This window comes from Bacillota bacterium (genome assembly GCA_013177945.1).
In the GTDB taxonomy this organism is placed as follows: Bacteria; Bacillota; DSM-12270; order Thermacetogeniales; family Thermacetogeniaceae; genus Ch130.
Window position 1 is genome coordinate 57,672 of sequence record JABLXW010000012.1, and the last position, 41,943, is coordinate 99,614.

37 protein-coding genes (1 of these 37 cut by a window edge) are annotated in these 41,943 nt (G+C 55.4%); 33 read left to right on the forward strand and 4 right to left on the reverse strand.

Going from position 1 to position 41,943, the window contains the following annotated elements; translation table 11 throughout:
- Positions 1–1,160, forward strand: partial view of an HD domain-containing protein gene (locus HPY58_07955; GenBank protein NPV29574.1) — the 3' portion only. Its footprint begins 214 nt before the window's first position; the window shows 1,160 of its 1,374 coding nt (coding positions 215–1,374); its start codon lies off the left edge, out of view; its stop codon occupies positions 1,158–1,160.
- Positions 1,161–1,172: 12 nt separating this feature from the next.
- Positions 1,173–1,934 carry an alpha/beta hydrolase gene (locus HPY58_07960; GenBank protein ID NPV29575.1) on the forward strand — a complete coding sequence of 254 codons (762 nt, stop codon included), beginning with the start codon at positions 1,173–1,175 and terminating at the stop codon, positions 1,932–1,934.
- On the opposite strand, the gene HPY58_07965 is transcribed toward HPY58_07960, so the two are convergent.
- Entirely contained in the window at positions 1,931–2,671 is a 741-nt protein-coding gene (locus tag HPY58_07965; GenBank protein ID NPV29576.1) for a metallophosphoesterase family protein, read from the reverse strand. The two genes, HPY58_07960 and HPY58_07965, sit on opposite strands and share 4 nt — an antisense overlap.
- Before the next feature lie 165 nt (positions 2,672–2,836).
- Complete coding sequence (locus HPY58_07970) at positions 2,837–4,399, reverse strand: protein kinase (protein NPV29577.1); 1,563 nt, start codon at positions 4,397–4,399, stop codon at positions 2,837–2,839.
- 155 nt (positions 4,400–4,554) lie between these two features.
- Between HPY58_07970 and HPY58_07975 the strand changes: the two genes are divergently transcribed.
- From HPY58_07975 to HPY58_08000, 6 genes are all read left to right on the forward strand, one after another.
- On the forward strand, positions 4,555–5,364 hold the full coding sequence (locus HPY58_07975; protein NPV29578.1) for a hypothetical protein: 810 nt from the start codon (positions 4,555–4,557) through the stop codon (positions 5,362–5,364).
- A gap of 41 nt (positions 5,365–5,405) precedes the next feature.
- Positions 5,406–7,643, forward strand: a complete 2,238-nt coding sequence (pflB, locus tag HPY58_07980; protein ID NPV29579.1) for a formate C-acetyltransferase — start codon at positions 5,406–5,408, stop codon at positions 7,641–7,643.
- Positions 7,644–7,667: 24 nt separating this feature from the next.
- Complete coding sequence (gene pflA, locus HPY58_07985; protein NPV29580.1) at positions 7,668–8,390, forward strand: pyruvate formate lyase-activating protein; 723 nt, start codon at positions 7,668–7,670, stop codon at positions 8,388–8,390.
- Between the two features lie 112 nt (positions 8,391–8,502).
- The gene (locus HPY58_07990; protein ID NPV29581.1) at positions 8,503–9,297 is read left to right on the forward strand and encodes an MBL fold metallo-hydrolase; all 795 of its coding nucleotides are present in this window, start codon (positions 8,503–8,505) and stop codon (positions 9,295–9,297) included.
- A gap of 96 nt (positions 9,298–9,393) precedes the next feature.
- A complete protein-coding gene (locus tag HPY58_07995) occupies positions 9,394–10,473 on the forward strand; it encodes a polysaccharide deacetylase family protein (protein ID NPV29582.1) in 1,080 nt (359 codons plus the stop codon).
- Positions 10,474–10,671: 198 nt separating this feature from the next.
- A complete protein-coding gene (locus HPY58_08000) occupies positions 10,672–11,409 on the forward strand; it encodes an SIMPL domain-containing protein (protein ID NPV29583.1) in 738 nt (245 codons plus the stop codon).
- A gap of 116 nt (positions 11,410–11,525) precedes the next feature.
- On the opposite strand, the gene HPY58_08005 is transcribed toward HPY58_08000, so the two are convergent.
- A complete protein-coding gene (locus HPY58_08005) occupies positions 11,526–11,900 on the reverse strand; it encodes a pilus assembly protein (protein NPV29584.1) in 375 nt (124 codons plus the stop codon).
- Positions 11,901–11,963: 63 nt separating this feature from the next.
- Between HPY58_08005 and HPY58_08010 the strand changes: the two genes are divergently transcribed.
- From HPY58_08010 to HPY58_08025, 4 genes are all read left to right on the forward strand, one after another.
- A complete protein-coding gene (locus tag HPY58_08010) occupies positions 11,964–12,167 on the forward strand; it encodes a type II toxin-antitoxin system VapB family antitoxin (protein ID NPV29585.1) in 204 nt (67 codons plus the stop codon).
- Positions 12,160–12,573: a PIN domain nuclease gene (locus HPY58_08015; protein NPV29586.1), complete on the forward strand. Its 414-nt coding sequence runs from the start codon at positions 12,160–12,162 to the stop codon at positions 12,571–12,573. The genes HPY58_08010 and HPY58_08015 overlap by 8 nt, the downstream gene beginning before the upstream one ends.
- Positions 12,574–12,853: 280 nt before the next feature.
- Positions 12,854–13,543, forward strand: a complete 690-nt coding sequence (locus HPY58_08020; protein ID NPV29587.1) for a hypothetical protein — start codon at positions 12,854–12,856, stop codon at positions 13,541–13,543.
- Positions 13,544–13,647: 104 nt separating this feature from the next.
- Complete coding sequence (locus HPY58_08025; protein ID NPV29588.1) at positions 13,648–15,057, forward strand: radical SAM protein; 1,410 nt, start codon at positions 13,648–13,650, stop codon at positions 15,055–15,057.
- 31 nt (positions 15,058–15,088) lie between these two features.
- Here the strand turns inward: HPY58_08025 and HPY58_08030 are convergent, their stop codons facing one another.
- Positions 15,089–15,340 (reverse strand): hypothetical protein, encoded by a 252-nt coding sequence (locus HPY58_08030; protein NPV29589.1) that lies wholly within the window; start codon positions 15,338–15,340, stop codon positions 15,089–15,091.
- Here HPY58_08030 and HPY58_08035 point away from each other — a divergent pair.
- From HPY58_08035 to HPY58_08135, 21 genes are all read left to right on the forward strand, one after another.
- A complete protein-coding gene (locus HPY58_08035) occupies positions 15,268–16,518 on the forward strand; it encodes a 2-hydroxyacyl-CoA dehydratase (GenBank protein ID NPV29590.1) in 1,251 nt (416 codons plus the stop codon). The two genes, HPY58_08030 and HPY58_08035, sit on opposite strands and share 73 nt — an antisense overlap.
- Before the next feature lie 3 nt (positions 16,519–16,521).
- Entirely contained in the window at positions 16,522–17,835 is a 1,314-nt protein-coding gene (locus HPY58_08040) for a 2-hydroxyacyl-CoA dehydratase (GenBank protein NPV29591.1), read from the forward strand.
- Entirely contained in the window at positions 17,816–18,577 is a 762-nt protein-coding gene (locus HPY58_08045) for a 2-hydroxyglutaryl-CoA dehydratase (protein NPV29592.1), read from the forward strand. The genes HPY58_08040 and HPY58_08045 overlap by 20 nt, the downstream gene beginning before the upstream one ends.
- 241 nt (positions 18,578–18,818) lie before the next feature.
- Positions 18,819–19,412 carry an ANTAR domain-containing protein gene (locus HPY58_08050; protein NPV29593.1) on the forward strand — a complete coding sequence of 198 codons (594 nt, stop codon included), beginning with the start codon at positions 18,819–18,821 and terminating at the stop codon, positions 19,410–19,412.
- Positions 19,413–19,536: 124 nt separating this feature from the next.
- Positions 19,537–20,868 carry a type I glutamate--ammonia ligase gene (gene glnA, locus HPY58_08055; protein NPV29594.1) on the forward strand — a complete coding sequence of 444 codons (1,332 nt, stop codon included), beginning with the start codon at positions 19,537–19,539 and terminating at the stop codon, positions 20,866–20,868.
- Positions 20,869–21,381: 513 nt separating this feature from the next.
- The gene (locus HPY58_08060; GenBank protein NPV29595.1) at positions 21,382–23,022 is read left to right on the forward strand and encodes a CehA/McbA family metallohydrolase; all 1,641 of its coding nucleotides are present in this window, start codon (positions 21,382–21,384) and stop codon (positions 23,020–23,022) included.
- Between the two features lie 664 nt (positions 23,023–23,686).
- The gene (glnA, locus tag HPY58_08065; GenBank protein ID NPV29596.1) at positions 23,687–25,015 is read left to right on the forward strand and encodes a type I glutamate--ammonia ligase; all 1,329 of its coding nucleotides are present in this window, start codon (positions 23,687–23,689) and stop codon (positions 25,013–25,015) included.
- A 114-nt stretch (positions 25,016–25,129) separates the two neighbouring features.
- Complete coding sequence (locus HPY58_08070) at positions 25,130–25,870, forward strand: hypothetical protein (GenBank protein NPV29597.1); 741 nt, start codon at positions 25,130–25,132, stop codon at positions 25,868–25,870.
- Between the two features lie 21 nt (positions 25,871–25,891).
- A complete protein-coding gene (lpdA, locus tag HPY58_08075; protein ID NPV29598.1) occupies positions 25,892–27,271 on the forward strand; it encodes a dihydrolipoyl dehydrogenase in 1,380 nt (459 codons plus the stop codon).
- The gene (gene lipB, locus HPY58_08080) at positions 27,264–27,989 is read left to right on the forward strand and encodes a lipoyl(octanoyl) transferase LipB (protein NPV29599.1); all 726 of its coding nucleotides are present in this window, start codon (positions 27,264–27,266) and stop codon (positions 27,987–27,989) included. Before lpdA ends, lipB begins: the two co-directional genes overlap by 8 nt.
- Entirely contained in the window at positions 27,931–28,800 is an 870-nt protein-coding gene (gene lipA, locus HPY58_08085; protein NPV29600.1) for a lipoyl synthase, read from the forward strand. Before lipB ends, lipA begins: the two co-directional genes overlap by 59 nt.
- A gap of 44 nt (positions 28,801–28,844) precedes the next feature.
- Positions 28,845–29,078, forward strand: a complete 234-nt coding sequence (locus HPY58_08090) for a biotin/lipoyl-binding protein (protein NPV29601.1) — start codon at positions 28,845–28,847, stop codon at positions 29,076–29,078.
- Positions 29,079–29,108: 30 nt separating this feature from the next.
- Positions 29,109–30,440 (forward strand): hypothetical protein, encoded by a 1,332-nt coding sequence (locus tag HPY58_08095; GenBank protein ID NPV29602.1) that lies wholly within the window; start codon positions 29,109–29,111, stop codon positions 30,438–30,440.
- Positions 30,441–30,473: 33 nt separating this feature from the next.
- Positions 30,474–31,634, forward strand: coding sequence for a glutamine amidotransferase family protein (locus HPY58_08100; GenBank protein ID NPV29603.1), 1,161 nt, complete (start codon positions 30,474–30,476; stop codon positions 31,632–31,634).
- The gene (locus HPY58_08105) at positions 31,631–33,136 is read left to right on the forward strand and encodes a 4Fe-4S binding protein (protein ID NPV29604.1); all 1,506 of its coding nucleotides are present in this window, start codon (positions 31,631–31,633) and stop codon (positions 33,134–33,136) included. Before HPY58_08100 ends, HPY58_08105 begins: the two co-directional genes overlap by 4 nt.
- Before the next feature lie 119 nt (positions 33,137–33,255).
- Positions 33,256–34,686, forward strand: coding sequence for a type I glutamate--ammonia ligase (gene glnA / locus HPY58_08110; GenBank protein NPV29605.1), 1,431 nt, complete (start codon positions 33,256–33,258; stop codon positions 34,684–34,686).
- A gap of 149 nt (positions 34,687–34,835) precedes the next feature.
- A complete protein-coding gene (locus tag HPY58_08115) occupies positions 34,836–35,924 on the forward strand; it encodes a GGDEF domain-containing protein (GenBank protein NPV29606.1) in 1,089 nt (362 codons plus the stop codon).
- Positions 35,925–36,062: 138 nt separating this feature from the next.
- The gene (locus HPY58_08120) at positions 36,063–37,706 is read left to right on the forward strand and encodes a methyl-accepting chemotaxis protein (GenBank protein ID NPV29607.1); all 1,644 of its coding nucleotides are present in this window, start codon (positions 36,063–36,065) and stop codon (positions 37,704–37,706) included.
- Positions 37,707–37,946: 240 nt separating this feature from the next.
- Positions 37,947–39,056: an HD-GYP domain-containing protein gene (locus HPY58_08125; GenBank protein ID NPV29608.1), complete on the forward strand. Its 1,110-nt coding sequence runs from the start codon at positions 37,947–37,949 to the stop codon at positions 39,054–39,056.
- Positions 39,057–39,136: 80 nt separating this feature from the next.
- The gene (cysK, locus tag HPY58_08130) at positions 39,137–40,057 is read left to right on the forward strand and encodes a cysteine synthase A (protein ID NPV29609.1); all 921 of its coding nucleotides are present in this window, start codon (positions 39,137–39,139) and stop codon (positions 40,055–40,057) included.
- 147 nt (positions 40,058–40,204) lie between these two features.
- Positions 40,205–41,926, forward strand: a complete 1,722-nt coding sequence (locus HPY58_08135; GenBank protein NPV29610.1) for a methyl-accepting chemotaxis protein — start codon at positions 40,205–40,207, stop codon at positions 41,924–41,926.
- Positions 41,927–41,943: the final 17 nt, after the last annotated feature.

A 41,943-nucleotide genomic window follows, 5' to 3' on the forward strand; every position in this document is an offset into this window, starting at 1 on the left:
GTACTTTAACGGTTTTGGTTCACGGTTTTCCCCTGGAAATCACGACGTTCCGGGTCGAGGGAGACTACCACGACTTCCGCCGTCCGAACCAGGTTTATTTTGTGAGGGAAATTGAAGCGGATCTGGCGCGGCGGGATTTTACCATCAATGCCCTCGCGTACGACCCTCTGCATTCCCTCTTTTGTGATCCTTTTGGAGGCCTGCAAGATCTTCTCAAGGGAGAAATTAAGGCGGTGGGAGACCCCGAGGCCCGGATCTCCGAGGATCCGCTGAGGATGATGCGGGGCGTTCGCCTTGCCGCCGAGTTCGGGTTCCGCCTTGAAGCAAAGACAGAGCATGCCATTACCAGGTGCGCCGAACTGATTCGCAAAGTTTCTGCGGAGCGGATCAGGGATGAATTAAACCAGACCCTGCTCGCCCTTCACTTTATCCAGGGTCTGGAGCTTCTGCAGAAGCTGGGCCTGCTTTTTCTCATTATTCCGGAGTTGAAGGAAGGCTGGCTTTTTGCCCAGTACCACCCGTCTCACCGGTATCCGGTTTTAGATCACACTTTTGAGGCCCTGCGTTACACTCCGGCTTCCCTCGAGGTTCGCCTCGCGGTTTTGCTGCATGATGTTGCAAAACCCCGGACTTTCAGCCGGGGCGAGGACGGACGCGGCCATTTTTACGGTCATGAGCATTTGGGGGCAGAGATGGCGGAGCGAATTTTGAGGAGGCTGCGTTACAGCACCCAGCTGATCCGCCGCGTAACGGTTTTGATCAGGGAGCACATGCTGGATGTGGGGATGGGCGCCGCGGGAATCCGGAGGCTTATTGCGAGGGTGGGTCGGGATCTGATTCCGGAGCTTCTGGCTGTCCGGGAGGCGGATTTTCTCGCCCACAGTACAGAATTAATCCTCAGGTCCCTGGACGACTTCGACCGGTTCCGGAGCCGCTTGAAAAGGATCCTGGAGGAAGAGGGGACCATCGAAATGAGGGATCTGGCCGTCAACGGGGGGGATGTGCTGGAAATTCTTGGCTGCCGCCCGGGCCCCGTTGTGGGAAGGGTTTTGAAAGCACTCTGGAACGAGGTTCTGGCCGACCCTCGCAAAAACAACCGGACCTATCTCCTGGCCCGCACGCGGGAACTTGCCGGGGAACTGAGGGAAAAGTACGACTAGGAGGGGCAAGATGTGCGTGAACAGGTGAGCTTTCTGAATTCTGAAAAAGAGCGGCTTGTCGGAGACCTTGAATTACCTCCCGCAGGGAGGCCGGAATGGGTGATTGTCGTCTGCCACGGTTTCCTTGGCACGCGGCAGGGCGGGGGCCGGGCGGTCGTTCTTGGGGAGCGCCTGGCGGGCGCCGGCTACGGTGTGCTCCGCTTTGATTTTGCCGGTTCGGGAGAGAGCGAAGGAGATTTTTCTTCTGCTACTTTGACGAAAAATGCGGCGGATCTCCGCTCCGCCCTGGATTTTCTCGAGAGCCGGCGGTTCCGGAACTTTCTTGTCCTCGGCCGGAGCTTTGGAGGAAACGCCGCCCTTGCAGGAGCGGCTCGCGACCACCGCATCCGGGGAGTGTGCCTCTGGAGCACCCCACTTGAGATGCTCCCCATTTTGCGCAGGATAATCGGTGAAGAGTTGTATCAGGCTCTCCACCGGGGCGAAAAAATCACCTGGTCAGACGGCTTCCGGGCCTACTCGAAAACGGGGGATTTTATCCGCGACCTGGAAGGGTACCGGATGCAGGACCTGGTGGCTGAAATCAGCCCGCGCCCCCTTTTAATCGTCCACGGGGAGGCGGATGAACTGGTTCCCGTGGCGGAGGCCGAGGCTCTTTTCCGGGCCGCCGGAGAACCTAAAGAACTCTTCCTCATTCCGGGCGGGGATCACCATCTCTCCAGCCACCAGGAGCAGGCGATCAGGGCGACCTTGACCTGGCTGCGGCGTTTTTTCTAGTACCCTAAACTCAGGCGTTTGGCCAGCATCAGGGGAAGCCCTGCTGCAACCACTTTCCGCTGGGTGAGGTTGAGGTCGTAGGGGACGTGGCGAAACTCGATTTCGGCATGTTCTGTGTCGTAAATAAGATATGACGCTCCCGGCTTTCCGTCCCGGGCCTGGCCGATGCTGCCCGGATTGATCAGGTACAACCCGGTTTTGCCAAGGCGGTATTTGCTTTCCTTTTCGCCTGCCTGAACATAACCGTCATCCGTGTAGTAAAGAGCTCTCTGGTGCGTGTGGCCGAAAAAACAAACGTTAATCTGAGGATAATGAGATTTGAGGGTTAAAAAGGCGCGGGAGGCGCTTCCCGCAGAAAAAATGTAGGCATACGGATGCCAGGGTGAGCCGTGGACCGCCAGAAAATTGCCATCAACGAGAAGGCGTTCCGGGAGCTGTAGCAGCCACTGCTTATTGTTCTCTTTCAGGTTGCGGGCTGTCCAGAGGAGGGCTGCCTGGGCGATCGGGTTGAAATCTTCTATCCCGCAGAGCCCGACTGCAGCATCATCGTGGTTCCCCCGAAGGCACACAAAACCGCGTGCCCGGCACAGTTCAGTGCATTCGTTGGGGTTTGGGTAGTAGCCGACAATGTCACCAAGGCAGATGATCTCCTGGACATCCTGCTTTTCGAGATCCGTGATGGTTGCCTGGAGGGCCTCCAGGTTTGCGTGGATGTCACTGAGCACTGCATAACGCACCGGGGATATTTCTCCCTTCTTGCCCCTGTTTTCGGAGCGTTCTTTTTTATTTTCGGAAACCTGGTTAGTTTTGTCAACTCAGAAAAAGTTGTTCTTTTGCTGTCGGCCGACGCAGGAGGGTGGCTCCTCAGGAGGCCGGCCCCAAAGCCTCCGCCGGAGTGCTGCCTAAGAGATGGGGATGGAACGGACCAGGTTCTGATCAACATAGAGGAAAATGACCCCGGCACCATGGGTGGAAATGGGGATTTTATGCTCTCCTGCCTCCATCTGCCGGCGGTAGGCGGTGCGCCTTCCGGCATAATCCTGCACCACCAGTTGCACCGTGGATTTCTGGAAAAGGCGCACCGTGATCACCGTTTCTCTTTCCGGAGATGCAGTCTGTTTTACGGAAAGCCTGATCATGGTGCCCCGGGGATGCCGGGTATTGGGAGGAGGAGCGGTGTCTGCAACAACCCCCTCCTGGTTGCTTCCCGCGACCCGGAATCCCGCCTTTCTCAATTCATTCACCGCTTCCGAAACAGGTCGGCCTCTGACGTCTGGAACCGAGGCGAAACGGGAGCCCAGGCTGATCGTGAGAAAAACAGGAAACCCTTTGAGCACCCTGCTTCCGGCCGGCGGCCATTGCGCCATGACCCTTCCCGCGCCCAGGTTTTCGTTGTAGATTTGGCGCCAGGGATGCGCCTGGAGTTTGGCCTGCGCCAGGGTTCGGGAGGCTTCCTCGAGCGAGAGCCCCTGGAGCGGGGGGACGGGAACTCCAGCTGCAAAATAGCCAAAGGAGACCAGAAATGCCAGGCAGAGCAGGATGGCTCCGGCGAAGGCGGTGCGCCGCCGGGAGGGCCGGGAACCCAGGAGTTTCGCAAAAGAAGAGGTGCGCCCGGGAAAGACCAGGGCCCTGGTGCTCTCTTCATCCTCCTCCGCTTCAAGGAAAGGTTTCAGCGCCCGGGCAAAGGCAGCGGCATCGGGAAAACGCGCTGCCGGGTCCTTCGCGAGGGCCTTCTGCACCACTGCTGCAAGCAAAGGGGAAACTGCCGGGCTGACTTCATTAAGCGGAGCCGGCTCCTCGTGCAGGTGCTTGCCCGCAATTTCGGCAAAAGAGGACCCCGCAAAAGGAGCCTTTCCTGTCAGGAGTTCGTAAAGGACAATTCCTGTACTGTAAATATCTGTTTGGAAGCAGGCCCCCTTCCCTTTGATTCTTTCCGGAGCGAGGTAGGGGAGCGAGCCGACCAGCTGTTCTGTCTGGAGTGAAGAATCGTGAATGTTTGCGGCCAGACCGAAATCGGCCACTTTGACCTGGTTTGTTGAGTTAACCAAAATGTTGTGGGGTTTGATATCCCGGTGGATGATTCCCTGCCTGTGGGCTTCGGCCAGGGCCAGGCAAACCTGGTAGACGATGCCGGCGGCGCGGTCAGGGGAAAGGGGGCCCTCTCTTTGAAGCAGAGACCTCAGGTTTTCTCCCGGGAAGTATTCCATGACGAGGAAGAACTGCTCCCCTTCTTCTACCAGGTCGTAGATGGAAATGATGTTGGGATGAGAGAGGGCGGCTGCTGCCCGCGCCTCCTGCCAGAGGTGCCTCCGGTAGACTTCGTTTTCCGCCAGGTGAGGGTGAAGGACTTTAATCGCCACGGTTCTGTTCAACAGCCTGCAGCGCGCCCGGTAGACGGTGCCGATCCCGCCCCGTCCGATCTCCTCTTCGATTTCGTAGCGGTTTGCCAGCATGAAAGGAACCATTTCCTCTCCCCTGAGCCGATGGTAGTCTTTTTTTATATCTTATCAGGGTAGGGAAATTCCGGCAACTTGAAATCTTTTCTGCCTTTTGTGGCAACAAGAAAGAAGGGTATGTTAGAGTATGTTAGAATAATTTTAAGAAAGGGAGGCTGGTAAAGTTGTGGCGTGCACTTTTTGCTTTAACCCCTGCCGAGGGAAAACGGTTGATCGCGAAGGGGGTGCGGCGCTTGCCTGAAGTAGCCAGGGCGCTCCGGGAAGGGAAGATCATTATTGCGGGCGGCACCACCAATGCCTTTGTTGCCGAAGAGATCCTGGGCAGGAAAATTCCCAAGGAACGCTACACTGCAGGAATTATCACAGGCGGCATGACCTGCGTTACACCCCCTGAAATGCGGATCCCGCCTCTTGTTTTAATTAAGGGGGAAGTGAGCGAAGCAAGCTGGGAAGATGTTTTAGAGGATTTCGGGCCCGGGGATGTCTTTATCAAAGGAGCCAACGCCGTGGATGCCACGGGAATGGCCGGAGTTCTTGTTTCTCACCCGGCCGGAGGGACGATCGGAAAGGCGCTTGGAGTTCTGGCTGCAAGGGGTTCCCACCTGATCGTTCCCGTCGGCCTGGAAAAGATGATTCCTTCCGTAGCACTGGCTGCCCGCAGCTGCGGGACAATGCTTTTTCATTACTCCCTGGGGAGTCCCGTCGGGCTGGTGCCCCTCGTCCAGGGCAAGGTGGTTACCGAGTTGACGGCGCTGGAAATTTTAGCACCTGTTGAAGCGGTTGCCCTGGGCGCCGGCGGCGTCGGCGGTTCTGAAGGCGCGGTTGTAATTGCCGTCTCCGGAGAGGCCGACAATGTGGAACGCATCTTTAACTTGATTAAAGAAATCAAAGGGGAGCCTCCGGTATCCGGACTCAAGCAGGAGTGCGCGAAGTGCTTCAGCCCGTGCGCAGCCGGAGAAGCAAAAATGTATTGAACGGTTCCTTCCCGGACAAGCTAAGCTTGGGGGTGACTTTGATGGCAGTGGCTTTGGTGAAGGATTGCTACCGGGGATTTCGAGGCACCACCTGGCGCAGGCAGATCGATGTCCGGGATTTTATTTTAAGCAACGTTCGCCCCTACCAGGGGGATGCTTCTTTCCTGGCCGGGCCCACGGAGCGCACCAAAAAACTTTGGGAAAAGTGCCGGGAACTCCTTGCCGAGGAGCACCGGCGGGGTGGTGTATACAAAATCGATCCCAGGACGGCGGCAACCATTACAGCTTTTCCGCCTGGCTACATCGACCGCGACCTGGAGATAATTGTAGGACTCCAGACCGATGAACCCCTCAAAAGGGCGGTCAACCCTTTCGGAGGGATCCGCATGGCCGACACGGCCTGCCGGCAGTACGGAGTTGAACTCGACCCCAGGCTGAAGGAGATCTTCATGAAGTACCGGGTAACCCACAACGACGGTGTTTTCATGGTTTACACCCGGGAGATGCGCAGGTTGCGCCATTTCGGGATTATTACAGGCTTGCCTGATGCTTACGGGCGCGGCCGCATCATCGGGGACTACCGCCGCGTTCCTCTGTACGGTGTGGACCGCCTGATTGCTGCCAAGGAAGAGGACCTCGACCACCCGGACCTCCTGCGCATTACGGAGGAAACCATCCGGCTCCGGGAGGAGGTAAGGCAGCAGATCAACGCCCTGCATGATTTAAAAAAGATGGCGGCAGGCTACGGTTTCGACATCAGCCGCCCTGCCGCCACGGCGCGGGAGGCGGTTCAATGGTTGTATTTTGCCTACCTTGCGGCGATCAAGCAGCAGAATGGAGCGGCCATGTCCCTGGGCAGGGTCAGCACCTTCCTTGATATCTACCTGCAGCGGGACCTCGAGGAAGGCGCCCTGACAGAGGAGGGGGCCCAGGAGCTGATCGACGACTTTGTCATCAAGCTCCGGCTTACAAGGCACCTCCGCACCAGGGAGTACAACGAACTTTTTGCCGGGGACCCCAACTGGGTTACCGAATCCATCGGAGGGATGGCGCTGGACGGCCGGACCCTGGTGACCAAAACCTCCTTCCGGATGCTTCAGACCCTGTACAACATGGGCCCCGCCCCGGAGCCCAATCTGACGGTCCTCTGGGCGCAGGGCCTCCCCCGCGGGTTCAAGGAGTTCTGCGTCAGGGTCTCTATAGAAACCTGTTCCCTCCAGTACGAGAACGATGATTTAATGCGGCCGCTGTTTGGCGATGATTACGGGATCGCCTGCTGTGTTTCGGCGATGCGCCTGGGGAAGCAGATGCAGTTTTTCGGGGCAAGGTCCAACCTGCCCAAGTGCCTTTTGCTGACATTAAACGGGGGCCGGGAGGAGTTCAGCGGGGAGAAGATTGCTCCTGCCTTTTACCAGGCGAAGCCGGGGCCCCTGAAGTTTGAAGAGGTCTGGCCGGCCTTTCAGAAGATGACAGGCTGGCTGGCAGAAAAATACGTTGATACCATGAACGTAATCCACTACATGCATGACAAGTATGCCTACGAAAGCCTTCAGATGGCCCTGCACGACACCTTTGTGGAACGCCTGATGGCCTTTGGTCTCGCCGGCCTTTCGGTTGTAGCTGACTCCTTAAGCGCCATCAGGTACGCCAGGGTGGAACCTGTCTTTGACGAAAGGGGTCTGGTTGCCGATTTCAAAATTGAAGGGGATTTTCCCAAGTACGGGAACAACGACGACCGGGTCGACGAGCTGGCCGTAGCTGTGGTGAAGCTGTTTGATCAGGAATTGAAAAAACACCCTGCTTACCGGGGCGCCAGACACACCCTTTCGCTGCTCACCATTACCAGCAACGTGGTTTACGGGAAAAAAACGGGGAGCACGCCGGACGGCAGAAGGGCGGGAGAACCCTTTGCGCCTGGAGCCAACCCCATGCACGGGCGGGATACAAAGGGGGCCCTTGCTGCTCTGAGTTCGGTGGCAAAGATTCCGTACGAACACGCTCTGGATGGAATTTCTTATACCTTTTCCATCTCGCCCGGGGCGCTGGGGCGCAACGGCGAGGCCCGGGTTCAGAATTTAGTTGCCCTTCTGGACGGTTATTTTGCAAAGGGGGGCCACCACTTGAATGTCAATGTCTTCGACCGCGAACTTCTGATCGATGCCATGAATCACCCGGAAAAGTACCCCCAGCTGACGATTCGGGTCTCCGGTTATGCCGTAAACTTCATCAAGCTCACCAGGGAGCAGCAGGAAGAGGTGATCAGGAGGACGATTTTTTAATTTTCGAAAACGGGAAGGCCTGAAATGATCGGATACATCCATTCCATCGAAACCTTCGGAACTGTTGATAACGGCGGCATCCGCTTTGTCCTCTTCCTGCAGGGCTGTGCTCTGCGCTGCCGTTTCTGCCACAACCCCGATACCTGGCTCACCCGGGGAAAGCCCGTAACCGTAGCCGAAATTGTCGATCAGCTGCAGGAATATAAAATCTTCTTTGACCTGTCAGGAGGGGGGCTGACCGTTTCCGGTGGCGAGCCCCTGCTCCAGCACCGTTTTGTGGAAGAGCTCTTTGTTGAAGCGGGCAAAATGGAAATCCACCGCGCCCTGGATACCGCCGGGTTCTGCAGGCACGGAAACCTTTTGGAGGTCCTTCCCCATACAGACCTGGTTCTGTTTTCGATCAAGGTTGTGAATCCGGAAAAGCACCGCCAGCTGACCGGGGCAGGAAATAAAGAAATTTTAGAAAACCTGGCCCTGGCGGTCAGGTCTCCTGTTGCTCTGGTGCTCCGCTACGTTCTCATTCCCACCCTCAACGACACCCAGGAGGATATTTCAGACCTGATCAACCTTGTCAAGTCCCTTGACCGGACCCCTCCCGTAGAGGTTCTTCCTTACCATAAAATGGGTGCTGCCAAGTGGGAACAGCTCGGATTGGACGATCCTCTTGCCCGCATTCCTCCCGCCACCCGGGAGCAGGTTGCCGCCGTCCAGGAAAAGCTCCGCAGGGCCGGCCTCCGGCTTCATTAATCCCTCACTAAAAAATTGATGGGGTTTTATTGGAAAAGGCGTGCAGATGAGTTATACTAAGCTTGGTTTAGAGCTTTTAGCCTTTTTGTAATTTGGGGAGCTTCGAGGCGGAATGGGGGAAGAGCGGAACAGGGATTTTATCAAGTTTCTCGGAACGGGGGGCGCCCGTGTTGTGGTGGCAAAACAGGTGCGGGCCTCTGCCGGAGCCTGGCTTGCGCTGTCTGGAGTCAATTTATATTTGGATCCGGGGCCGGGGGCTTTAGTCAGGTGCTGGGCGAGCAGGCCGCCGTTGGATCCTGCCCTCCTTGACGGGATTATTTTGACCCACCGGCACCTCGACCACTCCGGCGATTTGAACGCCCTCACCGAGGCCATGACCGAAGCCGGGTTGAAAAAGCGGGGAAGCGTTTTCCTGCCCGGGGACGCCCTTCGCGAAGAATCCGTTCTTTTCCGGTATCTCTGGCCGGTGGTCGCTCGCCTGGAACTATTGGAAGCAGGGAAGAGCTACCAGGTCAAAAACTTGAGCTTCGCGACTCCAGTACGGCACATTCATCCTGTTGAGACCTACGGTCTGGTTTTTTCCCTCTCCTGGGGGAAGATCGCCTGGATTTCCGATACCCTGTTTTTCCCCGAACTCTCCGATTATTACCAGAGCGACCTCCTGATCCTCAACGTACCCCGCCTGGAGCCCCGCACTCCCGATGAAATCCAGCACCTCTCCCTTGCCGACGCCAGTCTCTTGATCCGGGAAATTAAGCCCAGGGCTGCTGTGCTGACCCATTTCGGAATGACCATGCTGCGCGCCAAACCCTGGCTCCTGGCCGAGAAGCTTGCTGACGAAGCGGGAGTGAAGGTGATCGCGGCCCGGGATGGGATGACCCTTTCCTTACCCGATCTTCTCCAGTAGCTTCTCTGGATAATTAATTGCTTCACCTTGCCTGCTCCGGATATGGTAGAATAATAGTGAGGTTTATCGAATTACGTCAAATTAGGAGTGAAGGCATTGCCCGAAACCCCTTTCTCCACCGGAAAGCGCCTCCTGCTGCTTGCCTTTTTATTTTTGCTTGCGGCGGCCTTCTTCTTGCTCCAGGTAGTTGCGTGCTTCGGTTTGACCCCTGTGAAAGAGGTGGTTTCAGGTGCGGGTGCCTTTCCTGAAGCAAATTCTCCCGCCCCCGAAAAAGCTCCAGGGAAAAAAGAGCAGAACCCGGGTCCCCGGGCGACGGAGCCGGCTCCGGCCTTTCCCCTGCCCGGAGCCGCTCTCCTTCAGGAACCCCCGCCGCTTGCAGGTTCTCTTCCCCGGCAGGCACCTGCTGCTGGGAGCGAAATCCCCGGTGTCCTGCGGAGCGTTCCTTATGCCGCCAAAAAAGTCGCACTTACCTTTGATGACGGCCCCTTTTTAAATTTCACCCCTGCATATCTCAAAGTGCTCCAGGAACAGGAGGTTCATGCCACCTTTTTTTTGGTTGGGCGGCATATTCAGCGCGCTCCAGGTCTGGTTGGGCTCATTGCGCAACAGGGGCACGAAATCGGCAACCACACCTTCAGCCACCGCAATTTGAGCCAGGTTCCCCTCGAGAGCGCCAGGCAAGATCTTTTGATGACCGCGAAGCTGATTGAGCAGGAGGGGGGGCCTCGGGTCAAATTTTTCCGGCCGCCGGGCGGAAACCTGAATCCTGCACTGGTTAAAATGATCAGGGAGATGGGGATGGAAATTGCCCTCTGGAATATCGATCCCAAGGACTGGTCGCGCCAGGCGACCCCAACCCAAATCGTAAACCACATTCTGACCCGCCTTCAGCCCGGCTCCATCGTGCTTCTCCACGAAGGAAGACCTCAAACCCTGGCGGCCCTGCCGCTTCTGATTAAAGAGTTGAAGCAGCGCGGCTGGCAGCTGGCAACCCTTTCAGAACTCCGGGCGGAGCATGCGGCTCCCCCTCCAAAAGAGCAGCCCGAACCCTCTTCGGGGTCCTCCGGTGCCCCCTTGCCCGTAACCGGTCCGCCAGCTAGCCCTCCCCTTTCTCCGGGAGTTCAAAGCGCTCCGGCTCTTCAGGTAAATGGGGGTCCAGAGATCGAGCAGAATTGACCTGGGCAGGATTGAGGCATGCGACTCCAGACACGGCGCTGTTGCAGTCCAGCACTGTAAGATTTCTTGAAAAATCGGCGTAGCTTAAGTTGGGAACCACTTCAGGCCAACGTAAGGGAGGGATTCAAGAGAGAAAAGACCGGGACTGCCGGTTTTTACATGCCTGCAATATCAGGGGGAGAGGAGGAGTATTTTAGAATGGATCAGAAGTTTGAAAACAAGTACCCGCAGCTCATCATCTCAGCCGCAATTCTTGGTCTGAGCCTCATTATCTGCGTTGCCCTCGCGGCAGGCGCCTGGACGAAACAGCGGTCGACGATCTCTGTTACCGGTGCGGCAACGAAGCAGCTTCGTTCAGATTACGCTGTTTGGAGCTGCGGCTTCGCGCGGCGCTCCAACGACAGGGCGGAGGTCCTGGCAGCACTGAAAAAAGACCTGCAGGAGGTTGTAAGCTTCCTGCGCGCAAAAGGAATCTCTGAGAGCGAAATCACCGTGCAGCCGGCGAACATCAGCACGATGTACAAAGTCGACCAGCACGGGAGAGAAACAAACGAGGTGCTGGGCTATACCGCGTATCAGTCGTTCGAGGTGAAGGCGCGGGATGTGGATAAAGTTACTGCAGCCTTCAGGAGCATAGGGGAGCTGCTTGACAGGGGTGTCGACCTCCAGGTCGCTCCTCCCCAGTACTTCTACACCAAACTGGATGAACTAAAGGTGGAGATGCTGGCCGAAGCAACGAAGAACGCCAGGGAGCGCGCAAAAAGGATCGCGGAGGATGGAGGAGGAAGCATCGGCCCCCTGCGGTCGGCCAGAATGGGCGTTTTTCAGATCACCCCTGTAAACTCGAACGAGGTGTCTGACTACGGCATCAACGACACAAGCTCTCTGGAGAAGAAGATTACCGCCGTCGTCAACGCCGAGTTCTTCATCAAGTGACTGTGATATCCGCACCACGCCGGGGCATGCCCAAAACTTGCTCTCAAAGCACTAAGCCGGAATTTTTCGCCGGACTGATATCGTCCTGTTTCAGGGGCGGAGAGGTTTTGGGGTTCTCATGAATGTACCAGAGAAAGTGCTTTTGTTACCGCCATATCAGCATCTGCACCATAAGCGTCAGCTCCTGCGGACTTAGAAAAGCGAGGGGTAACAGCAAGGCCGCCAACTAAGATCTTGGTCTGCTTACTGGCAGGGGTCGGCCGGACTGCCTGGACAATCTCCTTATATGTACGCTTTTCTTTTGCTCTTTCGGCGTCCTCATAGACGGCATAGGAGCGCGCCGCTTCGAAAGCCGCTTCCCGGATGTAGGCGTTTCCGATTCCCCAGAAAGAGGTCATGGTGATTCCGGAAACGAAGAGCATGAAAATTAAAAAGCAGATGGCGAATTCGATCATCACGTTTCCGCGCTCGTCAAGCAAATCCATCACCATCCTTGCAAATCTGTCTTGACATAATACTTCTATCTGTTATAATCAAGCATAAGGTGATTGATTATGAAAACAACTCTTTACGTTGACCGCAAGCTCCTGCGCGAAGCCATGGAGCTGGCGGGACTGAAGGGAATAACGGAGACCATCGAGGCGGCCTTAAAGGATTTCGTCCGCCGCAAGCGCCTGGAAAAGCTCGCCGCAAGTCTGGGTAAGGTCGACCTGGCGCTGGACGACGTTGCCCTTGAGGAGATCCGGCGGGATGACTGAGCGTTTTCTGGTGGACACATCGGTCTGGATCGAGGCCCTGCGCCCCGGCGGACAGCCGGAAATCGCCGCCTGGCTGCGGGAAGCACTGCTCCGGGAGGTCGTGGTGCTCGCGCCGCCCGTGAAAGCCGAGATTCTCATAGGCGCCCGGGACGAAAAACAGTTCGCCGAACTTGCCGAGATGCTGGGCGCCTTGCCTTTACTGGAAGAAAGACATGAAATCTGGGATCAGGTCGCTTCCCTCGGCTTTCGCCTGCGGCGGCAGGGCCTGGTCGTTCCCGTAGCCGACCTCCTGATCGCCTCCTGGGCGCTCAATTATGCCTGCGTTCTCGCCCACCGCGATCGGCACTTCGTCCTGGTCGCAGAAAAGGTTCCTGGGCTGGTGACCGTGAGCTTTCTCAACGGTTGAAAGAACAAAGCCCCAGGCACAAACCGTGCCCGGGGCGCTCTTTCTAAACGATGTCCGTGGACCTCGGAACGGAACGGTTTAAAAAATTGCCCACTTGGAGTTGACAGTAACCGGGTGATATTTATTGCTTGACACATGGATGGCAAGGGAATATAATGAAGGCAATAAGATTACCAGAAGATTTCAGTAAAAAATTTTCTGGCAGGAGAATATTTTTAACAGGAGAATATTTTTAAAAGGGAAGTATTTTGGTTTTTTGGGTGCAGGGAGGGACAGCTAATTGTTTCTTACAGATCGCCAGAAAGAGTTCCTGTCACATATCTTCGAACATTATTTAAAACACAACAGCCCCATTCATTACACAACTGTGGCGCAGTGGCTGGGGGTGAGTAAATGGACCGCCTATGATATGCTGAAACGCCTGGGGCAGGGCGGCTACCTGTCTCCCCATTATGCCGTGAACGAAAAGGGGATCCCGGGCCGTTCCCTTTTGTTCTATATTCCAACTCCTAAGCTTGCACGTCTTTTAGGAAGGGAGGAGGAGCACCAGCAGGAGAACTGGCTTGCCTGGAAAAAGAGACTCCTTGATTCCCTTGAGCAGTTGAAAGAGGCCGGTAGCCAGAAAGGAAGCGCCCTCGTGGAAGAACTGGCTGCTTTGCTTCCCGAGGCCGAGGGTCCCACCATGTACTGCGCCTGTTTGCTGGCCGTTTTTGTTGCCTATTTAAAGACGGTTAATGAGCAGGGAATGAAACTGGTGCGGCGGGTGATAAACCTGATTGCGAAACCGGACCAGCGCCTTTCCCTGTTATCAGGAACGATCGTGGGAGTTGTTTCTAATGATTCCCAGTCAAGAGAAGGGGGCATGGCCGGCCTGATTGATAAGTTTCACCAGTATCTCGCCCGCATCGATTTAAAACAGCACCGGTTGCTTGCCACCTTTCTTGACGATTTGCTGCAGGTGGTATGCTGAAGCTTTTTTGGTGAATTTTTTTGGTTTTTTGGGTTTATCAGGTATTATCTGGCTTTAGTGTGGGTATGTTAAGGTTAACTGAATTTTTTGGGGGGTGAAAAGTTATGAAAGGCGAAGGAAGGGGAGCGCTGCGGTTGAATTTAGATTTTGCGAAGCGCTACGTAGGTGAAAAGGTTCTTCAGCAGATTTTAAACTACCTGGGAGGGGATCCTTCCACGAACATTCCCCGCTTTCTCCAGGTACTGGAACTGTTAACCCGTGATCCCAACCACCGCGAGCAGATTCGCAAGGTTAGGGATACCTACGAGCATGATCCAGTTGTCAGAACCTACTTGAATAAACTGTTTACCGAAATCGATCCCGGGGTGAGGAACAGGCTGGCGTGTAACGTGGTGGTTAACAGCCTGCTGCTGTCCCCGGCGCGGCGCCGGCAGGTTGAGGAAGAAGAGGGCATCCACGTTCCTTTTACGATTCTGATCGACCCCACCAGTGCCTGTAACCTGAAGTGCACCGGATGCTGGGCTGGCGAGTACGCAAAGCATGACCAGCTCGAACCCGAATTGTTCGACCGGATCCTGCAGGAAGCCAAAGAACTGGGCATTTATTCCATTGTGCTGTCCGGAGGCGAGCCATTTATTTATCCTCATCTTTTTGAGATTGCCGAAAAACACAGCGACATGGCTTTTATGGCCTACACGAACGGCACCAGGATCGACGATGAGACGGCAGACCGGCTGCAGGCCCTGGGGAACATTTCGCCTGCCATCAGCCTCGAAGGATGGGAGGAGAAAACCGATGCCCGCCGCGGGAAGGGGGTTTTTCGCCGGATCATGGCAGGAATGGACCGCCTGCGTGAGCGGGGGATTTTATTCGGTGCCTCCATTACAGTTACCCGTCATAACGTAGACGAGATCACCAGTGATGACTTCGTTGATTTCCTGATTGATAAGGGCGTTAAGTACATCTGGACCTTCCACTACATCCCCATCGGGCGGGAGCCAGACCTGGATCTCATGATTTTGCCGGAGCAGCGGAGTTACCTGGTAGACCGCATTGTACACCTGCGAACCCACAAGCCCATCCAGATTATAGATTTCTGGAACGATGGGGAACTGACGCGGGGCTGCATTGCAGGCGGAAGGCAGTACTTCCACATTACGGCAAGGGGTGATGTGGAGCCGTGCGCCTTTGTGCATTTTGCCGTGGACAACATCCGCACAAAGAGCCTGAAAGAGGTCCTGCGTTCTTCCCTCTTCGCCGCATACCAGAAGCGGCAGCCTTTTGCCGAGAATTTCCTCAGGCCCTGCCCGGTCATCGATGTTCCCGAGGCGCTGAGGGAGATTGTCGCAGAGAGCGGCGCCTATCCGACCCACCCCGGGGCGGACACCGTTTTGGGAGGCCCGATTGGGGACTTCCTGGACCGGCGGGCCGCCGATTGGAAGGCCGTCTCCGATCAGATCTGGAGGGAGCGCCGGGTGGAAAATGGAGAAAAAACTGCCGCGGGGTGCGGTTAAGTAGCCTGCGGCAGCCCTTTTCCGGTTTTTGTTAAACGGCATCCCGCCCCACAGCAAGGGTAATGCTTTCATCGCAGTTGGGGCACTGGAGAAAGTGGATGCACTGGTCGTCTCCGGTGTAGGCGCTTCCCTCGGCGGTTTTGCCGTTTTCCTGTTCTTCGTAGGGGCCGTAGGGATCGCAGTAGCTTTCCACACTGCCGCAGTCCTCCATTGGGGCACCGCAGGCAGGGCAATCCTCCGCCAGTTGCGTTAATCCGTTGCAGACAGGGCATCCCGATTCCAACGGTTCCAACCTCCTTAAAGCAGGGTTTACTCTTATTTTGGGTTAAGGAGTGGGGGCTTATACAAGGTTTTGAAGAAAAAAGGCTGCTGGGGTGGGTTTGCTCATATACCCCGGAAGAAATTATCCTCACTCTGGGGCTGACTCCGTGCCGGCTCTCCGGCACAGATGAGAACCAGGCGGCAGATGACTACCTCCCCGCTAATTTCTGTCCTTTCGCCCGCGCCTGCCTGAACGAGGTGCTCGGCATGTCAGGGATTTCCCTGGCAGGAGTGGTGCTGACAACTTCCTGCCAGGGGCTGCTTCACCTTTACAACGCTTTAGGGTATTTCTCCCGGAAACGGGAGGAACGCTTTTTCGTTTACCTTCTCGATTTGCCGAGGTGGGGGAGCGTCAAAAGAGCAGCCGCTCTTCAGGAATTCGCCTCCTCCCTGCGCCTCTTTACGGAGGAATTGCGCCGGTATTTCGGTACCGAATGGAGCAATGCTCTCTATTTGGAAAACCTGGCCCGGCTGCGGCAGGTCCGCTTTTTGCTGCGGGAGTTGTACCGTTTCTTGCGGGAGCACCCGGGCCGGGTGAGAGCCGCCGGGGTTTTAGAGCTCGTCCGTGCCGCGGGCCGGTTGCCCAAAGAGGAGTTGATTCCGCTCTTGTTAAGTGCTGTAAGGTGCCTCGAGGGAGAAATTCCGGTTCCCTCCGGCTCCAGGGCTGCCGGCTTGCTCGAAAAGCTGCGCCCCCGGAAGCCCTGCGCGGGGCCGCGTCTTCTTCTTGTTGGCAGTCCTCCTCCCCTGAGCTATGTGGATCTTCTGGAAGAACTGGGAGGGGCAGTAGTGGGGGATGATTTCTGCCAGGGGTACCGGTACTGTTTGCCCGAGATCGAGGAGGGGCCGGATGCCTTTCTTTCCCTGGCGCGGGGCTACCTGGAACGGGTGCCCTGCCCCAGAATGCTTGCCGGTCAGGAGCGTTTTGTTTATTTATCAAGGTTAGTAAAAGAGTGGCAGGTGCAGGGGATAATTTATCATGCTTTGAAGTTTTGTGACTCTTCTCTCTACGAATATACCCTGCTCCGCGATTTCTTTTCAAGAGAAGGAATCCCGGTCCTTTATTTAGAGACCGATTACAGGTCGGGAGGGCTGGAGCAGGCGCGCACCCGCCTCCAGGCTTTCCTGGAAGTAACCGGCTAACAGGTGGCGGTGATGGAGTTTCGCAAGTTTCTCCGTGATCTTTTCGAAGGGGAGCACCGGAAACGGATCCTTTCATCTCCTCTCACATACCAGCTTGTGGAAAGAGCCCTCAAGCTGGCCCGCGGCAGCTTTCCGTCACAGGCCTCTTACATGATGGCCAGGTTTGCCCTTGCCCAGACCGGACGCGCTTTTTCCCGCAGGGTTCCTGTCGTTTGGACAAGCGCCTTTTTCCCGGTGGAAATTGTTTGGGGCTTGAACCTGTGCCCCTTTTCACCGGAGGTGGCCGCTGCTTTTCTGGCATCCCTGGGGTTTGCTGAAGAAGCTCTTGACCGGGCGGAGCAGGCAGGCTACAGCAGGGATCTCTGCTCCTTTCACCGCCTGATTGCAGGGGCCGCCCTGCTCGGCTATCTTCCGCCTCCCGCCGCGCTCGTTGCGAGCACCCATTTGTGCGACGGAGCACCCCTGCTTTTTCAGAATCTGGCTGCTTTTTTCAGGGTTCCCTTCCATGTGCTGGACGTGCCTTATCGAGCCGACCGTGACGCGGAGGCCTATGTGGCAGAGCAGCTGGCAGAATTGTGGAGGGCCCTGGCAGATCTTGCAGAACGAAAACCGGAACCTGCGGGTCTTGCGGAAGCGATCCAGAACAGCAACAGGTTCCGGGCCAATTTGCTTGAAGTGAACGAACTGCGCTGCCGCGTTCCGGCGCCTGTACGGGGGAGCGAGATGCTGAACTACCTCTATTTGTTTTTTGCCGGCCAGGGAAGCCGGGAGGCGGCAGAGGTTTTCGCCTGCCTTGCGCGTGAGATTGGCCGGGGAGAGCGCGAGGGGAAGAAGGAAGAGAGGTTCCGGATTCTCTGGCTCCACCTGAAGCCATTTTATAAAGGGGAACTGATGGATTTCATTGAAAATAAATCTGGGGCCGTTCTTGCCTTTGAGGAGATGAGCCACGTTTACTGGCCCCCCTTGAGTCCCGGGGACCCCTTTCCCAGCCTGGCCCGGAAGGTTTTGTCCCACTTCTGTTACAAGCCGCTGGAGGCGCGGACTGCCACGGTCAAGATGCTGGCAGAAAAATACCGGGTGGACGGGATCGTGCATTTTTCCCACTGGGGCTGCCGCCAGAGCGTCGGGGGCTCCTTGATGCTTAAAGATGCTTTGCAGAGGGCGGGCTGGCCGGTCCTCCTGCTGGATGGGGACTGTCTCGATGCCCGGAACGAGGCAACAGGGGGAATACTTACCCGGGTCCAGGCTTTTCTGGAAATTCTCGCGGAGAGAAAAAATTTCAGGGTGGGAGAGAGGCATGATCACTGCAGGAATTGACGTGGGCTCTTTAACAACGGAGGCCGTACTTCTCCAGGACCGGGAGATTTTGGCCTACAGTATTGTCAAAACCGGTTCCCGGGCGCGCCTTGCCGCGGAGCAGGCTTTTGAAGAGGTTCTGGAAAAGGCGAAGATAAAATTTTCAGATGTTTCTTTTGTGGTTGCAACGGGGTACGGGAGGATGGGTGTGCCTTTCGCCTCCAGGCAGGTGACGGAAATTACCTGCCACGGGCGTGGAGCCGCTTTTCTTTCCCCCCGAGTCCGGACGGTGATTGATATCGGGGGCCAGGACAGCAAGGTTATCAGGCTTGATGAGCAGGGAAACGTCGTTGATTTTCTCATGAATGATAAATGTGCGGCAGGCACCGGACGCTTCCTGGAAGTAATGGCCCAGGCTCTGGAGCTTCCCGTCACCGCCCTTGGAGAGGCGGAAAGGGAGGCGCGGCGGGCCGCAGAAATCAGCAGCATGTGTACCGTTTTTGCAGAATCAGAAGTGGTTTCTTTAATTGCGCAGGGTGTCCCCCGGGCGGAGATTATCCGGGGCCTGCACCGGGCTGTGGCCGCCCGGACAACCGCCCTGGTCTCCCGGCTGGGCCTCGTCCCCGAGGTGATGATGACCGGCGGGGTTGCGAAAAACCCCGGTGTTGTTTCTGCTCTGTCTGAAAAGCTGGGTGTTGAGATTTTCGTCCCGCCTGAGCCGCAGATAGTGGGAGCGCTGGGGGCCGCACTTCTCGCCCGGTGAGGCCCTTCCCGGCGGAGGTAGCCTTTCCGCAGTTGTGAGGTTTTCTCCGGGGCTGAATGCAGAATACATTTGTTCAAAACGGTTGACATTTTTCGTTCCTTAATTCATAATAAAAGAGCGAGCTGGCGATTGAGAACCCAAGGGCGGGGTTGATTTAGAGGGGCGAAGATGTCCTCAAAGGGTAACTAACCCAAGGAGGACATTTTTTGTTACTCAGGGCGGGGGTCAAGAGGTGCGGTGAATGGAACAACCACGGGTTTTGGTTGCAGCAGCCAATGCGGATTTAAGAAAGAGCCTGAAACAGTTGTTAATCAGAGGTGGTTACCACGTTCTTGGAGAGGCGGAAGACGGTTTTCAAGCACTGCGGCAGGCGCGAAGTCTTGACCCGGATCTCGTCCTCATTGATACCGACTTGCCGGGTATTAACGGATTCGAAATTGGAAGGGTTCTCTCCGAGGACAGGATCGCCCCTGTACTTCTGATTGCCAGGGAGACGTTTCTTCTTGCGCAGTTCGAACGGGAAAAGGGAAGGCCCATCCAGTTCCCGGTAGGCTATGTTACAAAACCCCTGACCGAGTATAACCTCTTTCCGGCCATTGAAAGTATGCTCAGCTTCTACAGACATATTCAGGATCTTGAATCTGAAATAAAGAATTTGCGGGAAAAGATCGAAACCCGGAAGGTTGTGGAGCGGGCGAAAGGTATTTTAATGGAGCAGTTGGGGATTTCCGAAGCCGAAGCGTACAGGAGGCTGCAGAAGCAGAGCATGGACAGGTGTATTCCCATGCGAAAGGTGGCGGAAGCAATCATTTTGGCCCACGAGTTAAAACAGTAAAAGATATGCAAAGGCGCATCGAAGAAGGAGCAACGGTGCTCCAGGAGAAACCGGTTCGGTTTCAGGGCACCCTTTTCTTTTTCCCGAAGTTGCGTGGATATTTCCCAATAACAGGAGGGATCATATGCTTACTCAAACAAAGGAGGATGTGCTCAGTCTGGTCGAAGAACACGGGGTAAAGTTTATCAGACTCCAGTTCACCGATATTCTGGGGGTCCTGAAAAACGTCGCGATTACGGTGGAGCAGTTGAGAAAGGCTCTTTATGACGGGATCATGTTTGACGGTTCTTCCATCGAAGGCTTTGTTCGGATTGAAGAGTCGGACATGTACCTGGTTCCAGATCCGACCACCTTTACCATCTTTCCCTGGCGGGGGCGGGAGAGCGCCGTCGGGCGGCTGATCTGCGATGTTTACAATCCTGACGGGACCCCTTTTGCCGGCTGCCCGCGTTACGCCTTAAAGCGGGTTCTGGCAGAAGCCAGAGATTTAGGCTACACCATGAACGTTGGCCCCGAGGCCGAGTTTTTCCTCTTTCATACGGATCAGACAGGTTTTCCGACCGTTTCCACCCACGACGAGGGGGGGTATTTCGATCTGAGCCCCGTTGACCGGGGTGAAGATACACGGCGGGATATCGTAATGGCCCTGAAGGAGATGGGTTTTGAAGTGGAGGCCTCTCACCACGAGGTTGCGCCCGGGCAGCACGAAATCGACTTCAAGTATGACGACGCCCTGGCAACCGCAGACAAGGTTGTCACCTTCAGGTACGTTGTTCGGGCCATCGCACAGCGGCACGGCTTGCACGCCACCTTTATGCCGAAACCGGTTTTCGGGATTAACGGCTCCGGGATGCATGTTCACCAGTCCCTTTTTGCAAACGGGACGAATGCCTTTTTCGATCCGGAGCAGCCCCTGCAGTTGAGCGAAACTGCGATGCATTACCTGGGGGGCCTGTTGTGCCATGTACGGGCGATCACCGCGATTACAAACCCCACCGTAAACTCGTATAAAAGGCTTGTGCCGGGATATGAAGCTCCCGTTTATATTGCCTGGTCTCCCCGCAACCGCAGCCCCCTCGTGCGGATTCCGCCCCGGCGCGGGAACGGAACGAGCATGGAGCTGCGCAGCCCCGATCCCTCGTGCAACCCTTATTTGGCTTTTGCCGTGATCCTCAAGGCAGGACTTGACGGCCTCAAAAAGAGGATTGCGCCTCCCCCACCGGTTTACCAAAACATTTACGAAATGTCAGAAGCGGAACGAAAGAAGCTGGGAATCGGCTCTCTACCCGGCAGTTTAGGGGAGGCTCTGGAAGAACTCCGCAATGACGAAGTCATCCAGGAGGCGCTGGGGCCCCACATTTACGAGAAGTTCATGGCCGCCAAGACCCTTGAGTGGAACGAATACCGGGCCCAGGTGCACCCCTGGGAAAGGGAGCAGTATCTCACCAGATATTAGGTTCACCCTATCCCCAATTGGGGATGTTCAATCTCATCCTCCAATTTCAGGCCGTCTCAGTTTGTTTTCAGAGACGGCTCTTTTTATTACTGAGTTATTTGCGCTGTAAGAAGTCAAGATGAAGAGGCCGGGCAATTTCTTTCTTTGCCTTGTTCGTCTGGTAATTCGACAAAAAGCCACAAAAAATACCCGTTGCGTCCCTTTTTGCTTGATGATATGTTACTTGCAGGAAGCATTGGCAAGTAGGGCAGGTATGGAAGGAAAAGAAGACAGGTGGTGGTGTAAGTTTAAGGCAAGGCGATATGTTTTGCGGGTTTTTGGCGGACTGGTCAAGTTGAGGTTGAGATAGAAAAGGGTCCGGGAGAGCAAAAATCCAAGGATAAAGAGGTAAGTGCGTAGTAGGAAAGCTTGGTACCCGGTGGCGGGCAGTCTTGGTAGTGGTGCTGGCAGTTGCTAGGTAGCAGAGAGCGAAGAGTGTATGAGGAAAAGAAAAGTAAGGCAGGTGAATTTTAAGTGTCACAGAAAAGAAATTTTAAAAAACTGTTGGTGATCCTGGTAACGGTAATTTTGCTTGCGTCGTGGGCTACATTATCGATGGCAGGGTTTGCCGCAGATCTCGGGAAAAATGAAGCCGTCCAAGAAGGCGAAGAAAGGCCGATAGTATTTCTTCCACAAGAACCGCGTTTTGTTGCGGTTTCCACCCCTGACGGCCAGAGTTTCCTAGTTGTGCGCAGGCGGATTAACGTTTACCAGCCCCGGCCAAAGCAGATCACCATTCCTGTCACAGCTGTAAACTTGGCATCTGGTGGAGAACTCAAGCTTCTCCAACTGGTTGTCTCGGATAAATCCGGAAGAGTAAGGTTAAAATTGACCCCCAATGCTACCTTAGAAAGCGTAGCAGATTTGGCCTTCAACAAAGAAGAATTACTGACGTTTTTTGAGCAGTCAGGCAAACCAGGTTTTACGACTTTAACCGAAAAAAGCTATGCACAGCCTGTCGTGGTTCCTGTTGGTGATCTTGGCCTTGAAGAAGGCGATAGTTTAACCCTCCTCATCACCGCAACCTTTGGAAATGCCAATTTGGAACAGCAAACCACTGCGGAGACACTTGTTGCGGTTACCTCTCTTCCCTCGCGCCCCAACTGGTATGCTGGAGATGGGCACATTCATACAAGCTGGAGCGATGGTGGTTCCTGGAACACCCCCAACAGGCGTGCAGCAGACGCAAAAGCTGACGGTTTTAAATGGATCATCATTACCGATCACGAGGATCTGATCCGCCGCAACGGTGGCTGGTCGTCTTACGTCTCTGAAATTAATGCTGCCCAGTCGAATAATGGAATTGTCGTTGCCCCTGGAGCCGAAATAGGTTGTGTGCAAATACAGGGTGACGAGAGTTCTCCGGAACTCGGCCACGCTCTGGGCTACCGGCTTAAAGAAAGCGCAACCTCCATTCCGAAAAACAAGTATTATACGCCTCAAAACCTCATCAATGCCATTAACAACCATAATTACCCATACTCTTACCCTGTAATCGCCCACCCTTACCACGGCACAATCTGGCAGGACTGGAGCGTTACGGGTTTTCGTGCTATTGAGCTTATATCCTGCCAGTGGAATGCAAATTCCTCGACTATTTCCAGGTGGGTTTCGCTCCTGAGGGCGGGGTTATCCAACACCATAGCAGGAAAAGGTTTTGTTGTAGGCGTCGGAAATACAGATGCTCATTACTTTCACACTCCTGGAAGTGATGGTGCATCGTGGATTTATGCACCAAACTACTCTTCGACAAACCGCGCTGCTGTCTGGGATGCTATTAAAATGGGAAGGGTAAGTGCAGCTGGAGCACCCAACTTCGGGGCATTTGCCATTAACGGCTGCGCCCAGGGAAGCGTGGTTAGAGTTCCGGCAGGAGGCAGTTTCACCTTTACTGTTGTTCGGCAGCCCATGAGTTTATGGTCCTGCGTCAAATTTGAAATCATAAACGCAAACGGAAATGTGGTAAAAACGGTTAACAATCCTGGGCCAGAGACGAGAATCTCCTGGACCGCTCCCTCCCAGGATTGGTTCTATTTCGTGCGGTTTGTTTTCCAGGATCCTGAGGGTATAAATTCAGAAGTTTGGGCAAATCCCATCTTTCTTGACGTTTATTAAACTGATGAACTCTTTAAGGATGGAATGCCATCCTTAAAGATTTTTATTTTTGGGAGGGGGAATCCCTGGTGCGGAGAGTTTTTCCCAGCTTGCAAGAGTCAATCTGGTGGGTGTGGGGAGGAGTCCTTTATACTTGCATTAGTGTTGTTTTTTTCATTGAACCTCTTAGAGAATGGTTGTATTCACTTTCAACAAAAGTAAGGTTGGTAGAACTACTTTCTCCAATCGCGTGGGGCTGGATTGTGGCTACACTTTTCCCCCGTCATCTCCAGGATGTTATAGCTTGGGTACTGGCGCCCATCTTCGGAGGGTTGCTGGGATATTTTCTAAGAATGTTTGTTAAGATCGTTTACCGTTAAACGTTTGTTCGACCGCACCCTAGTTACAGGAGATACCCATAGCTTGTCACGTCCTCTTTCCCGACGACTACGACATGGTTATTCTTGAGCCAAGTCAGGTGCGGTACTTCAATTCGAGGGGTTAGCTTTTCCTGGGTTTTTCCTGGTGATTCATTGTATTTCACCAAACCATGTGGTATAATGGCGGCTGAAAACAGCATTTTTAAAAGGGGCAACGGCGTCCCGCGTCTTCCTTGAAAAAAGGAAAGGGGGGCGTCTTTTTTTGCGGCATCAACGAAGAGAAGGCTGCAGAAGGGGGTAATGTTGTGGGGTTGACGAAGGAAGATGTCTTGCGTCTTGTTCGGGAACTTGATATTCAATTCATCAGGCTCCAGTTTGTCGATCTGCTTGGAGTTTTAAAAAATGTTTCGATTACCGTGGATCAGCTGGAGCGCGCCCTGGCAGGGGAGGTGATGTTCGACGGTTCCTCGGTTGAGGGGTTTGTGAGAATTGAGGAATCGGACATGTACCTGCGCCCCGATCCCGAGACCTTTACCATCTTTCCCTGGCGCCCGCGGGCAGGGGGAGTTGCCCGTTTGATCTGCGATGTCTACCTTCCGGATGGGACTCCGTTCCCGGGCTGCCCCAGGCAGGTTCTCAAGCGGGTGCTGGCGGAGGCGGAGGCGCTTGGCTATACGGTTCAGGTAGGCCCCGAGATCGAGTTCTTCCTGTTCCACTTTCGAGAAGACGGCCGGCCGAGCCTGAACACCCACGACCGGGCCGGCTACTTCGATCTCGCCCCGGTGGACCTCGGCGAAGATGCCCGGCGGGAGATCGTCTTGACTTTAAAGGAGATGGGCTATGCCATCGAAGCCTCCCACCACGAAGTTGCCCCGGGGCAGCATGAGGTCGATCTCAAGTATGTTCCCGCCCTTGCTGCCGCGGACCTGATTACAACCTTTCGCATTGTGGTAAGGACTGTAGCCCACCGCCACGGCCTCCATGCCACCTTTATGCCCAAGCCCTTTTCCGACCAGAACGGTTCTGGAATGCATTTGAATTTTTCTTTCTTTCAGGAAGGGAAGAACCGTTTTTACGATCCTGCAGGAAAATGGGAGTTAAGCCGGTTGTGCCTCTCCTTTATCGGCGGGCTTCTGAAATACGCGCCGGATTTTACGGCGCTTACCAACCCCACGGTTAATTCTTACAAGCGCCTTGTTCCGGGCCATGAGGCGCCTGTTTATATTGCCTGGGCTGCAGGAAACCGGAGCCCGCTGGTGCGGGTTCCTGTTGCAAGAGGGATCGATACGCGGGTGGAGCTGCGCAGCCCCGATCCCACCTGCAACCCCTACCTGGCGCTTGCGGGCGTGATTGCAGCCGGCCTGAAAGGGGTCCGCGGCGAAATTCTCCCTCCGCCTCCTGTCGAAGAAAACCTGTACCTTCTGACGCCGGAACGGCGGGCTCAGATGGGGATCCGGGATCTTCCCGCCAGTTTGGGGGAGGCCCTGGCCCTTTTCAGGGAAAGCGCCTTAGTCCAGGAGGTGATGGGAAACCATATTTATCGCAAGTTTTTGGAGCTTAAGGAATGGGAATGGCAGGCCTACCAGCGGGAAGTTCACAACTGGGAAATCGAACAGTACCTGGCGCGCTTTTAGTCACAGGAAAGTACATTGTATTCATGGGCTGGAATTGTTGAATTTCAAAGGGGCAGGTGTTATAATCCCATGTGAATGTGAGGCAGGAGGAGAAAGATCGGGAGGCTTATGGGAATGATCCGGATTGATGCTCGAGGTATTCATTACAGGGAATTGAATGAGTTGATTAAAAGAAAGGCAGAGGAAGGAGCCAGGGAATTCTGGCTCGATCATGTAAACGGCCAGCGCTATATCGGAACAGGTCTTGCCTACCCCGATGTCAAGATCGTCATCAACGGGGTGCCGGGAAACGATCTCGCCTCCTTTCTTAACGGCCCCGAAATCGTTGTTTATGACAACGGGCAGGACGCCATCGGAAATACCATGAACGCGGGCCAGGTTGCGGTGCACGGCCATGCCGGCGATGTGCTGGGCTACGGGATGCGGGGCGGGCGCCTCTTTATTAAGGGAAATGTGGGATACCGGGTGGGTATCCACATGAAAGAATACAGGAAGCAGATTCCGGTTCTCATCGCCGGGGGTACTGCTGGGGACTTTCTGGGGGAATATATGGCCGGCGGAATTCTGGTCGTCCTGGGGCTGGACCGGAAACCGGGTGCTCCCCTGGCGGGGGATTACCTGGGAACAGGCATGCACGGGGGAGTCATTTATTTGCGAGGAGAAGTCGATCCTGCAACCCTGGGAAAAGAAGTGGCGGTTTTTGATCTGGATGAAAACGACTGGAAGGAGTTAGGTCCCCACCTCCAGGACTTCTGCACTGCTTTTGGGTACGATTATAACGAGGTTTGCGCTGCGAAGTTCTGCAAGCTGCTTCCTGTTTCCCACCGGCCCTACGGCAGGCTTTATGCATATTAATTCTCAGGGGAGGAGCAGATGTTGGACTACCAGGTGATTGTAATCGGCGCAGGGCCGGGGGGGTATCCGGCGGCCATCAGGGCAGCCCAGCTGGGGGCGCGCGTCTGTCTTATTGAGACCGGGCAGCCGGGAGGCACCTGCCTGAACCGGGGCTGCATTCCTACCAAAGCTCTGGTGGCGGGTGCCTCCCTGTTGAAGCAGGTGCGGCGTGCCAGGGAGTTTGGAATCGAAACCGGAGAGGTTTCCCTCAACCCTCGCAAAATGAGGGAGCGTCAGGAGGGGATCGTCTCCCGTCTCCGTCAGGGAATTCGTTTTCTCCTGGAGAAACACAAAATAGATTTTCTTGAAGGCAAGGGCCGCCTGCTGGGGCCGGGCAGGGTCGAGGTGCGCAGGAAGGGCAGCCCGGCGGAAACAGTCACCGGAGAGAAGATAATCGTCGCTACGGGTTCGGAACCGCTGCTCCCTCCAGCTCTGGGCTACGACGGAAAAGTGGTCGTTTCGAGTACGGAGATGCTCCAGCTTGACGCCGTTCCGGAAAGCCTGGTGATCGTTGGGGCAGGGGTGATCGGCTGCGAATTTGCGGGGATTTATGCAGAACTCGGGAGCCGGGTCACCCTGGTGGAGGCCGAGCGTACAATTCTCCCCTTTGTGGAGGAAGAGCTGGCGCGGAAGCTTCAGGGGGTTTTCCGGCAGAGCGGAATTACTTTGCGGACGAGAACGAAGATCAGGGAGGTCAAAAGGGAAGGGTCCCGGGCAAAGGTCTACCTGGAGGACGGCACCGAACTGGATGCCGAGAAGGTGCTGGTGGCGGTAGGCCGCTCCCTGAATACCCGGGGCCTGGGGCTGGAAGAGTGCGGGGTTGAACTCGGCCCGAGAGGTGAAATCGTTGTAAACGAAAGGATGGAAACATCCGCTCCGGGCATCTACGCGGCCGGGGATGTCACCGGAAAGGCGCTCCTTGCCCATGTGGCAACATGCCAGGGGCTTGTTGCGGCGGCCAACGCCCTGGGGGAGGGCAGGAAAATGAACTACCAGGCAGTCCCGAATGCCATTTTTACCTTTCCGGAGATCGGAACCGTGGGGCTCACCTCTCAGGAGGCGAAAGGGCGCGGGATCCCCTGTAAAACCGGAAAGTTCCCCTTTCTCGCCAGCGGAAAGGCGTTATGCGAAGGGGAGGCAGACGGTTTCGTAAAGGTCCTGGCACGGGAGGGGACGGGGGAAATCCTCGGCATCCACATCATCGGCCCCCATGCCACCGAACTGGTTGCCGAGGGTGCGCTTGCGGTGCGCTGGGGGCTGACCCTGGGGCAGCTGGCGGAAACTGTTCACGCTCATCCCACGCTGGCGGAGGCGTTGAAAGAGGCTGCCGAGGCTGCGGAGGGCCTGGGTCTGCATGTCTAGCAGGGAGAGGGAACTTGCCGTTCGCGTCCTTGGCCTGCGGGATTACGAGGAGGCATATCTTTTGCAGAAAGAACTGGTTGAGGCAAGGATTCGCCAGGCAATCCCCGACACTCTTTTGCTGGTGGAGCACCCCCCGGTCTTTACGCTGGGAAGAGGGGTGCAGGGAGAACAGTTCCGGGTCCCGGCGTCCCAGGTTGAGGCTCTGGAAGTCAAAGTGATTCCGGTGGACAGGGGGGGCCAGGTTACATACCACGGGCCGGGACAGCTGGTGGGTTACCCGATCTTTGATCTCGCCCGGCACCGCCAGGATTTGCACTGGATGCTCTGGTCTCTGGAAGAGGTTTTGATTCGCTTCTTGAAGGATTTCGGAATCCGCGGCGAACGGAGAAAAAGCTACCCGGGGGTTTGGGTGGGAAGGGAGAAGATTGCCGCGGTCGGGATCGGGGTCCGGCGCTGGGTGACCTATCATGGTTTTGCCTTAAATGTCAATCCCGATCTGAGCTATTTCCGGTTTATTTACCCGTGCGGAATTCATGACTGCGGCGTTACTTCTCTTGCCGAGATTTTGGGTGAAGGGATAGAGATTTCCCGGGCGCTGCTTGAGAAAATTGCCTTTTATACCGGAGAAGTTTTTCAGCTTGAGGTGGCCTCTTTCCAAAATGACGCAGAAGTTTCCGGAGTGGCTCAAGAAAAAGCTCAAGAACAGCCCCCATGTTGAAGAAATGAGAATGCTTCTGGCAAAAGCAAACCTTCATACCGTCTGCCAGGGGGCGCGCTGCCCAAATTTGAACGAGTGCTTCGGCCGGCGGACCGCCACCTTTATGATCCTGGGCGAGAGGTGCACCCGCAACTGCAGGTTCTGTGCCGTTCTCCGGGGGAGGCCGGAACCTGTGGACGCGGGAGAGCCGGAGCGGATCGCCGGGGCGGCGGCAGTGCTGGGCCTGCGCCACGTGGTAATCACCTCGGTGACCCGGGACGACCTGCCGGACGGGGGCGCCGGACATTTTGCCTCAACCATCAGGGCGGTTAAAGGAAGGATAGAGGGCGCTACCGTTGAGGTTTTGACTCCCGATTTTCAGGGGTCGGAAGCGGCTTTAGAAAAAGTTCTGGCTGCAGGCCCCGATGTTTTTAACCACAACCTTGAGACGGTCCCCCGCCTTTACCCTGAGATCAGGCCGGAGGCTTCGTACAGCCGGAGCTTATCTCTTCTCGAGCAGGCTAAAAGGCTCAATAAAAATTTGGTCACGAAGTCCGGCTTGATGTTAGGGTTGGGGGAAACAGAGAAAGAGATCCGGGCGTTGCTCTGCGACTTAAGAGATGCCGGATGTGATGTTGTAACAATCGGCCAGTACCTGCAGCCCACTCCCCAGCAGATTCCCGTGAAGGAGTATGTTTCACCTGAGGTTTTTTCAGCTTATCAAGCCTGGGGGGCGTCCCTGGGCTTTCGGGCGGTGCTGGCGGGCCCCTTTATCCGCAGTTCCTACCGCGCCGGGGAAGTTTTTGCCGCCTCCCTTGCCCGGGCGCGCTGACGAGACCCGAGAATGCCAATTCAATAGAGGAGGTTTTGCTCTGCATGGAGGTTACTCTGCCGTTTCTTGCCGAGGGTGTTGATGAGGCAACAGTCTCCTACTGGAAGGTGGATGAGGGAGACCGGGTGGAGGAGGGGGATGATCTGGTAGAGATGTTCACCAGTAAAGCGGTTTTCAGTGTTCCCTCCCCTGCCGCCGGGGTTGTTGAGGAGATTTTGGTGCGAGAGGGAGAAGTGGTTAAGGTGGGCCAGACCCTTTGCACCCTGAAAGAAGATTGAAGTAATTTCGCAACAGAGAGAGGAGAAACCATGATTTCCCGCTACGCTGTTTTCTGGGGATGCCAGATTCCCGCCCGGCTGCCATTTTTTGAAAAATCCACCCGCCTGGTGTTGAAGCACCTGGGAATCGAGATCGTCGATCTGCCCGGTTTTACCTGCTGCCCAGAAAAGACCCTGGTCAAGAACTACCAGGAAGAGGTCTGGGTCTTGACAGCAGCCCGCAACCTGGCGCTTGCGGAGCAAGCGGGGCTGCCCCTGTTGACACCCTGCAACGGCTGTTACAGTACCTTGAAAACAGTTCTGGCCAAAATCAAGGACTCTGTGGCCTTGCGGGAACAGGTGACAGAAAGGCTAAGGGGAGTTGGCCTGGAATTTAAAGGAACCGTTCTTGTCAGGCATCTGCTCGAGGTCCTTCATGATGGCGTGGGCCCCGCGAAGATCAAAATGATGGTCCGACGCCCGCTGGAAGGGCTGCGCATTGCGGTGCACTATGGGTGCCACATGCTCCGGCCCGGTTCCAGGCTCCGGTTTGACGATCCCCTGCACCCGGAAAAATACGATCTTCTTGTTCACGCTCTGGGGGCGGAATCCGTCTCGTACGAGACGAAGATGCTCTGCTGCGGAAGCGGGCTGGGATTCGTGGGGGCTCAGGAAGAAGCCACGAGCCTTTTGCGGAAGAAACTTTTGGATTTGCAGGGAAAAGCAGACGCGCTCACCGTTGTCTGTCCCGCCTGTTTTATTCAGTACGACCAGCGCCAGTTCATTTTGCAGCGCCAGGGAGAGGGGTTCCACATTCCCGTTTTAACCTACCCTGAACTGCTCGGCCTGGCCCTGGAAATCCCGGGGGAGGAACTCGGCCTGGAGGGGCACCGGGTAAGCCTGGAACCCTTTTTCCGGGCCTGGGAGACCCGGAGCAAGGCAGTTGCTGCAGTTAGATCTTTTCTCGATCTGGCAGCGGCGAAGCGCTGCTACGATTGCGGCGCCTGCGTGGACGACTGTCCTGCTGCCCAGGCAAGCAGTGTTTTCCGGCCCAGAGATTTAATCGGCAATTTGCTGGCGGGAAACCTGGAGGAGCTTTTGAAAGACAAGGCCATCTGGCAGTGTCTGGAGTGTCATACCTGCTACGAGCTGTGTCCCCAGAAGTTCGGCATGGAGCAGGTGTTCGCGAGCTTGAAGCACCTGGCCCTGGCAAGGGGTTACGCGCCGCCCTCCCTGGACGGAGGGATAAAAAGTTTTCTGAAAACGGGGAAGCTTGGCGCGGTTGATGAGAAGGCCCGGCGAAAACTAGGCCTGGACCTTCTTCCCCCCGGGGGAGAGGCGGAACTCCAAAAGTTACTGGGCTTGCCGCTCCAGGATCAATAGAGAAGAGTGAGCAATTGGGGGAGGAGTCTGTTAATGAAAGAAATTTTTCCACGTATTCCCTCGGGATGTTCCATTATCGGCGTCTTCAACAGGAAGGCAAAGCGCTTCAGTGGAGCGGATATTGTGCGGGCGATCAGGGTGATGCACGACCGTTCCAACGGTCTCGGAGGAGGTTTTGCCGGATACGGGATTTATCCCGAGTATAAAGACTGTTATGCCTTTCACCTCCTCTATGAGGGAGAGGCAAGCCAGCACGAAACCGAACACTTTCTGGAAAAGCATTTCATCATCGAGCGGAGCGAACCGATTCCGACGCGGCCTCACCCGAGAATCAGCGATCCCCCCATCCTCTGGCGCTACTTTTTACGGGTTAAGCCCCACCGTCTGGAATCCTTCCGGGGAGGGAGAGGAGCCGAATCCAGATCTTCCCCGCAGTTCTGTGCGGTTCTGGAGAAAACCGGAGAGCGGTGCGACGAAAGGGACTTTGTGGTAGAGCAGGTGATGTGGATTAACCGCTGCATTGGCGGCGCCTTTGTAGCCTCCAGCGGGAAAAATATGGGCGTCTTCAAGGGCGTCGGCTATCCCGAGGACATCGGGGAGTTCTACAGGATTGAGGAGTACGAGGGGTATCTCTGGACGGGCCACGGCCGTTTTCCCACAAATACGCCCGGCTGGTGGGGGGGCGCCCATCCCTTTACCATTCTCGACTGGTCTGTGGTGCACAACGGGGAAATCTCCTCATACGGAATCAACAAGCGTTATCTGGAAATGTTCGGCTACCACTGCACCCTGCAGACGGACACTGAGGTGATCGCTTACCTTTTCGATCTGCTGCACAGAAGGCACGGGCTGCCCCTTGAAGTTGCCTGTCTGGCGCTGGCGCCTCCCTTCTGGAAGAATCTCGACCGGGGCTCCGGGGCAAAGGAGGAGCTTGCCCGGGCTTTGCGCCAGGTGTACGGTTCCGCCCTTCTGAACGGGCCCTTCAGCATCGTGGTTGGATTTACAGGGGGAATGATCGGCTTAACCGACCGCATCAAGCTGCGCCCCCTGGTCTGCGGTGAAAAGGATGAGTTTCTGTACCTGGCAAGCGAGGAATGCGCGATCCGGGAACTCTGTCCCAACCCGGACCGGGTTTGGGCGATCAAAGCCGGGGAGCCGGTAATAGGAAAACTGGAGGAGGGGGTTCAGCCATGACCAGAACCTTAATTCCACCTGAATTCCTGGTAAAGATCGATCACGTCCGGTGCCGCCGGTGCAAGCGGTGCATCCTTAACTGCGGTTTCGGTGCTCTGAGTTTCCAGGACCGGATAGTTGCCGACTCCAGCAGGTGCGTGGCCTGCCACCGGTGCGTTACCTTCTGTCCGGAGGGAGCAATTTCCGTTGAGCGGAATCCCCTTTGCTTCAAGCCCAACGCACACTGGACCCCGGAGGTCATCAAGGCCATTTACAAGCAGGCTGAAACAGGAGGCGTTCTGCTCACCGGAATGGGAAACGACCGCCCCTACATCAATTACTTCGACCACCTCCTCCTGGATGCCTGCCAGGTTACAAATCCCTCCATCGACCCGCTCCGGGAACCGATGGAACTGCGCACTTACCTGGGGAGCAAGCCGAACTCTGTCCAGGTTGAAACAAGGGATGGGGAGCATGTGCTCGCGACCAGGCTCTCCCCCCAGATTACGCTGGAAACGCCGATCATTTTTGCCGGCATGTCTTTCGGCTCCATCAGCCTCCCGGCCCACAAGGCCCTTGCCAGGGCCGCCCACCTTTCCGGGACCCTGATGAACACCGGGGAGGGCGGCCTCCACCGGGAGCTTTACCCTTACAGCAGCAGCATTATCGTTCAGGTTGCCTCGGGAAGGTTCGGGGTCAACCAGGAGTACCTGGACCGGGCGGCTGCCATCGAAATCAAGATCGGGCAGGGCGCGAAACCGGGGATTGGCGGTCACCTCCCCGGGGAGAAGGTGAACCAGGAGGTTTCCCAGACCCGGATGATCCCCGAGGGGACAGATGCCCTTTCTCCGGCCCCTCACCACGATATTTACTCGATTGAGGACCTTTCCCAGCTGATCTACGCTCTAAAAGAAGCAACCCGCTACACGAAACCCGTTGGGGTGAAAATTTCTGCGGTCCACAACGCGGCCGCGATTGCAAGCGGCATTGCCCGCGCCGGAGCGGACTTTATTTACATCGACGGCTTCCGGGGCGGCACCGGGGCGGCCCCCACCATCATCCGGGACCACGTGGGAATCCCCATCGAAATGGCAATTGCCGCTGTTGACGACCGGCTGCGCCAGGAGGGGATCCGCAACCAGGTCTCCCTGATTGCCGCGGGAGGCTTCCGCCACAGCGGAGATGTGGCCAAGGCAATTGCCCTCGGAGCGGATATCGTGGCCATCGGTACGGCAGCACTTGTGGCAATGGGCTGCCGGGTCTGCCAGAAGTGCTACACGGGCAACTGCTCCTGGGGGATTGCCACCCAGCGGCCCGAACTCGTCCAGCGGCTTGACCCGGAGGAGGCCACGGAGCGGCTGGTCAACCTGCTTCGGGGCTGGTCTCTGGAACTCAAGGAAATCTTGGGAGCCCTGGGCGTAAACGCGGTGGAAAGCCTGCGGGGAAGCCGGGAGCGCCTGCGGGGCATCGGCTTGAACCAGGTTGAACTGGAAATTTTAGGCGTCAAGCCGGCGGGCCGCTAGCGGAAAGCATCCTGATCAGGGAGGTGAAAGTTGAAGAAAATAAAGGCAAGTTTCGGACTGTAAAAAATAAAAAGCAGAGAGAGAAAAAAGAAACGACCTGGAATTGGAGGATGAGGTAATTGTTTAAGAATTACGATGAGTTCAAAAGGTACTGTGTTGACAACAATGTAAAAATGGTTGATTTCAAGATGATCGACCCGATCGGGAAATGGCGGCACCTCACCGTTCCTGTGGAACGTTTTACGCCCCGGACACTTGAAGAGGGTTTTGCTTTTGACGGATCGAGCTACGGCTACGTGAAGATCGAAAAAAGCGACATGGTCTTTCTTCCCGATTTGAGCACCGCTTTCATGGACCCCTTTTGGGAGCTTCCCACCATCAGCATGATCGGGGATATTTACTATTGCGGGGACCCGCCCCGGCGCTTTGAGCAGGACCCGCGGGGGATTGCCAGGGCCGCCGAGGAATACATGAGGAAGACGGGGATAGCCGATGAGATGATGATCGGCCCGGAGTTTGAATTCTTCGTTTTCAGCCATGTTGCTTACGAAAATTCCCCCCACCGCGCCTTCTTCGAAATCGACTCGGATCAGGGAGAATGGAACATGGGGGATAATACGGGTCGTAATTTGGGCTACAAGAACCCGCGTAAGGGCGGGTACCACATGCCTGCTCCCTGGGATATTCTCCAGGATTTGAGAAGCGAAATGTGCATGATGCTGGAGGAAAGGGGATTTCCCGTCAAGTATCACCACCATGAAGTGGGCGGACCCGGCCAGGTGGAGATTGAGCCTGTATTCGGCCCCATGCGGCTTTGGGCCGACAAAACGATGCTTGCCAAGTACATTATCAAAAACCTTGCCATCCGGCGGGGCCTGACGGTAACATTCATGCCCAAGCCCATCTATGGTGAGGCGGGTTCGGGAATGCACATCCACATGTTCTTGCTGAAGGAGGGCAAGCCCATCTTCTACGATTCCAACGGCTATTCCGGACTCAGTCAAACCGCCCTCTACGCCATCGGCGGAGTGCTGAAGCATGCCCGCGCCCTGGCGGCTTTCACCAACCCCAGCACGAACTCCTACAAGCGGCTTGTCCCCGGCTATGAGGCCCCGGTGAGCATCTGCTTTGCGACGGCCAACAGGAGCGCCGTTATCAGGATTCCTGCCTACGCAACCCGTCCGGAAGAAAAGAGATTTGAGTTCCGCTGCCCGGACGCCACATGCAACCCCTACCTGGCATACGCGGCGCTCTTGATGGCGGCTTTGGACGGAATCGAAAACAAGATCGATCCCGTTGCAGAGGGGTTTGGCCCCTATGACCTCAACCTTTACAGCCTTTCCGATGAAGAAAAGAAGAAGATTAAGGCTTTGCCTTACAGCCTCGAGGAGGCCCTGCAGGCCCTGGAAGCCGATCACGAATTCCTCCTGAAAGGGGATGTCTTCCCGAAGTCGCTGATCGAAATGTGGATCAACAACAAGATGAAAGATGTTGCCCTCGTCAACCAGTTCCCCCATCCCCAGGAGTTCTTCCTCTATTACGACCTCTAAATAAAATTTGCGAACAAGGTCCCATTTGGGACCTTGTTTTTTATTTAGGAAGAAAGTCTTGCCAGAAGCAGGATTTTCCGAATCAGAAACGAATTGTATTATTGTGAGTCTGCCGGTATCCTTTCAACCCCTAAGGGAAATGATATGGTGTGGTTGAGGCGCTGAAAAAAATAGAAAGGCAGAAGGCCAGGCTTCTCTGGAAAAAAGAGGTTTTCCATGTTCCTTACATAAGATTCGGAGTTTTTTTAATCGGTTTCCTGATCGTATGGATTTTGAGACAGGGAAAATTGGAAGACGCGGTTTTCGCCTGGGCCACCGTTCTTTACGGGCTTTTTGCCCTCGCGGCCTGGATTGCAGCACGCTCCCGCATGATTTCCCTGCGAAACGTAACGATCTGGTGGCTGGCCGGCTTCAGCGTTGATACGATTTACGGCGGTTACCTTGTTTATTTTACTGGAGGCGCAAACAGCCCCCTTGCCCCCCTCCTGGCCGGGAGCCTCCTCCGGGTCCTCGTTACATACCCTCATTTACCCGTTTTTTACATCATTTTTTTTCTCCACCTCTTTGTATACTTTTTGGCCTGTGTGAGTTCAGGGGGAATTGCAGTGTTTTTTCAGCTTGAATTCTGTATCACCCTCCTTTTGCTCCTGGGAACCGGCCTGGTAATCATTTACCTCATCAGGCATCACGATGAAATCAGTCTTGCCAAGATGAAGCTCGCCGGAGAGCGGAATGAACTGGAGGTGCTGGCCCTTACCGACGGTTTGACTGGGGTTTACAACTACCGCTATTTTCAATACTGCCTTGTGGAAGAGATAAAGCGGGCCGAACGCTACAAGATCCCCCTTTCTCTGCTGATTTTCGATCTCGACTTTTTCAAAACATACAACGATACCTTTGGGCATCCTGCGGGCGACAGGGTGCTTAAAAAGGTGGCAGAAATTTTGCGCCAGCGCCTGCGGAGCAACGATATTTTGTGCCGTTACGGTGGGGATGAATTTGTGGCAATTCTGAGCGGCACCGGTGCCCGGGAGGCGGCCCAGGTTGCCAAAAATTTGAAAGAGGCCATTGAAAACTACCCGTTTCCCGGCCGGCATTGTTTGCCGGGTGGCAGGCTTACGGTTTCTGTAGGAGTTGCCACTTATCCCGATGATGCTTCGAACCATATTGATCTGGTGGAGCAGGCAGACCGGCGGCTCTACATGGCGAAATCATCAGACGATCTGAGCACTCGTTAACGGTTCTTCTTGAATTATTCTGATTTTGTTAATTATTGCAGGATTTTTTTGCCAGATGTCGAATCAGTACCGTACCTGTTTTTATGTTTTTTTATGTTTTGAAAAAAGTTAGGAAACCGGGGGGAAAGAGGTGGAGAGATGCGGATTCGTCACCGGATTCTGTTTTCAATGATCGTTTTAATTCTCTTCAGTTTGGGGATCGTGGGGATGGCAAGTTATTACCAGGCGCGCAGGAGTTTGCTGAAACTCGAGGAGGACTATCTGAGCGGCCTGGCAACTGAAGGCGCTCACCGGGTGGAAATGCTGGTCGAAGAAGGGGCCGGTTTGGGAGATAAGCGGATCCAGGCGCTGCTGAAAAATTTTGATGAGGATCATTTTAAAAGGAAAGGACTTACCGGCTATGCCTATATTATGGACGGGAAAGGAGTTCTCATCTACCATCCCAACTCTGTTGGAACAAGCCTGGCAGGAGAAAGTTACGGCCGGGAGATGCTGCAGAAAAGAGAAGGAATTGTCCGCTACATCTGGAAAGGGCGCCCCAAAACCGTCGGTTTTCGTCCGGTAGAGGGTACGGACTGGATTTTTGCAGTAGGGAATTATGATGCCGAATTTATGGGTGCGGTTTTTCTCGTACGCAACGTTGCCTTAGGCGTGGGTATTGGAGCATTGATTTTAAGCATTCTTGCTTCTCTCTGGCTCGCGCTGGGGATTGCACGTCCGTTAGAGCGGCTGCAGGCTTTGATGCAGCGGGCAGGCGAAGGAGACTTAAGCGTCAGGGCGGAGGCAGGGAAGGGAAAGGACGAGATTGCCCGGTTGGGTGAAGGCTTCAATGCCATGCTGGCGCGGATCGGCGATTTGGTCCGGGTTGTTGCCGAAAGCGCCCAGAAAGTTGCTGCCTCCTCAGACCAGCTGCGTTTGGGAACGGAGCAGGCCGCGAAGGCCGCCGAGCAAATTACGATGAGCATTCAGGAGGTTTCGAGTGGTGCTTTAAATCAGGCCAGACATGTTGATGAAGCCGCAGATATGGTGGGTCAGATTACAACTGCCATCAGGCAGGTCTCGGCCAGCACCGGTCAAGTTAGCGCCGAGGCCGGAGTGATGGCGCGGCAGGCCGGCGAGGGAAGGTCCAGCATGGAGAAGATGGTCCGGCAGATGACGGAGATCGGAAACACTGTTGGGGATACCGCCCGGATGATCAATCTGGTGGGCGACAAGGCCCAGTCGGTGGGAGAAATTATCAATTTGATAACCGGGATTGCGGATCAGACGAATCTGCTGGCCCTAAATGCTGCAATTGAAGCCGCCCGGGCCGGGGAGCAGGGAAGGGGTTTTGCGGTTGTGGCGGAGGAGGTGCGCAAGCTTGCCGAGCAGTGCCGGGACGCCACAGAGCAGATTTCTTCGCTGATTCAGGAAATGCAGGAGGCCGTGCAGGGAGCAGTAACTTCAATGGAGCGGGGCACAAGGGTTGTCGAAGAGGGCGCAGCGGTGGTTGGAAAAGGAGGAGAAGTTTTTGAAGAAATTCTGGGTTCGATTGAAAGCGTGACCGGAAAAATCGCGGAGGTGACGGCAGCAGCCGAGCAGATGGCTGCAAGCGCAGACCAGGTAATGAGGGCTGTGGAAGAAATTGCCCGCATAGCTGCCCAGAATTCTTCGGCAGCGCAGCAGGTTGCTGCTGCTACGGAAGAGGAAACCTCCTCACTTGAAGAGCTATCTTCGGCAAGTGAAGCCCTGGCACAGTTGGCCGCTTCCCTCAGGGAACTGACTGTCAGGTTCCAGTTTTAAGAAAAATGTCTGTTTCGAAGAGGATTTTTTCGAAAAGTGGCGAATAAAAATAAATAGTGCCAAATTTCTCAAAGTTCAGCGGCCTTTTGGCTGGCTTGGCAGCGAGAAGAGAAAGAGAAACCCTGCCGGGAGAGCAGGCCGGTGACTTTGAAAGATTATTGTTTTTGGTTTGTTTCTTTCTCAAGGTCGCGCCGAATGGTGCGGTAAGGAACTGGGGGGGAGAAAGGGGAAAAAGGGGAGGTGGCCGCTCTGCATTTGGTGGCGATTGAGAAGGTGCAGCCCGGAATGCGGGTAGCGCAGCCGGTTTTCGATAGCAATGGGAATCTCCTCATTCAGCAGGGGGTTGCATTGACAGAGAGGTATATCACGCGGCTTGCCTGGCGCGGGATCACTTCACTCTATGTTTACAACGAAGGCATTTCGAATCTCAATCTTAAGGTGGATGATGTAATCCGGGTTGAAACCCGCCTGCGGGCAATCCGTACGGTAAAGAAGTTGATGTCACAGGTTTCCGTTGGAGAGTGCTTTTCCGACCAGGAGGTAAAAGAGATTATAGAAAACATCGTTGACGAAATTCTTCATCACGAAGACGTGGTTGTTAACCTCTCAGATATTCGAGCGAAGCAGGACTATCATTTCGGCCATTCGGTAGGGGTTTGCGTTTTGAGTTTGCTGGCGGGGGTGATTCTGGGCTTTGACCGGGAACGCTTGAAGCGTCTGGGGGAGGCTGCAATTCTTCACGACCTGGGCAAGGTGTTCGTCCCTTCGGAAATTTTGGAAAAGCCCGGCCCCTTATCTTCGGCAGAAATGGCCGAGGTCAGACGCCATACCTGGCTGGGGTTCCGCGCCCTTTACCAGTGTTCCACCCTCGGCCCTGATCCCGCCCAGGTGGCCTTAACCCACCACGAAAGATACGATGGGAAGGGCTACCCCCTGGGTCTGGCGGGTGATGAGATCCCCGAGTTTGCCCGGATCGTTGCGCTGGCCGATGTCTTTGACGCCCTGGTCACCGACCGCGTCTACCGCAGGCATTATCTCCCTTACGAAGCCGTCGAGATTCTCACTGCCGAAACGGGAACCCACTACGATCCGAAAATTGCCCGTGCTTTTCTTTACAACATCGCTCCCTACCCTGTAGGCTCCCACGTTTCCTTGAATACAGGGGAGCTGGGGGTTGTCACGAAGGTTTGCCGGGGCTGGGGGGTCCGGCCTATCGTAACTGTTATCCGGGATGCCGAGGGGCGCCCTCTCAGGGATCCTTATCAGATTGACTTGAGATTTGCTCCTACAGTTTTTATTGTGGACCTGGTCCAGGACCAGGTTCCGGTTCGGAGGGCAGGAGCCGGGTAAGTCTGGAGGCGGCAATTGAAACTTGCCTGCAAATCTGTTAAGCTGGGACTGGACGATTTTCAGGCCAGGGAGTTGTCGAAATGCAGGTCGCCAGTTCGATTCTCGGTTTAATCGGAAAGACACCGGTCGTTCAGTTGAGGAAGCTGGCACCCGGGGAGGGGGCTCGCCTTCTCGTTAAACTCGAGTTTTTCAATCCTGGAGGGAGCATTAAGGACCGCATTGCTCTCGGTATGGTGGAGGCTGCAGAGAAGTCCGGCAGGCTCAAACCCGGGGGGGTGATCGTTGAACCCACCAGCGGAAACACGGGGATCGGGCTTGCGATGGTGGCGGCTGCAAAGGGCTACCGGTTGATCATCGTCATGCCCGAAACGATGAGTCTGGAGCGCCAGAAGCTGCTCAAGGGGTTCGGGGCCGAACTGGTGCTGACGCCGGGGGAGGAAGGCATGGCCGGGGCAGTGGCACGCGCCCGGGAAATAGTTGAGCAAAACCCGGGTTATTTTCTTCCCCAACAGTTTGAAAACCCGGCAAATCCTCAAGTTCACCGGTTGACTACAGCCCGGGAAATACTCGAGCAGTGCGGCGGCGATCTGGCTGCTTTTGTTTGCGGGGTGGGAACCGGGGGAACTTTAACCGGTGTTGGGGAGGTTTTAAAAGAAAGAAATCCGCAGATCAGGATTATTGCGGTTGAACCTGCGGGATCTCCTGTGCTCTCCGGGGGTAAGCCCGGCAGCCACGGCATCCAGGGGATCGGTGCCGGTTTTATCCCTGCTGTTTTGAGGACCGCTCTGATCGACGAAATAATCCAGGTCAGGGATGAAGATGCCTGCGAAACTGCAAGGAAAATGATGCGTGAAGAGGGGATCCTTGCAGGAATTTCCTCCGGAGCGGCGGTTTATGCCGCCCTTCAGGTTGCCAGGAAGTTTCCCCCGGATAAGGCTGTGCTCGCAATTGCTCCCGACACTGGGGAAAGATACCTGAGCACTCCCCTTTTTCCTGCCTGATTTTATTGAGAGGGCAAAATACATTGTTTAAAAAAGTTTAAGAAGTGCAGGGTGACCGCACTTTTTTTGTTTTTTCAGCAGGAAATCCGTCCTAATTGTCGAATTTTATCTGCAGTGGGCAACGATGGAAAACTGGGGGGGAAGGAAATGAGGATTCGGCTGCGCTGGAAATTGATGATTCTTCTTTTGGGTATGATTGTTCTGCTGTTTGGAGCGGTTGGAAATTATGCCGCAAAAACGATGTACGACAAAGTGATCGCATCTGCCCAGGAAAAACTCAAGAGCGATTTGGCCATGGGGCGGGCCTATCTTGACCTGCGCTACCCGGGCCCCTGGGAAGTGCGGGATGGAAAGCTTTACAAAGGGGATACCCTGATGAATGGGAACTTTGCGGCGGTGGATGCCATCGGCTCCTTGACCGGCGATACGGTAACAATTTTTCAGGGCGACACCCGGGTTGCCACCAATGTCATGAAGGAGGGAAAGCGGGCGGTAGGAACAAAGGTTGCCCCAGAGGTCGCCCAGGCTGTTCTTAAGGAGGGGCGCACCTATCTCGGAAAGGCCAATGTGGTGGGAACCTGGAACCAGACCGCTTACGAACCGATTAGAGACCGGGACGGAAAGATCATCGGCATCTGGTATGTAGGGGTCCCCCATACGGTTTATTTCAAAATGGGGGTCGAATTTGCCCGCAATCTGCTTCTTTTTGGTCTGGCAGGAGTGCTGCTTGTCGTGCTCGTTGCCTGGTTTTTTGCGGGATATATCTGCCGCCCGATTCAAAAGCTGGCTGCCGCCATGGAACAGGCGCAGGAAGGGGACTTTACGGTGCGCACAAATTTCAAGCCCCAGGACGAACTCGGGTTTCTGGGGCAGCAGTTTGACAGGATGCTGGCAATGCTCAGCCAGCTTCTTCAGAAAGTTGTGGCAACAGGGCAGGATCTGTTCTCATCGGCCCAGCAGTTGAGCCAGGGCGCGGAAGAGGCCGCAAAAGTCACCGAGCAGATTGCCGCCACCATTGAGCAGGTTGCAACCGGAGCCGACAACCAGGCAAAGAGCGTAGATGAAACCTCAAACAGGATTAAGGAGATGATTAAGCAGGTTCAGCAGGTGGATTTGAATTCCCAGACCGTTGCTTCTGCCTCCGAACAGGCTGGAAAGGCTGCTGAGGGCGGAAAGGAGGCGATTACCCGTGCTGTTACGCAGATGCAGACCATTAGCGAAACGGTGAACCGCTCCGCCCAGACGGTAAGAAACCTTGGCGAAAGATCCCAGGAAATCGGGCAGATTGTTTCCGTGATCACCGGAATTGCCGACCAGACAAACCTTCTTGCTTTAAATGCCGCCATTGAGGCTGCAAGGGCCGGCGAGCAGGGAAGAGGCTTCGCGGTGGTCGCGGATGAGGTTCGCAAGCTGGCAGAACAGTCGGCAGAGGCAGCCAAGCAGATTTCTGTTTTGATTAAGGAAATTCAGGGAGAAACAGAAAAGGCGGTCCAGGCAATGGAGGCCGGCACCGGAGAGGTTCAGCAGGGGATAAAAGTGGTGGAGGAGGCGGGGATTGCTTTTAGTGAAATCAACAGGGCAATCAACAACGTTGCGGCGCGCATCTCAGAAGTGTTCCAGGCAACGCGGGAAATGATCCAGAGCGCCGATCAGGCTGCAGCAGCGGTGGAAAATATTGCTTCCATTTCTCAGGAAACGGCCGCCAGCGCGGAGGAGGTGGCCGCGGCAACCGAAGAGCAGACTGCAACGATGGAGGAGCTGGCCGCCTCGGCCTCATCTCTTCATAGAATTGCCGACCAGTTGCGGGAGTTAACGGAGCGCTTTAAATTGGGTGAACTCCAGGAATCACAGCCCGTTTCAGCTGAATAATTTCAAAAGATCAAGGG

Coding starts and splice junctions, on each gene's coding strand:
- pflB (NPV29579.1), top strand. CDS start 5,406: ATGGCAGTGGCTTTGGTGAAGGATTGCTACCGGGGATTTCGAGGCACC.
- HPY58_08100 (NPV29603.1), top strand. CDS start 30,474: ATGAAAGAAATTTTTCCACGTATTCCCTCGGGATGTTCCATTATCGGC.
- HPY58_08090 (NPV29601.1), top strand. CDS start 28,845: ATGGAGGTTACTCTGCCGTTTCTTGCCGAGGGTGTTGATGAGGCAACA.
- HPY58_08045 (NPV29592.1), top strand. CDS start 17,816: ATGATCACTGCAGGAATTGACGTGGGCTCTTTAACAACGGAGGCCGTA.
- lipA (NPV29600.1), top strand. CDS start 27,931: ATGACGCAGAAGTTTCCGGAGTGGCTCAAGAAAAAGCTCAAGAACAGC.
- HPY58_08135 (NPV29610.1), top strand. CDS start 40,205: ATGAGGATTCGGCTGCGCTGGAAATTGATGATTCTTCTTTTGGGTATG.
- HPY58_08005 (NPV29584.1), bottom strand. CDS start 11,900: ATGGTGATGGATTTGCTTGACGAGCGCGGAAACGTGATGATCGAATTC.
- HPY58_08025 (NPV29588.1), top strand. CDS start 13,648: ATGAAAGGCGAAGGAAGGGGAGCGCTGCGGTTGAATTTAGATTTTGCG.
- HPY58_08095 (NPV29602.1), top strand. CDS start 29,109: ATGATTTCCCGCTACGCTGTTTTCTGGGGATGCCAGATTCCCGCCCGG.
- cysK (NPV29609.1), top strand. CDS start 39,137: ATGCAGGTCGCCAGTTCGATTCTCGGTTTAATCGGAAAGACACCGGTC.
- HPY58_08120 (NPV29607.1), top strand. CDS start 36,063: ATGCGGATTCGTCACCGGATTCTGTTTTCAATGATCGTTTTAATTCTC.
- lipB (NPV29599.1), top strand. CDS start 27,264: ATGTCTAGCAGGGAGAGGGAACTTGCCGTTCGCGTCCTTGGCCTGCGG.
- pflA (NPV29580.1), top strand. CDS start 7,668: ATGATCGGATACATCCATTCCATCGAAACCTTCGGAACTGTTGATAAC.
- HPY58_08105 (NPV29604.1), top strand. CDS start 31,631: ATGACCAGAACCTTAATTCCACCTGAATTCCTGGTAAAGATCGATCAC.
- HPY58_07990 (NPV29581.1), top strand. CDS start 8,503: ATGGGGGAAGAGCGGAACAGGGATTTTATCAAGTTTCTCGGAACGGGG.
- glnA (NPV29594.1), top strand. CDS start 19,537: ATGCTTACTCAAACAAAGGAGGATGTGCTCAGTCTGGTCGAAGAACAC.
- HPY58_08070 (NPV29597.1), top strand. CDS start 25,130: ATGATCCGGATTGATGCTCGAGGTATTCATTACAGGGAATTGAATGAG.
- HPY58_08050 (NPV29593.1), top strand. CDS start 18,819: ATGGAACAACCACGGGTTTTGGTTGCAGCAGCCAATGCGGATTTAAGA.
- HPY58_08000 (NPV29583.1), top strand. CDS start 10,672: ATGGATCAGAAGTTTGAAAACAAGTACCCGCAGCTCATCATCTCAGCC.
- HPY58_08010 (NPV29585.1), top strand. CDS start 11,964: ATGAAAACAACTCTTTACGTTGACCGCAAGCTCCTGCGCGAAGCCATG.
- HPY58_08015 (NPV29586.1), top strand. CDS start 12,160: ATGACTGAGCGTTTTCTGGTGGACACATCGGTCTGGATCGAGGCCCTG.
- HPY58_07970 (NPV29577.1), bottom strand. CDS start 4,399: ATGGTTCCTTTCATGCTGGCAAACCGCTACGAAATCGAAGAGGAGATC.